At 38.6% G+C, this 43,696-nt stretch carries 44 protein-coding genes and 1 tRNA gene; 22 read left to right on the forward strand and 23 right to left on the reverse strand.

The features are described 5' to 3' along the window. The 5 genes from INT04_RS17205 to INT04_RS17225 all read right to left on the reverse strand — a co-directional run. The coding region (locus tag INT04_RS17205; RefSeq protein WP_319022975.1) for a primase-helicase zinc-binding domain-containing protein at window positions 1-282 on the reverse strand (282 nt) is incomplete at its 3' end. After that, on the reverse strand, window positions 275-595 hold the full coding sequence (locus tag INT04_RS17210) for a hypothetical protein (RefSeq protein ID WP_161738287.1): 321 nt from the start codon (window positions 593-595) through the stop codon (window positions 275-277). The genes INT04_RS17205 and INT04_RS17210, both read right to left, overlap by 8 nt. Next, window positions 588-782 carry a hypothetical protein gene (locus tag INT04_RS17215; RefSeq protein ID WP_004245359.1) on the reverse strand — a complete coding sequence of 65 codons (195 nt, stop codon included), beginning with the start codon at window positions 780-782 and terminating at the stop codon, window positions 588-590. The genes INT04_RS17210 and INT04_RS17215 overlap by 8 nt, the downstream gene beginning before the upstream one ends. Next, a complete protein-coding gene (locus INT04_RS17220; RefSeq protein WP_004245361.1) occupies window positions 779-967 on the reverse strand; it encodes a hypothetical protein in 189 nt (62 codons plus the stop codon). The genes INT04_RS17215 and INT04_RS17220 overlap by 4 nt, the downstream gene beginning before the upstream one ends. Next, window positions 960-1,136, reverse strand: a complete 177-nt coding sequence (locus INT04_RS17225) for a host cell division inhibitor Icd-like protein (RefSeq protein WP_109406124.1) — start codon at window positions 1,134-1,136, stop codon at window positions 960-962. Before INT04_RS17225 ends, INT04_RS17220 begins: the two co-directional genes overlap by 8 nt. A gap of 184 nt (window positions 1,137-1,320) precedes the next feature. Here INT04_RS17225 and INT04_RS17230 point away from each other — a divergent pair, with 184 nt between their 5' ends. Further along, on the forward strand, window positions 1,321-1,500 hold the full coding sequence (locus INT04_RS17230) for a YlcI/YnfO family protein (RefSeq protein WP_161738288.1): 180 nt from the start codon (window positions 1,321-1,323) through the stop codon (window positions 1,498-1,500). A gap of 316 nt (window positions 1,501-1,816) precedes the next feature. On the opposite strand, the gene INT04_RS17235 is transcribed toward INT04_RS17230, so the two are convergent. The 6 genes from INT04_RS17235 to INT04_RS17260 all read right to left on the reverse strand — a co-directional run bounded on the left by INT04_RS17235 (window position 1,817) and on the right by INT04_RS17260 (window position 5,755). Then, window positions 1,817-2,413 (reverse strand): Bro-N domain-containing protein, encoded by a 597-nt coding sequence (locus INT04_RS17235; RefSeq protein WP_161738289.1) that lies wholly within the window; start codon window positions 2,411-2,413, stop codon window positions 1,817-1,819. 122 nt (window positions 2,414-2,535) lie between these two features. Then, on the reverse strand, window positions 2,536-2,814 hold the full coding sequence (locus INT04_RS17240) for a helix-turn-helix transcriptional regulator (protein WP_094960114.1): 279 nt from the start codon (window positions 2,812-2,814) through the stop codon (window positions 2,536-2,538). After that, window positions 2,814-3,032, reverse strand: a complete 219-nt coding sequence (locus INT04_RS17245) for a helix-turn-helix transcriptional regulator (RefSeq protein ID WP_094960115.1) — start codon at window positions 3,030-3,032, stop codon at window positions 2,814-2,816. Before INT04_RS17245 ends, INT04_RS17240 begins: the two co-directional genes overlap by 1 nt. A 116-nt stretch (window positions 3,033-3,148) precedes the next feature. Next, window positions 3,149-4,066 carry a hypothetical protein gene (locus INT04_RS17250; protein WP_193017322.1) on the reverse strand — a complete coding sequence of 306 codons (918 nt, stop codon included), beginning with the start codon at window positions 4,064-4,066 and terminating at the stop codon, window positions 3,149-3,151. Between the two features lie 208 nt (window positions 4,067-4,274). Continuing rightward, the gene (locus INT04_RS17255; RefSeq protein WP_161738282.1) at window positions 4,275-5,486 is read right to left on the reverse strand and encodes a tyrosine-type recombinase/integrase; all 1,212 of its coding nucleotides are present in this window, start codon (window positions 5,484-5,486) and stop codon (window positions 4,275-4,277) included. Window positions 5,487-5,660: 174 nt separating this feature from the next. After that, window positions 5,661-5,755: transfer RNA gene (locus INT04_RS17260), tRNA-Sec, on the reverse strand. A 239-nt stretch (window positions 5,756-5,994) separates the two neighbouring features. On the opposite strand from INT04_RS17260, the gene prlC reads away from it, so the two are divergent. Both prlC and rsmJ read left to right on the forward strand, forming a co-directional pair. Beyond that, window positions 5,995-8,037, forward strand: coding sequence for an oligopeptidase A (prlC, locus tag INT04_RS17265; protein ID WP_193017323.1), 2,043 nt, complete (start codon window positions 5,995-5,997; stop codon window positions 8,035-8,037). Window positions 8,038-8,040: 3 nt separating this feature from the next. Continuing rightward, the gene (rsmJ, locus tag INT04_RS17270) at window positions 8,041-8,787 is read left to right on the forward strand and encodes a 16S rRNA (guanine(1516)-N(2))-methyltransferase RsmJ (protein WP_193017324.1); all 747 of its coding nucleotides are present in this window, start codon (window positions 8,041-8,043) and stop codon (window positions 8,785-8,787) included. Between the two features lie 75 nt (window positions 8,788-8,862). On the opposite strand, the gene gdhA is transcribed toward rsmJ, so the two are convergent. Then, complete coding sequence (gene gdhA / locus INT04_RS17275) at window positions 8,863-10,203, reverse strand: NADP-specific glutamate dehydrogenase (RefSeq protein WP_193017325.1); 1,341 nt, start codon at window positions 10,201-10,203, stop codon at window positions 8,863-8,865. Window positions 10,204-10,455: 252 nt separating this feature from the next. Continuing rightward, the gene (gene uspA / locus INT04_RS17280) at window positions 10,456-10,890 is read right to left on the reverse strand and encodes a universal stress protein UspA (RefSeq protein WP_193017326.1); all 435 of its coding nucleotides are present in this window, start codon (window positions 10,888-10,890) and stop codon (window positions 10,456-10,458) included. Between the two features lie 407 nt (window positions 10,891-11,297). On the opposite strand from uspA, the gene uspB reads away from it, so the two are divergent. Beyond that, entirely contained in the window at window positions 11,298-11,630 is a 333-nt protein-coding gene (uspB, locus tag INT04_RS17285; protein WP_193017327.1) for a universal stress protein UspB, read from the forward strand. Between the two features lie 66 nt (window positions 11,631-11,696). Here uspB and pitA read toward each other — a convergent pair whose 3' ends face one another. After that, window positions 11,697-13,196: an inorganic phosphate transporter PitA gene (gene pitA / locus INT04_RS17290; RefSeq protein ID WP_193017352.1), complete on the reverse strand. Its 1,500-nt coding sequence runs from the start codon at window positions 13,194-13,196 to the stop codon at window positions 11,697-11,699. 309 nt (window positions 13,197-13,505) lie between these two features. On the opposite strand from pitA, the gene INT04_RS17295 reads away from it, so the two are divergent. Both INT04_RS17295 and INT04_RS17300 read left to right on the forward strand, forming a co-directional pair. Beyond that, window positions 13,506-14,723, forward strand: a complete 1,218-nt coding sequence (locus tag INT04_RS17295; protein WP_193017328.1) for an NAD(P)/FAD-dependent oxidoreductase — start codon at window positions 13,506-13,508, stop codon at window positions 14,721-14,723. 600 nt (window positions 14,724-15,323) lie between these two features. Then, a complete protein-coding gene (locus tag INT04_RS17300) occupies window positions 15,324-16,025 on the forward strand; it encodes a pirin family protein (protein ID WP_193017329.1) in 702 nt (233 codons plus the stop codon). Between the two features lie 177 nt (window positions 16,026-16,202). Here INT04_RS17300 and pckA read toward each other — a convergent pair whose 3' ends face one another. The 4 genes from pckA to umoB all read right to left on the reverse strand — a co-directional run bounded on the left by pckA (window position 16,203) and on the right by umoB (window position 21,507). Further along, on the reverse strand, window positions 16,203-17,822 hold the full coding sequence (pckA, locus tag INT04_RS17305) for a phosphoenolpyruvate carboxykinase (ATP) (RefSeq protein WP_193017330.1): 1,620 nt from the start codon (window positions 17,820-17,822) through the stop codon (window positions 16,203-16,205). A 204-nt stretch (window positions 17,823-18,026) separates the two neighbouring features. Further along, window positions 18,027-18,911: an Hsp33 family molecular chaperone HslO gene (gene hslO, locus INT04_RS17310; RefSeq protein WP_193017331.1), complete on the reverse strand. Its 885-nt coding sequence runs from the start codon at window positions 18,909-18,911 to the stop codon at window positions 18,027-18,029. Window positions 18,912-18,937: 26 nt separating this feature from the next. Then, window positions 18,938-19,351 carry a ribosome-associated heat shock protein Hsp15 gene (gene hslR, locus INT04_RS17315; RefSeq protein WP_193017332.1) on the reverse strand — a complete coding sequence of 138 codons (414 nt, stop codon included), beginning with the start codon at window positions 19,349-19,351 and terminating at the stop codon, window positions 18,938-18,940. 71 nt (window positions 19,352-19,422) lie between these two features. Further along, a complete protein-coding gene (umoB, locus tag INT04_RS17320) occupies window positions 19,423-21,507 on the reverse strand; it encodes a flagellar biogenesis regulator UmoB (protein WP_193017333.1) in 2,085 nt (694 codons plus the stop codon). A gap of 354 nt (window positions 21,508-21,861) precedes the next feature. Between umoB and nudE the strand changes: the two genes are divergently transcribed. After that, entirely contained in the window at window positions 21,862-22,410 is a 549-nt protein-coding gene (gene nudE / locus INT04_RS17325) for an ADP compounds hydrolase NudE (protein ID WP_193017334.1), read from the forward strand. Between the two features lie 41 nt (window positions 22,411-22,451). Here the strand turns inward: nudE and mrcA are convergent, their stop codons facing one another. Continuing rightward, the gene (gene mrcA, locus INT04_RS17330; RefSeq protein ID WP_193017335.1) at window positions 22,452-24,986 is read right to left on the reverse strand and encodes a peptidoglycan glycosyltransferase/peptidoglycan DD-transpeptidase MrcA; all 2,535 of its coding nucleotides are present in this window, start codon (window positions 24,984-24,986) and stop codon (window positions 22,452-22,454) included. 115 nt (window positions 24,987-25,101) lie between these two features. On the opposite strand from mrcA, the gene INT04_RS17335 reads away from it, so the two are divergent. From INT04_RS17335 to trpS, 11 genes are all read left to right on the forward strand, one after another. Continuing rightward, window positions 25,102-25,926, forward strand: coding sequence for a hypothetical protein (locus INT04_RS17335; protein ID WP_193017336.1), 825 nt, complete (start codon window positions 25,102-25,104; stop codon window positions 25,924-25,926). Continuing rightward, complete coding sequence (locus tag INT04_RS17340; RefSeq protein WP_193017337.1) at window positions 25,914-26,480, forward strand: fimbrial assembly protein; 567 nt, start codon at window positions 25,914-25,916, stop codon at window positions 26,478-26,480. Before INT04_RS17335 ends, INT04_RS17340 begins: the two co-directional genes overlap by 13 nt. A gap of 2 nt (window positions 26,481-26,482) precedes the next feature. Beyond that, window positions 26,483-27,013, forward strand: a complete 531-nt coding sequence (locus INT04_RS17345; RefSeq protein ID WP_193017338.1) for a hypothetical protein — start codon at window positions 26,483-26,485, stop codon at window positions 27,011-27,013. Beyond that, window positions 27,010-28,110, forward strand: a complete 1,101-nt coding sequence (pilQ, locus tag INT04_RS17350) for a type IV pilus secretin PilQ (RefSeq protein ID WP_193017339.1) — start codon at window positions 27,010-27,012, stop codon at window positions 28,108-28,110. The genes INT04_RS17345 and pilQ overlap by 4 nt, the downstream gene beginning before the upstream one ends. 580 nt (window positions 28,111-28,690) lie before the next feature. Beyond that, window positions 28,691-29,212, forward strand: coding sequence for a shikimate kinase AroK (gene aroK / locus INT04_RS17355; RefSeq protein WP_193017340.1), 522 nt, complete (start codon window positions 28,691-28,693; stop codon window positions 29,210-29,212). A 53-nt stretch (window positions 29,213-29,265) separates the two neighbouring features. Next, complete coding sequence (aroB, locus tag INT04_RS17360; protein WP_193017341.1) at window positions 29,266-30,360, forward strand: 3-dehydroquinate synthase; 1,095 nt, start codon at window positions 29,266-29,268, stop codon at window positions 30,358-30,360. Window positions 30,361-30,530: 170 nt separating this feature from the next. Continuing rightward, entirely contained in the window at window positions 30,531-31,460 is a 930-nt protein-coding gene (locus tag INT04_RS17365; RefSeq protein ID WP_193017342.1) for an SPOR domain-containing protein, read from the forward strand. Window positions 31,461-31,542: 82 nt separating this feature from the next. Then, on the forward strand, window positions 31,543-32,358 hold the full coding sequence (gene dam, locus INT04_RS17370; RefSeq protein WP_193017343.1) for an adenine-specific DNA-methyltransferase: 816 nt from the start codon (window positions 31,543-31,545) through the stop codon (window positions 32,356-32,358). Window positions 32,359-32,402: 44 nt separating this feature from the next. Continuing rightward, window positions 32,403-33,074, forward strand: a complete 672-nt coding sequence (gene rpe, locus INT04_RS17375) for a ribulose-phosphate 3-epimerase (protein ID WP_193017344.1) — start codon at window positions 32,403-32,405, stop codon at window positions 33,072-33,074. Next, entirely contained in the window at window positions 33,074-33,784 is a 711-nt protein-coding gene (locus INT04_RS17380; RefSeq protein WP_193017345.1) for a phosphoglycolate phosphatase, read from the forward strand. Before rpe ends, INT04_RS17380 begins: the two co-directional genes overlap by 1 nt. 1 nt (window position 33,785) lies before the next feature. After that, window positions 33,786-34,814, forward strand: a complete 1,029-nt coding sequence (trpS, locus tag INT04_RS17385; RefSeq protein WP_099076134.1) for a tryptophan--tRNA ligase — start codon at window positions 33,786-33,788, stop codon at window positions 34,812-34,814. A gap of 82 nt (window positions 34,815-34,896) precedes the next feature. Here trpS and INT04_RS17390 read toward each other — a convergent pair whose 3' ends face one another. The 4 genes from INT04_RS17390 to sodA all read right to left on the reverse strand — a co-directional run bounded on the left by INT04_RS17390 (window position 34,897) and on the right by sodA (window position 37,012). Beyond that, entirely contained in the window at window positions 34,897-35,178 is a 282-nt protein-coding gene (locus tag INT04_RS17390) for a helix-turn-helix domain-containing protein (RefSeq protein WP_088494199.1), read from the reverse strand. Then, window positions 35,159-35,488 carry a type II toxin-antitoxin system RelE/ParE family toxin gene (locus INT04_RS17395; RefSeq protein WP_088494198.1) on the reverse strand — a complete coding sequence of 110 codons (330 nt, stop codon included), beginning with the start codon at window positions 35,486-35,488 and terminating at the stop codon, window positions 35,159-35,161. The genes INT04_RS17390 and INT04_RS17395 overlap by 20 nt, the downstream gene beginning before the upstream one ends. A 111-nt stretch (window positions 35,489-35,599) precedes the next feature. After that, entirely contained in the window at window positions 35,600-36,274 is a 675-nt protein-coding gene (yiiM, locus tag INT04_RS17400) for a 6-hydroxyaminopurine reductase (RefSeq protein WP_193017346.1), read from the reverse strand. A gap of 114 nt (window positions 36,275-36,388) precedes the next feature. Beyond that, window positions 36,389-37,012 (reverse strand): superoxide dismutase [Mn], encoded by a 624-nt coding sequence (sodA, locus tag INT04_RS17405; protein WP_193017347.1) that lies wholly within the window; start codon window positions 37,010-37,012, stop codon window positions 36,389-36,391. A gap of 372 nt (window positions 37,013-37,384) precedes the next feature. On the opposite strand from sodA, the gene acs reads away from it, so the two are divergent. From acs to INT04_RS17425, 4 genes are all read left to right on the forward strand, one after another. Continuing rightward, on the forward strand, window positions 37,385-39,343 hold the full coding sequence (gene acs / locus INT04_RS17410) for an acetate--CoA ligase (RefSeq protein ID WP_193017348.1): 1,959 nt from the start codon (window positions 37,385-37,387) through the stop codon (window positions 39,341-39,343). A gap of 159 nt (window positions 39,344-39,502) precedes the next feature. Next, a complete protein-coding gene (locus tag INT04_RS17415; protein WP_193017349.1) occupies window positions 39,503-39,814 on the forward strand; it encodes a DUF485 domain-containing protein in 312 nt (103 codons plus the stop codon). After that, window positions 39,811-41,466: a cation acetate symporter gene (locus INT04_RS17420; protein WP_193017350.1), complete on the forward strand. Its 1,656-nt coding sequence runs from the start codon at window positions 39,811-39,813 to the stop codon at window positions 41,464-41,466. Before INT04_RS17415 ends, INT04_RS17420 begins: the two co-directional genes overlap by 4 nt. Before the next feature lie 408 nt (window positions 41,467-41,874). After that, window positions 41,875-43,458 carry a phosphoethanolamine transferase gene (locus INT04_RS17425; protein WP_193017351.1) on the forward strand — a complete coding sequence of 528 codons (1,584 nt, stop codon included), beginning with the start codon at window positions 41,875-41,877 and terminating at the stop codon, window positions 43,456-43,458. Window positions 43,459-43,696: the final 238 nt, after the last annotated feature.

The following is a 43,696-nucleotide window of genomic DNA, read 5'->3' on the forward strand; positions in this document are numbered from 1 at the left end:
CAAAGCTTGTGAGACTTCTTTAGCTGCCTCATAGATAGAGATGCCTTTTACTTTGGCAATTAAATCTAATCCGTCACCGTGGTTAGGCTCATCACATTGGCGACAAAACCAATTGCCGTTATGGTGATCATCAATAAAGTGAAAGCGGTCAGTTCCCCCACATACAGGGCATGCGCCATGTTTACCTCGTTCAGGTACATTAACCCCACATAGAGGTAATAAACTATCCCAGTGATTTATTGCATTACGCTTTACTTCACGGATCAGCTCAATATTAGTCATTGCCTACCTCCGTATAAGGAAATCCCTCACGTTGATAGATTTTAAATTCCGCTTCATGCTCATTAAAACGCATCGCATCAACCAAACGAGGTAAATACATCAATGACTCACCAATACGCCGTAAATCATTTTTAGCTTGGCTTTCATGGTAATCTTCATTTGCACAAGCCCAAAAAGCACACTCCCCCATGACACGTAATGTCGATAGCAACCCGTCACAAGTGTCAGAGGAAACACTTCTAAATTTTCGTAGTTCTTCTGTGCTCATGGAGTCCAAATCAGCCTTTACAAGATAGTCATAGATATCAGACATTATTTTCACTCCCCACCGCATGACTTAAAGCATCACGAACATTTTTTGTATAGTCGAGTGAGATGCTAATCATGTTAGCAACATCTTGATTATCCTCAGCTTCAAGCCATATCGTTAAGAGAGTCTCTAACTTGTAAATATCCATAATCGGGCTATCGAGTAATAATGCTAATTCATTGTTTTTCATGCTGATACCCCGTTGTTATCACGTAATGATTGGCTAATTTGTTGGTTTAAATCACAAGCAATTGAAATCAAGTCTAATAACTCTTGAGAGCATTCATCCGATGCTTTTTCAAGAATGACGCTATATAGAGAGCTGGCTAAACCTGCTTTATATTTTGCTGTATCAATACAAATGGTATTAAGCATGATCTCCCTCCTGACGAATACGAGCAGAAAAGAGACAAGGTGAGTCGGGAAGTAAAGAACGAGCTTCTTTCTCGTTGCTGGCTTCAACGGAAAAATATTTAGATTGCTGGCATGAGAAGAAACGCCATTTAAATTTAGGGTGAGTTTGGGTAGACTTATACATAGCCATAGTGTTACTCCATTTAACATTGTGGTTAAACGCCTCGATAGTGTTCCTAGCACTTCGGGGCGTTGCTATTTGGTGAATCGCACCAACACTTATAAAGTTACCTCTAAGTGAATCGCACTTCAACCCTTTTATTACATTTATTTTTGCGTATACTGAATCGCACCAACTATATGGAGATTCAGAAATGGCAACAAGTTCAATCAATAACAAATCACAACAACTAAATGCTCGTTTCCCGCATGATGTAGTAGCAGATTTGGAGAGGAATCTAGAAGATGGTGAAAGTAAGGCGCAATTTATAGTCACTGCTGTAAAAGCAGAAATTAAACGTAGACAACGTAAAGCCAAACAATCAACTGAGTGAACATTATTCACTAGGTTACTATGCTGAACTCCGTACGTTAAACGTACGCACATCAAATCCCATCCACCAACGGAGGATAGGAAATATTGAACCAACCCGATACAATCGGGTAGCCCAATACTATTGGGTAGCCTTGAAACTTCCCCTCTTAAAGATGGTAAGTTCGTAACTAAAACTCTTAATGAGTTATTGTTCATAACTAGCTCTACTGAATGAAGTTGAATTAAGACAGCCTGCACGCTGTCTTTTTTCTTTTGTGCGTAACTATTAGTTACTCGCAAACTGGATAGATTTGTTGTTTGAGTAGTGTTCATCATCAGCACTCCTCAACCCAATCAGACTGGTGCTTACTCCACAACGCTCTTTCTTCACGCTGTAAACTTGCTTTTTCTTTCCTACAAGCCTGTAAATCGCGACCTCGTTGTGATGATTTTTCTTTGTATTGCTTTTGCCTCCTGGTTAAGTCATTTAATTCGCCAAAAGGAACGCCATAAGCTCCCGTTCTACGAATAGATGGAATGACATCACGAAATACCCAGTTAGCAAAACGGTGTGCAAAAGTCCCTTCCTTAGTTGCTTTACGGCTACGAGTAATTAGCTTATAAAAACCAGATTCAGCCACAAGGTTAAACAGGGGAAGTCCTGCACTAGATTTAATACCCTTTATCGAACATAGGGTATTCTCATCACTGTCTAATGTTTTAATCGCATTTGTTACGTTTTTAATTTCTAAAGCTTTACAAATATCCGCAGCAATAAACCACGGTTCATTATTAATTTTAACTATCCGCACCTGAATGCCTTCAAAGCGAATAACAGAAATATCATCTGAATTAATATTCAAAATATGCTCTTGACTGATTTTAGGGTGAGCGAATCCATCAGCAATTAAGCTGTTTTTTTCCAATTTCATATATTTCTTCTCTTTTATTTAATTAGAGCTATCGCGACAACATATTTAGCTTGAACTATTTTGTATGCAAACGAACGCAAATTCGTATTTTATTAATTGAGTGTAATTAACAATTAATTGTGCTAGTTCGATTTACGGCTATATGGGTTATTAATATTTTCCACGGCAGGCGGGTTATGAACCCATAGCAATAAATCACTTAATAGCCATGCACAAGAATTACGCCCTAATGCTTTACGCGCAGGGAAACGCCCTTCTTTTTCTAGTATGTAAGCTGTTGTGCGTGAAATAGATGTGATGCGTTGACGTTCTTTCTCGCGAATGAGGCGATCATACTGTTCTCCATACTCGGCAAGAATAGAACGGCGTAATTCTGGTGTTGGCGAGATAAACCGAGCCATTAAACCACCTCCATAGCGCGTGATTTAGTAATCTTGCTTAATACCCATCTATCTATTTCTGATTCAACAAAAGCGATAGAACGAGAACCGATCTTGACTGGTTTTGGAAATTCATTTCTCGAAATAAGTACATAGATCCAAGCTTTACCATAGCCAGTGCGGCGCATAACTTCGGGTAAACGAATGAGGTTTTCTTGTAATGGTATTACTATTGGCATGTTGCCCCCTGCTATCTGATTAATGATACGCCTTAGTAGACGCTCTTAGATTTCAGGAGAGAATATACTTCGTTGAATTAGAGGTTTTCGTAATATGACAAATTTAGTTCGTAATATTACAAATCAATATTTTTAAGCCAACCAGAAACAGCATTGCCACTAGGTAACGGAAGATCTAATGAATCAAAATCTTTTCTAATCACTCCCCTTGGGTTTTCAATATGAGATCGTGGGTTATCTGCAATATCTTTCCCATATTTAACACAGGTTAATCCATATATATATTGAGCCATCGAATTGATGGTCTTAGGTGACTCTTTTTTATCTTTTTTACAAATATTCTTATTTGTTAGTTTTAAAATATTAGATTTTTTAATTACAGGTAATGCACCACTCGGTACGCTTGTACAAGGCAAAAGTTGATGAGCATAGTCACCATTATTAACCAAGTTGAGAAGATGGGTTAATTTGGCTATATGTTTATCAACTAAAGGATTCAAACGATCTGCATGAGCCAATTTCATAGCTTCTATTATTTTTAGAGACTCTCCAATATCAACTGGGGATAATACCTGATATAGGTCATTTCCTTTAATTAACACAATCCCTCTTACACCATATAAACTTCTCAACGGCTCATTAAGCCCAACACTTTGGCTATAAAGGCATTCATTGAAGTGTTTAATTACACCACAAAATAAAACATCCCACAGTCCTTCAATTCTAATAATCTCATTATTTATAGGCATTGCATGTTGAATTAAGGTATCAGGCATTACTGCATCACTATTCAGCATTTCTAAATTAGCTTTTATTAAAGCATCAGGATCTTCTAACGCAACTGATAAAGGTACAGTTTTTAATGTTACCTTTCTCGCTGGAGTGGGTGTTTGAAAAAAAATAGATTGCAGAATTACTTTATCAGCAACAAGTCTAGCTATATCACCAATAGATACTTGTATTTCTTGGTTCGCTTCCAAAAAATTTACTATTTCTTGATAACTCAGCCATTCACGATACGTTGATATATCCACACTCATTTCCGTGAGTTTCCTTGTGGTCTATTAAGATATATTAAAATCCATTTTAAAGCTAAATATGTAATATACAATACTATTAGTCTGTACATTCAAGTGAACAACCTGTGAATAAATATAATTTTAAATTAAATTACAATGAATTATATAAAAAAAAACCAGCTATTTATCGCTGGCTGTTTGTTCTATAAAGTATCAGGTTATATTAGAACTGTTTAAATTTACCATAAACAATATTATTCTCATTTTCTAAAGCATCCATATAATCAGCATACCATTGAAGCATTTCTCTACGTCCATCGATATATTGAGCATGGTTATATGTTCCACGAATGGAGTTTTTATCAATATGAGCTAGTTGTGCTTCAATCCATGCAGTATTAAATCCTTGTTCATGAAGAATTGTACTCATCGTATGTCTAAAACCATGTCCCGTTAACCTACCTTTATATCCCAACAACTCAATAACCTGATTTACACTCTCTTTGCTGATAGGTTTGTTATGATCGTTCCTACCAATAAATACCAGTGGATAAATTCCGCTAATTGGTTGTAAGGACTTAAAAAGCTCAATACATTGAGAAGAAAGAGGTACAACATGTGGACGTTTCATTTTCATCACTTCTGCGGGGATTTCCCATATCCCATTAACTAAATCAAGATTTTCCCATTTAGCAAACCTAAGTTCTTGAGTTCTTACCGCTGTTAGCATCAATATTCTCGTAGCTGTTTTAGTAATAAAGCTACCAGTGTAACCAGATAAATCCCGTAAGAAATAAGGTAATTCTTTAGCACTTAAAAAAGGAAAATGTTTTTTCTTTGGTGGGGTAAGCACACTTGCTAGGTCAGGTGCAGGATTGTATTTTGCTCGTCCAGTAACTATTGCAAACTTAAATACTTCCCCACATCTCTGACGAACTTTACGCATTTTTTCTAAAGCTCCCCGTGCTTCTATCTTCTTAAGTACATCGAGTAATTCTAACGGGGCTATTTCTGCAATTTCTTTATCGCCAATGAATGGAAAAATATCTTTTTCAAACGTATCTATAATTTCATCTCGATACTTTAATGACCATCTATCAGACTTTGTTTTATGCCATTCTCGCGCTACAACCTCAAATGAATGAGTTACTTTTCTTTCTATCTGTTCTTTCTTTTCCTTTCTTTCATCACTAGGATTAATACCATCCAAAAGTAGTTTTCTAGCAACTTCACGTTTTTCTCTTGCCATTAATAAAGTTACTTCTGGGTATACACCAAAAGAGAGCATTTTAGCTTTTCCCTCAAAACGATAACGAAAACGCCAACCTTTAGAACCATTAGGCTCTATCAGAATTGATAGCCCTTTTCCGTCAGCAAGAGAGTATGCCTTATCCTTAGGTTTCGCTTTCTTGATTACCATATCTGTTAGCTTCATAAATGCCTCAATTGTGTATAGGAAAAAATGTATAGAAAATCCTACTCACAAAATTATACACAAATGATCGTATATTTGGGTAGTTCTTAAAATACCTCAGTATACTTGAATTAGTTTAATTTCATTGATTTTAAAGGAGAAAATAGACTTTAACAGACACTAGTAAACTAGGCGTGGCGGAAGATCACAGGAGTCGAACCTGCCAAGGACCGCTGGCGGCCCCATCTGGATTTGAAGTCCAGCCGCCCCACCGGGGACGATGATCTTCCATTTCTGGAGGGTCAAAAGGAAATAACGGGATGATTATACGCTGAATTATTTTTAATCCCAAGTGCATCAAATCAATAAAACCTCTTTCAAATAAAATAATCCCGTTTTTGAGTAAAACCTCGGATAATTACCGCGATACTATTGAACTTATGCGGTTTCATCCTCATCTTACTCTCTATAACGAATAAACTCAGTGGTGTGTTTTACATCACTGCAAACCAAAATACAGGATGTTTTTATGTCAAATCCATTACTTAGCACAACGGGATTACCTGCATTTTCCCTGATCAAACCAGAACATGTTGTTCCTGCATTAAAAGAAGTGTTAACTACGTATCGTGAAAAAGTCGAAAAATTACTGACTGATAATACTCAATTTAGCTGGGATAACCTTTGTCAGCCATTAGCAGAAGCCGGCGATAAATTGTCTCGTGTTTGGTCTCCCGTCAGCCATTTAAACTCAGTCAAAAATAGTGCTGAACTGCGTGAAGCATATGAACAGAGTTTGCCATTGCTGTCTGAATTCAGTACATGGATGGGACAACACGAGGGTTTATACCAAGCTTATAAATCAATTAAAGAAAGTGCTGATTTTAATACATTAACTCAGCCACAGAAAAAAGCCGTTGAGAACGCATTGCGTGACTTTGAATTGTCAGGTATCGGTTTACCCAAAAAGAAGCAACAACGTTTTGGTGAAATCAGTGCGCGTATGTCTGAATTGGGGGCGAAATACGGCAATAATGTATTAGATGCCACAATGGGTTGGTCTAAACTAGTTACTGATGTAAATGATTTATCCGGTATGCCGCAAAGTGCTATTGATGCAGCCAAAGCGCTTGCTGAATCTAAAGAACAACAAGGCTATCTGCTAACACTTGATATGCCAAGTTACCTACCCGTTATGACCTACGCGGATAATAGCGAACTTAGAAAAGAGATGAGCATTGCTTATAGTACGCGTGCCTCTGATCAAGGTCCCAATGCCGGCCAGTGGGATAATAGCGAAATTATCGCGGAGATCCTCGCATTACGCCATGAACTTGCTCAATTGCTTGGTTTTAAAAACTACGCTGAAAAATCACTCGCCACTAAAATGGCAGAGTCTCCAGAACAAGTCCTGAGCTTTTTAACTGATTTAGCACAACGCGCCCACCCGCAAGGTAAAGAAGAATTAGCTGAGCTCACTCAATTTGCAAAAGAGCACTATGGCGTTGATAAATTAGCGTCTTGGGATCTGGCTTACTACAGCGAAAAGCAAAAACAACACTTATTCTCAATCGATGATGAGCAACTGCGTCCTTACTTCCCAGAACAGCGTGCTCTAAGCGGCTTATTTGAAGTTGTTCATCGTATCTATGGTTTAACAGCCAAAGAGCGTAACGATATCGACACTTGGCATGATGATGTGCGTTTCTTTGAGCTTTATGATGAAAGCAACATCTTACGCGGTAGCTTTTATCTTGATTTATATGCACGTGAACACAAACGTGGTGGCGCTTGGATGGATGATTGCATGGGAAGAATGCGTCATGCCGATGGCAAACTACAAAATCCTGTTGCTTACCTTACCTGTAACTTTAATAAACCCGTAGGCGATAAACCAGCACTGTTTACTCATAATGAAGTCACCACGTTGTTCCATGAATTTGGTCATGGCTTACATCATATGTTAACGCAAATTGATACCGCCGATGTCGCTGGTATTAATGGTGTGCCATGGGATGCGGTTGAATTACCAAGCCAATTTATGGAAAACTGGTGCTGGGAGCCAGAAGCATTAGCCTTTATTTCTGGTCATTATGAAACTGGCGAACCATTACCACAGGCAATGCTTGATAATATGCTTAAAGCAAAAAATTATCAGTCAGCGATGTTTGTGTTACGCCAATTAGAATTTGGTCTATTTGATTTCCGTTTACATGCAGAGTATGACCCAGCAAAAGGGGCCCGCGTGATGGAAACCTTAACCAGTGTGAAAGATCAAGTATCTGTTGTTCCTTCAACACCTTGGGCTCGTTTTCCACATGCTTTTAGCCATATATTTGCAGGGGGTTATGCCGCAGGTTATTACAGCTATTTATGGGCAGATGTACTGGCAGCAGATGCCTTCTCACGTTTCGCCGAAGAAGGCATTTTTAACCGTGAAACAGGCCAATCATTCCTTGATAATATTTTAACCCGTGGTGGTTCAGAAGAACCGATGGAACTGTTCAAACGCTTCCGTGGTCGTGAGCCTCAACTTGATGCCATGCTGAAAAGCTATGGTATTAAAGGATAATGAGTGAAAATCTGTTTACTTTGTGAAGAAGGCGCTGATAACAGCGCCTTATCTGATTTAGCGCAACGTTGGGGATTAGTTCACGACGATACGCAAACCATGGCGTTAGTATTAACGCCGACGCACCTTGAATTGCGCAAACAAGATGAACCTAAATTAGGTGGCATCTATGTAGATTTCGTAGAAGGCACCATGGCTCATCGTCGTAAATTTGGCGGTGGTCGAGGTGAGGCGGTGGCAAAAGCGGTTGGGATCAAAAAAGACTATCTGCCTGATGTTGTTGATGCAACAGCAGGGCTTGGTCGAGATGCGTTTGTCTTAGCGTCTATTGGTTGTAAAGTTAGAATGGTAGAGCGTCATCCTGTGGTTGCTGCACTACTTGAGGACGGCTTAAAACGTGCTTATCTTGATGCGGACATTGGTAAATGGATGCAAGAGAGAATGACATTAATTCATGCTTCTTCTGCCCAAGCATTAACTGAGATCACGCCGCCTCCTGATGTTGTCTATCTTGATCCGATGTATCCACATAAAGCAAAAAGCGCATTAGTGAAAAAAGAGATGCGCGTATTTCAATCTTTGGTCGGTGCTGATGAAGATGCAGATGCACTACTAGAACCCGCAATGACGTTGGCAAAAAAACGTGTTGTCGTAAAACGTCCTGATTATGCTGAACCCTTAAATAATCAACCTGCACATGCCAATGTCACCACAAAAAACCATCGATTCGATATTTACCCTTGTGTGTAAACACTTACACATAAGGATAAAGAAATTGGTTTCAAGTCTGACGGGTGTTAAACACCCGTTCAGAATTAATGAGGTTTACAGTACACCTTGTGCCAGCATTGCATCCGCAACTTTGACAAAACCCGCAATATTCGCACCTTGAATATAATTAGTTTGCTTACCTTCACCACCGTAGTTCACACAAGCATGGTGAATATCTAACATGATGTGATGTAAGCGAGCATCCACTTTCTCGGCTTTCCAGCTTAACCGTGCTGCATTCTGCGCCATTTCTAAGCCAGAGGTTGCAACACCACCTGCATTAGCGGCTTTACCTGGCGCAAAAAGAACACCTGCTTCAATAAAGGCATCTGTTGCCGCAATTGTGGTTGGCATATTCGCACCTTCTGCAACCGCTTTAACGCCATTGTTGATCAAGACTTTTGCAGCCTCTAGATCTAATTCATTTTGTGTTGCACAAGGTAGAGCAATATCAACAGGAACAGCCCAAGGTTGTTGCCCTTCAAGATAGGTTAAACCAAATTCTTTGGCGTACTCTTCAACACGGCCATAGTTATTTTTAATTTCAGTGAGTCGGGCGAGTTTTTCAGTAGTAAACCCCGCTTCATCAACAACCGTCCCCCCTGAATCTGATGCCGTGATCACTTTAGCGCCTAGCTCTAAACATTTCTCAATAGTAAATTGAGCAACATTACCTGCGCCAGAAACCGCCACACGCATCCCCTCAAGAGACATACCATGACGTTTAAGCATCGCATTAGTAAAATAAACTAAACCGTATCCAGTGGCTTCTGGGCGGATTAAACTGCCCCCGAATGAAAGCCCTTTACCCGTAAATACGCATTCATTGCTATTAGACAGTTTTTTCATCATACCTGCCATAAAGCCCACTTCACGTGCACCCACGCCGATATCTCCCGCAGGAACATCGGTATTAGCTCCCAGATGGCGATAAAGTTCTGTCATTAATGCCTGACAAAAACGCATCACTTCACCCTGGCTTTTGCCTTTAGGATTAAAATCAGAACCCCCTTTCGCGCCCCCCATTGGTAATGTCGTTAATGCATTTTTAAATGTTTGCTCAAAACCTAAGAATTTTAGGATAGAGAGATTCACGGAAGGGTGAAAGCGCATCCCCCCTTTGTAAGGCCCGATGGCTGAGTTAAATTGAATACGCCATGCACGATTAACCTGTACTTGCCCTTTATCATCTAACCAACAGACGCGAAACTGAATAATACGTTCAGGCTCAACTAAGCGCTCAAGTAATGATTGTTCACGATATTGTGGATTTTTCTCTAAGAAAGGCCACAAAGTGGTAAAAACTTCACGAACCGCCTGATGATACTCAGGTTGATGAGCGTTATATTTTTCTACCCCTTCTAAAAACGAAGATAATGAGCCAGAGATATTCATTCCGCTATTCCTTTTTTGTGTAATGTGATGTTGGCATAACCTCATTTATTCGGAATATTTTTGGGTTTTGTGAGGTTGATGTTGTTTTGCTTCTTGAATATATCATTAAAATGCATTCACACTTCAAGACATTTTTTTCATAATTAGACAAAAAAAAAAGGTTGACTCTGTTTAACAGCAAGAAAAATAGGAAATTTAGGCAAAAAAATACCTGCATAAGCAGGCATTTTTTTTGCTTAAACAAGCAAGCGATTATTCTTCTTCATCTTTCAGCGGAACAATTAACATATCAACGTGTACAGTATTAATTAACTGACGTGCTGATGACATTAATTTACTCCAGAAGTCTTGGTGATGACCACAAACGACTAAATCCATATCGTATTTTTTAATCGCATCAACCAGAACTTGTCCTAAATCGCCACTACCACTCAAGGTTTCTTGGATTTCATAACCTGATTTATCAGAGAGGTCTCTTAACGCGTTACGGGTTTCATCAGTAATACGTTGTTGCATATCACCAAGGTTGACATCAATTAGACCGGTATAAAGATCAGAGTAGTTAACATCAACGTGAATTAAGGAAACTTTGGCATTATAGGGTTTTGCCATAGATACAGCTTTCTGTACTAAGACATTACTCTCAGGGGATAAATCAACTGCCACTAGAATATGCTTATAAGCCATCGTGAACTCCTTCCATAAGCTGATTAATCGGTTGGAAAGGCGGTGAAGCCTATATCCTATGTATTAAATATAACGTTTTAAGATGAAAGTTAGATGTCGCCTTGATCACAACTTAAGTCAAATTAATCAAGAAAGCATCTATCGGTAAAATAACAATATACACCATTTTAGATTAGTACGATGTCATTCACCGACAATATCATCATAATAATGAGAATTGAGTATAAAAAACAACAAAAACACCCTTTTAGAGTTATTTTTTAATCATTTTTTTGAAAAAGAGAACAACTTGAACACGTCACTTTTGTTTATTGCTTAATTTCACCTAAACTTAAATAAGAGAAAAAAATAACCTCTATAGGTAAAGGTTTTCTCATCTCAGAATCTATTATTCTAGGGAGGGGATTATGTTTAATGTCATTGTCATCTTTTGGGCGCTCTGTATTCTTTGCCTGATTAATATGATGCGTTATTTCTCATCTATTCGGGTATTACTTACGATATTGCGCCAATCAGATCCTTTACTCTACCAATCAGTAGATGGTAACGGATTTTTTACTATGCATGGGCAATTTACAAAACAACTACGCCTTATTCGCTATATTAACCAACGCCAATACATCAATCACCATAACCCTGAAGTGATTATGCGTTGTGAGCGAATTTATCGGCAATTTTACCTTGTTAGTCGTTTTTGTATTCTTGCTGTAGCAAGCCTCATAGCGATGCTTTTTTGGTAAAGACAAAACAAAAAACGGTGACTAAAAGTCACCGTTTATAAACAAACTTGGGTCGTTTATTGCTTATCAGCTATTCACAATGAATGTCAGTGATATCCAATAAAGTAAACCTGATAAACCAATACTAACGGGTAATGTTAAGATCCAAGCCAGTGCAATATTTTTCACCGTCTTCGATTGAACCCCACCACCATCAACAATCATTGTACCTGCAACTGCAGATGACAGAACTTGTGTTGTTGATACAGGCATACCCGTATAACTTGCGACACCAATGGACACTGCGGCTGTTACCTGAGCAGAAACCCCTTGAGCATAAGTCATACCTTTTTTACCAATCTTCTCACCAATCGTTACTGCAACGCGTTTCCAACCTACCATTGTCCCAATAGAGAGCGCTAATGCCACTGCAACAATGATCCAAATTGGTGCATATTCCACAGTGTTTAGCAGGTCACGACTCAATGTTTTTAAGAACCGTGCATCTTGGGCGCTAGTTTCAGGTAGTTTAGCCACTTCTGTTGCGGTATCAGCGATACACATCAGTAATCGACGCATTTGAGCACGCTGGTCTGCACTTAGCTCATCATAAGAGCTAATATTGGCAAGCATTTGTTCTGTTTGATTTAGAACAACTGGCGTTCTCGCGCTATTACAATGGAAATCGGTATCACTAGGATCAGTTTGTGCTGATACTGTTGGCGTATTATCGATAGCATGTTGTAGTGCTGGCTGATGCTTTTCATAATACTGCTGTAAATGTACAACGGCATCATGCGTTTTAGTGATATCGTATCCACTTGCACTCATATTGACGACGAAACCCGCAGGCGCCACGCCAATTAACACTAACATGATAAGACCGATACCTTTCTGCCCATCATTTGCACCATGAGAGAAACTGACTCCAACTGCAGATAAAATCAGTGCAGTACGAGTCCAAAATGGTGGCTTACGCTTACCATCTTGTTTCTCACGTTCAGCCGGTGTCAGGTGAATACGACGACGTTTTTTCGTACTACTCCAGTAACGGCGCAGTAAGAAAATCATCGCACCTGCAATAACCAAGCCGATAATTGGAGAAAGAATGAGAGATAGGAAGATACTGATCATTTTTGGTATATTTAATGCATCAACGATAGACGAATCTGTCACGATAGCATTTGTTAAACCAATACCAATGATAGCACCTATTAGTGTATGTGAACTTGATGCTGGAATACCGAAGTACCAAGTACCTAAGTTCCAGATAATGGCGGCTAACAGCAACGAGAAGACCATAGCAAGGCCATGACCCGAGCTCACATTCAGCAGAAGATCTGTCGGTAACAAGTGAACGATAGCATAAGCTACGCTCAGCCCACCGAGCAGAACGCCAAGGAAGTTAAATACACCCGCCATTACGACCGCGAATTGCGCACGCATAGCACGAGTATAGATAACAGTTGCTACCGCATTTGCGGTATCATGGAAGCCGTTAATGGCCTCATAAAATAGCACAAAAAGTAGTGCTAAAACCAACATTAAACCTGTATGAAATTCTAGGTCAGTAAACAAATGTAGCATAGACGTTAAGCCAGTTAGTTGGACATGAACGCGGCGCATTATCAGCGACAAATGCGAACGGTGGAAGCGAAATTTAACCTTTTTTTGATTTGATAACCAAGAAAATTAGAGCCTTTTTAAGATAATTCCTTATATATCATTTAATTAATAAAAATAAAAAAAAAGTAAATTTCTGACAATTTTTATCTTTGCTAATGTAAATTTAGGTGAAAAATGCAAATTTCTCCATATAATTTTACAAAAACACTCTGATCTTACGCGAAAATCATTGATTAAGTAGTCAGACAAAACCAAGAACGAGACATCATTGTGGGATCATACGATACAGTAATTATAGGTGCAGGAGCCGCGGGGCTTTTTTGTGCATCTTTAGCAGGACAAGCAGGATTATCTGTTTTAGTACTCGATAATGGCAAAAAAGCAGGTCGAAAAATTCTTATGTCAGGGGGCGGTCGTTGTAATTTTACTAATATGTATATTGAGCCTTCAGCCTACTTATCAGAAAATCCTCATTTTTGTAAGTCAGCACTTGCTCGCTATACACAATGGGATTTTATTGAATTAGTACAAAAGCATAAAATTACTTACCATGAAAAAACATTGGGACAGCTTTTTTGTGATGACTCAGCACAACACATTGTTGATTTATTGCTTACTGAATGTCAAAAAGGGGAAGTAAGTGTTCGCTTACGCAGTGAAGTAACGAAAATCGAGAAAACAGATGAAGGCTTTACTGTTTTTGTTGATGGAAAAACGATTTTTACCTCATCTGTTGTTATCGCGAGTGGTGGGCTTTCTATGCCAGGTTTAGGCGCAACACCTTTTGGCTATAAAGTTGCAGAGCAATTTGGCCTTTCTGTTTTACCCACTCGTGCGGGTTTAGTCCCTTTTACGTTGCACAAACCACAACTTGAGCAACTTAGTCAACTCTCAGGTGTGGCGGTTCCTGCCATTGTGACAGCAAAAGACGGTACAAATTTTAAAGAGAATATTCTTTTTACTCATAGAGGTCTTTCAGGCCCTGCGATTTTGCAAATTTCTAGTTATTGGCAACCCGGGGAGTATGTGAGTATTAACTTACTTCCAAATAACAATCTTGAAAGCTTTTTACAAGAAAAGCGACAAGAACATCCTAATCAGTCATTAAAAAATACGCTTTCTCGCCTATTACCAAAGCGATTAATTGAAATAATGATAGAAAATAAACAGCTACCAGATATCTCTCTAACTCAACTGAGTAATGAGCGTATTACTCAAATTGCAACGTTGCTACAAGAATGGCAAGTGCAACCTAATGGCACTGAAGGTTACCGCACCGCAGAGGTTACCTTGGGCGGTGTAGATACCCGCGCCCTTTCCTCTAAAACAATGGAAGCCACAAAGGTAAAAGGACTCTATTTTATTGGAGAAGTCGTGGATGTCACAGGTTGGTTAGGCGGATATAACTTCCAATGGGCATGGAGTTCGGCTTATGCGTGTGCACAAAGCCTAATTTCAACACCAAAATCGACATTTACTGCACAATAATGAATAAATTTGCAAATGTTAAAGTTATAAATATTAGTTTTGTAATTCTATAAATTTATAAGTCATACATAACAAAACCCAGTTATCATCAATCCGTGATAGCTGGATTTTGTTTTATCACTGAATAGCGACTTAAAATGACTCATATCCCTTCTTTTACTCTGGTTTTATAACGTATTTCTTGTTCTTTTTTCTACGAATAACCTTATAAAAAATATTGTTAACTATTTGGTTATATTACTATTTTAAAAAATTATTAAAATAAAACAACTCGTTAATCAGTAAGTTAAAAGCTTTTCATTGCTTTTTTCGATATTGCTTAAAAAAAAGGCTTTACAAATGATACTGAGAACCATTATCATCAATAACACTTTCAGACACACCTCCTTCAGGGTGATATGAAAGAACGACATTGCTCACATTGCTTCCAGTGTTTTACTTTAGCCAGCCGGGTGCTGGCTTTTTCTTTTCTGTCATTTATTCGATCTTTGCGCATCCTCTTGTTCAAATTATTTGGATCCTCCGATTAAATTCCTCTGCTTTTTTACTTTATGCAATTGCGTAAACTGTGTTTAACAACTTCAGAGAAGGAAACACATTATGATTTATCTACGCAAAGCAAATGAAAGAGGACACGCTAATCATGGTTGGCTAGATAGTTGGCATACCTTCTCTTTCGCAAATTATTACGATCGTGATTTTATGGGATTTTCTGCATTACGTGTCATTAATGAAGATCGCGTGAAATCAGGTGAGGGTTTTGGTACTCATCCTCATAAAGACATGGAAATTTTAACTTATGTGCTTGAGGGGAATATCGAGCATAAAGACAGTATGGGTAATAAAGAAAATGTTCCTGCTGGTGAATTTCAGATTATGAGTGCAGGTACAGGCATTACCCACTCAGAATATAATCCGAATAGCGATAAAGGACTTCATTTTTACCAAATTTGGATTATGCCAAATACCATTGGTATCACACCACGTTACGATCAACGTCGTTTTGATACGACAGTGAGTAAACAGCTTATTTTGTCGCCAGATGCCCGTGATGGCTCTTTAAAAGTATTCCAAGACATGACGTTGTGGCGTTGGAACCTGAAAAAAGGCGAAGAAGCACAATACCAAATAGAAGCAGGGCGCCATGTTTGGCTACAAGTTGTAAAAGGCAAAATAGCGATTAATGACATTATTGCGACCACCAGTGATGGTGTAGCCATTGCGAATGAAGATATGATCCGTTTTGTTGGTGATGAGGACAGTGAAGTTTTATTGTTTGATTTACCACCAGTAACAGCATAGTTGGGTTATCACCCTCAAAAGTCACTTTTTCTCTAATAAACTCTTTCACTTTGTTTTCTTTCTATTCCCTGAAATATTCTCGTATTTCAGGGATTTTTTTTTCTCAAAGATCTCAAATAAAAAACACCAAAATCACATCCTATGAGTTTGGTGTTTCTTTATTGTCACTAATAATAATTAACGTTTAGGGCCAACTTTAGTCAATGCTTGACCTGCTGGAGTATCCGTATACTTATCGAAGTTTTTCACAAAGCGATCAGCAAGATCATCTGCTTTTACATCCCATTGTGTTTTATCTGTATAAGTATCACGAGGATCTAAAATGTCACTGTTAACACCCGGTAGCGCTGTTGGGATCTCCAAATCAAACACAGGCAGTGTTTTCATTGGTGCTTTATCAATATCACCATTCAATATGGCATCAATAATGGCTCGGGTATCTTTAATTGAGATACGTTTACCTGTTCCATTCCAACCTGTATTCACTAAATAGGCTTTAGCACCTGACGCTTGCATGCGTTTTACCAGCACTTCAGCATATTGAGTTGGATGCAATGATAAGAATGCCGCACCAAAACAGGCGGAGAATGTTGGTGTTGGCTCAGTGACACCTCGCTCCGTTCCCGCAAGTTTAGCCGTAAAACCTGATAAGAAGTGGTATTGCGTTTGCTCTGGCGTTAAACGTGAAACAGGAGGTAACACACCAAAAGCATCAGCAGTTAAGAAAATGACTTTCTTAGCATGACCCGCTTTAGAAACAGGCTTTACGATATTGTCGATATGATAAATCGGATAAGAGACACGTGTATTCTCTGTTTTGGTGCCATCATCAAAATCAACAGAACCATCCGATAACACAACTACGTTTTCTAACAGTGCATCACGTTTAATTGCACCATAGATATCAGGCTCCGCTTCTTTTGATAAGTGGATTGTTTTCGCATAACAACCCCCTTCAAAGTTAAAGACACCGTCATCATCCCAACCGTGTTCATCATCACCAATCAGTTTACGCTTAGGATCGGTTGAAAGCGTTGTTTTACCTGTGCCTGATAAACCAAAGAAAATAGCCACGTCACCACTTTCGCCAACGTTTGCGGAGCAGTGCATAGACGCCATACCTTTAAGAGGAAGGAAGTAGTTCATCATAGAGAACATCCCTTTCTTCATCTCGCCACCGTACCAAGTTCCTCCAATCAACTGAATGCGTTCAGTTAAATTGAACGCCACGAAGTTTTCAGAATTGAGTCCTTGTGCCTTCCAATTTGGATTTGTACATTTCGCGCCATTCATCACAATGAAGTCTGGTGTAAAGTTTTCCAGCTCTTCTTGTTCAGGGCGAACAAACATATTTTTAACAAAATGGGCTTGCCAAGCAACTTCTGTGATAAAACGGACTTTTAAACGAGTGTCCGCATTTGCACCACAAAATGCATCAACAACAAACAAACGTTTGCCTGACAATTGATTCGTTACTAATGATTTTAAATCAGACCACACTTCTTGTGAGAGTGGCTTGTTATCATTTTTACCTTTACCCTGATCTGCCCACCACACGGTGTCACGAGTAACATCATCACGAACAATGTATTTATCTTTTGGAGAACGTCCAGTAAATATACCTGTATCAACGGCAATAGCGCCTAACGAAGTTAATGTGCCTCGCTCATAACCTGTTAATCCCGGTTTGGTTTCTTCATTAAATAACAGCTCATAGCTTGGGTTATAAATGATTTCACTTGTGTCCTTAATACCGTACTGCTGGAGTTCCTTAGGGGTAAGACCTTTAACGCTCATAGTGTCGCTCCTGATAAATAGACCTTTCTACGAGCAATATTAGGGTGTTACGAGTAATTAACAGCGATTGTTATCAATATTTTGAAAATTTATATTTTTTTTATGTTAATAACGAGAGCTAATGCACAAAACTACAGAAAAATTGTTGAATAAAAAAGGACGCAAAATAGCGTCCTTTTGATAAAGTCACCTTGCTAAATCGAATCAGTGCAATTCTGATTCATTCAACTTATTGATATTATTAACATCATCCTCTGTGAAGATATAATGAGTTCCACAATACTCACATTCCATATCGATATTGCCCTGTTCTTGCAACAGGTGGTTCACATCTTCTTTAGACAATGTTACTAATGTATTTTCACAGCGTTCACGCGAACAAGTACAATGAAATTCAACAGCTTGAGGTTCATAAAGAGTAACATCTTCTTCGTGATATAAACGATGTAAGATCTCTTTAGTATCCAGCGTAAATAGCTCTTCAGCTTTGATTGTATGAGTTAACTGTGTGAGTAATTCAAAATGTTCCGCCGTATGTTCTGCCGTAAATTCTTCTGATGCAGGCAATACTTGTAATAACATCCCTGCGGCCGCAGGATTACCGTCTTGCATACCACTACGAATAAATACACGTGTGGGTAGCTGCTCTGATTGCTTAAAGTAGTTATCAATACAAGCTTCTATACTTTCACCATCAAGCGCGACAATCCCTTGGTAACGTTCACCTTTTTCTGGTGTGACAGTGATGACCATAAAACCGTTCCCGATCATCTCTTTTAATGAGCTTCCTGCTTTAACATCATCACCCACACGCGCAACACCGCGCATTTGTTGATTATTATTACCATTGATGACGGCGAGTCGCACTGGGCCATCACCTTGGATTTGAACGGTAATATCGCCTTCAAATTTAAGCGTAGCTGTTAACAAACTCGTTGCCACCAGTAAATCACCCAGAAGGTGTTGAACTGGCTCAGGATAATGGTGATTTTCAAGCATTGATTGATAGGTTTCAGTCACATTGACTAATTCACCACGTACCGCGTTTTTTTCGAATAAAAAACGTGATAAAGCGTCTTTTTTAGACATAACTTTCTCTCATTTCAGGGAATCGGTTAATCCGATTCTTGTAAATTTGTCTGTTTGAAGCGAAGTAAGGTCCGTCTTTCCTTTTTATCCGGCCGACGTTCAGGATGAGGCATCGTTAACGCATTCATTTTTCTTGCTAACGCAATTTTTTCTCTTTTAGCAATACTCTCTGGTGTTTCACAATAAAGAGCCTGTGCTTGCGTAGCACCTTGTCTCTGTGCACTCACCATTAAAATGATTACCGTTCGTTCATCATTACCTTGTCGTAAGCGTATTTCAGCACCGGCTTCAACCATTTTGCTTGGTTTGCCTCTCACACCATTGTAATGGATTTTGCCACCTTCAATCATTGTGCGAGCAATAGCGCGTGTTTTATAAAAACGCGCAGCCCAAAGCCATTTATCTAAGCGGACACCACTTTCTTGTGATTGTTGACTCATCCCTTTCTCCTTAACTTCAACTTCTTTCTGAAGGCGATAGTGTAAACACATAGCCTTCCACAACAAGGGACTTACTGAGGAGGGCGATAAAAACAGTGCTCATAATAGAGACTGATTTTATTCATGCGTTGGTTGTTTTGTCGCCGACGATGAATGATAAGAATTAGGTTCAATATTAAGAACCCAATAGCGATAAACAATAATAGCGTATTACCGATGTAATATAACATTGTCATTGAGTCTGGCAGGCTATGTAAAAATATCTGTAACGTACCATTTGCATCAACAACTATGCCTGTAATTACCCCTCCTGTATCAAAAGGAGTGTGCAATAAAATATCGGATAACCGCTGTAATTCTCGCCACTGTTCTAACGGGGTAGGCTCAAATACAGAATTTGAACTTGAAGCGTAATCAACAAGTTGTTTTCTTTCATCACTAATTAATAGCACACCACCAGGTGGCGGGCTATTTAACAGTATTGCGGCTTTATCTATCTCGCGGTAGATAAAAGAAGATGTGGTGGTGTCGATAAGCTTTTCCAAGGCCTCAGCACTCACTGCACGTAATAAAACATTAGTACCTGTTAGTTTGCCGCTTTCTGCACGTTGAACTAAGGCAGCCCAATCATTAACATTACTTAAATTCACTAGCGCCATTTTAAGCCGAATACACTCATTCTCTCTTGGGCATAAATCCTGTGTTTTCAATATAATGCCATCAAAATTATCTAATAAATTCATACCTGACTTGGTAATTGCTTGTCCCAAGCTTGGATTAACTCGGTTATTAGATACTGGATGAAGTTGCTCTTCAACCATATGCAATAAAGCGGCTGCTTTTTCTATCGTGCTCGATTCAGGCATTGGCATTGGGTTGCTATTATTCCAATAAATTCCTGAACAATCAAAAGGAGCAAAAATTGTTTTATTATTCTTACTGGATAGATTCGGTGGCATGTAACACATACCGACGCCTTTAGCTTGAATAATATCCCCAACATGTAAATTGGTTGTTTCCAATTCAGTAAAATTGGTGACTAAATGAGGTTCGGTGTCTTTAAGCCATGAAAAACTGAGCTTCATTGAAAGGGAAAGTGGTTGATAAAGATACAACATGCCAATAATAAAAAGGCTCCAAAAAACGAAGATAATATTTTTAATATACCGTTTATAAGGATAATTTTTTTCTTCATCATGCAATGAAAGGTAATTTCCTTGCTTTACAACATGATGACTAGGATACATTTCTAAATAGGTCACCTTATCAATATCACTTTGAATATAAGGTTCCCAGTGGGGTGGATAAACAAGATCAATCCCTCCCAATGAAATATTTTTTACTTGCCCATGATCGAAGTTACCAAAAAGCCCCCAACGTTTTAAACGCCCTTTAAAACAGTGAATTTCTTGTTTATGCGGTTTAATAATGGGCTTATGGATAAGAAAAACACCAATAACAAGAAATGTCACGCCTGTGGCTAAAATCCAAGGAAGGAAGACTTGAGGCATCATTAACGCCGTTAGCCATAATGTCAGCCCTAGGCAAACAAATGAGCCATCCCAAAAACCTGATGAGTTATGTAATCGGTGTTCTTCGTTAGTTTCTTCTCGGATTTGCAATAAATGAGCTGCATCACCTTCGTTCTTTTGAATCGTTGATGAACCGTTCGCCAAGATGGGTTCAGAAAGCTGTTTTAAACTTAAAGCGGAAAAATGACCATTAACACCCACAACGATGGGGATAGAAGGTGTACAAATAACATCGAGGACATTTTCTTGCTGAAGATAAGGGACAAGCAGTGGAGGGATATGAATTTCGACAGCATCAATATAATAGCGCCAATGATTTAATCCTTCAGAAGAACCCGCAAAGCGATTCACGATATTTCTTAATGTCGTAACGACTTCGCCTTTAATTGGCATTTCAGGGAAATTTTGTAATGAATATCCTGAAGAAAAATCAGAGGTACCAAAATAAGATAAATAATCACTAATAAGCCCATAATCATCAGTAGTGAGCTTACGATAAGTGGGTTTGGCGAGAGATGGCAGATGATGTGAGTCATCAAGCCGCCTTCTTTTAAAGAATAGAAAGGCGGCCATTATAAATAGGCTTATCATCAAGATAGCCAATATAATGACTGATAATCTCATTTTTTCCCCATACGTATACTGATGCTGCGTAGTAACAATAACAAATTTAAAACCCTGCCTAACATAAGGCAATTCCTATTCTTTTGTTCTATTTTTTATTTAAATACAATAGATTATATTTTTGTTGTCGCGTTATAATTTATTTCTCTTATCAATTTTATATCCGCTAACAATGCTATCTTCAGGTAAAATAGCGAATCAATAAATAATAATATTCTCAAAAAATCAATAAATAACTAGGTTTAGTAGCGGAGTGTACTCAATTTTCCCTTAAAAGCTAAATCTAATTGTTAGATTTATTTTGTCATTAATGTGTTAAATTCAGGTTAATCTCTATTCTTATCAGGGACTGTTATGAAAGAACTTAAAAAACCCAATATACTCAACATTGATAACATCGCCCGTTCTCGATTATTTCAGATCCAATCTGTTAATCTGGAGTTCAGTAACGGAGAAAAGCGTATTTATGAGCGAATGAAACCCGCTAACCGCGAAGCCGTTATGATTGTTCCCATTATTGATGACAGCATTATCCTTATTCGTGAATATGCTGTGGGAATTGAAAACTACGACTTTGGTTTTCCTAAAGGCGCAATCGATCCTGGTGAAAATGCCCTACAAGCCGCTAATCGCGAACTTAAAGAAGAAATCGGCTACGGTGCACACTCTTTAATAGAAATAGCCAAGCTTTCAATGGCACCCTCTTACTTTTCCAGTAAAATGAATATTGTCATTGCACATGATCTGTATCCTGAACACCTTGAAGGTGATGAACCCGAGCCACTGATTCAAATACGTTGGCCTATCGCAAAAATGATGGATTTACTGGATCACCCTGATTTCACTGAAGCGCGTAGTGTCAGTGCGCTATTCTTAGCACAGCGTTATTTACAAAATAAATAGACAATAAAAAACCGGACTTTAACATCCGGTTTTTTGATTAGTTAGAATAACTCGTTAGATTCGCCATTATCCTCAAAAATCTGTGTTCCTACTTCACTTTTTGCACTTTCTGTTGGTTGTGTACCTTCAATAAAATATTCTTTCATTGAAGAACCATCTCCCGCCAGTTTCCCTGTTCTTCTATCAATTTGAACAGCCACAACCCCTTTTGGTACAGGCATCATATTGACAGGCACACCTTCTAGAGCCACTTTCATAAAGTCATTCCAAATAGGCTGTGCTGTTTTAGCGCCGGCTTCCCCACCACTGGCGGCAGTTCTACCTAAGTTACGGCTACTATCATCAAAACCAATCCAAGACGTTGCCACGATATTGGCACCATACCCAGAGAACCAAGCATCTTTAGAACTGTTTGTTGTACCCGTTTTACCGCCAATATCTTGACGCTTAAGGTCACGCAAAGCACGCCAACCCGTACCAGACCATCCTGGTTCACCAACAAGATTTGTTCTTAATGCGTCATGCATTAAATATGCAAGCGGTGTGCTGATAACATGCGGTGCATAAGGACTTTCTTTTACCGTTTCAGCTAACGGTGCTTGTTCTAATTCAATTTCAGGCGCAGCATCAACAGATTGTGATTTATTAGACTGAGCAACGTTTTCCATATAGTCATCAGACAACGCTATAGAACGCATCGTATCACCATAAATAACGGGGATATCGGTACACTCTGGACACGCTATCTTAGGCTCTGCGGTAAACAAGATTTCACCATCTGCATCTTCAATACGCTGGATGTAGTAAGGTTCAATCAAATATCCCCCGTTTGCCATAACAGCAAATCCACGAACCATTTGCATTGGTGTAAATGATGGAGAACCTAATGCTAAGGATTCTGTTCTATCTATATTTTGATTAGGAAAACCAAAACGTAATAGATAATCAGCCGCATAATCCACTCCCATTGCACGCATTGCACGAACCATCACCACGTTTTTAGATTGACCTAAACCTTGGCGTAAACGAATAGGTCCCGCATAGGTTGGTGGTGAGTTTTTAGGACGCCAGTCCGTACCCGCGCCGGCATCCCAACGGCTGATAGGTAAATCGTTAAGCAATGTCGATAAAGTGAGGCCTTTATCTAATGCAGCCGCATATAAGAAAGGTTTAATATTTGAGCCAACTTGGCGTAATGATTGAGAAACTCGGTTAAATTTACTGATTTCAAAATCAAAACCACCCACTAGCGCAATGATCCCCCCATTTAGGGGATTTAATGCTACAAATGCCGCATTAACACCCGGAAGCTGTGCTAATACCCAATGATTATCATTGTTTTGACGAACCCAGATTTGTTCACCCACTTTAACAACAGCATCCACTTTTGTCGGTGTTGCACCTTGAGCCGTATCTGAAATAAACTTACGCGCCCAACGCACTGCTTTTAAATCAAGGGTGATATTATCGCCATTTTTTAAAACAACCTTCGCTTCTTTCGCATCAGCAGATAACACGACCGCCGGAATTAAAGGCCCATAAATTTGAAGTTCTTTTAATTTCTTACTAATAGCTTCATTATCCCACGCCGTTTGCCCTTCATGCCAAAGCACTTCTTGAGCTCCGCGATAGCCGTGGCGCATATCATAATCAATCACGTTGTCGCGTAAGGCTTTTTCTGCGGCTAATTGGTCTTTACGAACCACAGTGGTGTAAATTTTATAGCCGTCAGTATAGGCATTTTCACCATAGCGCTCATACATCTCCATTCTCACCATTTCTGTCAGATAGGGCGCAGAAAAATCAATTTGAGGCGCATGATATTTCGCAACAATAGGCTCAGCTCTTGCACTTTCATATTGTGCACGGGTGATATAATTCTCTTCATACATACGCAGTAAAACAACATTACGACGCTTTAAAGCACGATCATAAGAATAGAGTGGATTAAGTGTTGACGGCGCTTTAGGTAAACCCGCAATTACAGCCATTTCATTTAAGCTAAGATCATGCACACTTTTACCAAAGTAAACATAAGCCGCTGCACCCACACCGTAAGCACGGTTACCCAGATAAATTTTATTCAGATACAGCGCTAAAATTTCATCTTTTGTGAGCTCTTTTTCAATGCGAATAGCCAAAAAGGCCTCTTTTATTTTTCGCATTAATTTCTTTTCTGGTGTTAAAAAGAAATTTCGGGCTAATTGCTGCGTAATGGTACTCGCACCTTGTGAGGCTTGCCCCGACGTTAATGCCACAACAACCGCACGAGAGATCCCAATAGGGTCAATACCATGATGCTCACGGAAACGCGTATCTTCTGTTGCGATAAAAGCATTAATAAGCTGAGGAGGCATTTCCTCTAACGTCAGCGGTAAACGGCGTTTTTCGCCATATTGAGCGATTAATTCTCCGTCTGCACTAAAAACCTGCATAGGGGTTTGTAAACGAACATCTTTTAATGTCGCGACATCGGGTAACTGAGGCTCAACATACTTATACATACCGTATATCGAGGCTGCTCCCAAAATTATGCAAGCAAAAACGAAGATGAAAAAATATTTTAAGAACTTCACCTTAAATTTCCCATGTAGTGTGGATTGGGCGGTTTATAAACAAACAGTGCGTAGTATAAAGGTAACGCCTCTTTGAAAATAGGCAATTACTCATCAATAGATATGGATATCATTTATGGAAACACACAATTACCAGATTGGTATTGAAATTAACACTCATCATATCAATGCTGTTTTGGTATTTCAGCAGAATAAACAATGGAAGATCAGCGCATTTTGGCAATTCCCTTTACCTCTCAATGACGATTTAGATGATACAAAATTAAGAAATATCTTAATGAACTGGCGCAAGGATCTCCCTTTTATTAAACATATTACCCTCTCATTACCTGATATTTATGAAAACTATCACATAGTCCCGCTACCTCACGCTATTTCCCTGACATCAGCCGCGTGTCATCGGCTAGCACAATTACGAGCCACATCTTACACACAAAAGACAAAAATCCCTGTTCATTTTGATTATCGGCAAAATAACGGAAAACTCGCCATCCATTTGTGCCATAAGACAATGCTAGATAAGTATATTGCCTTGTTTTCTAAAATAAACTTAACACTTTCTGCCATTGATATTTCCGCTTGTGCATTACGTTATTTAGCGACTTACCTCAATATTTCTCCTCAAAACAGCCTTATTTACTGTAAAAATAACTCGCTACTTTGGGTGTCACCCGATGATGAAATGCCTCATTACGGCTCGTTGTCTTATGATAATCAACAAGAACAACAAGCGGGTATTAACCAGCTTACTGAAAAACAGCAATGGTCATTAAAGCAATGCTGTTTTGCTGGCGAGGATATGGCGCATTTTAGCTCTCACATGCCTCTTTGGCCTGATTTTTCCCATCCTCTATTTCACAAGGTATCAAAGGGAAAAACATTATCCCTTATCGCACTGGGCCTAGCATTACGTCCTAACGAGGTATTATGTATCAAATAAATTACCTCCCTTGGCGACAAACACGACTAAGAAAAAAAATATTAATATGGCTTTATCAAACCTTATTTTTAGTCACTTTAACGTTCATTATTTTAGGCTATTACACTTATTGCTTAGGACAAAAACAATATGCCATGACAGAACAACAGCACCAAACACAACAGCAAGAAAATAGGTTAGTAAAGCAACTCGAGGTTTATCAACAGCAGAAACAACAAACTCATCTACGCTATCAGCACTATTCACTTTATTATCAAAATTGGTTGCGCTATTTACATTACATTCGTATTTTTCAAACGATTGAAGCTTATCTGCCTTCCTCTGTTTGGGTAAATCATTACTCGACAATTAATAATCATCTCTCTCTGAATTTAATTTTACCCAATAAACAGCCGCTCTCTTTTATAGCCGATTTTAAAAATCATCCTTTTCTCTCTTTTTTGACGTTAGATTATTTACAACAAAGTAAAACGCATCCGTCTTACACAGAAGTTCATTTAAACGGAGATTTAGAAAAACGCGACCTGTGGAATATCGAAGATAAAGAGGAATGACAATGAAGATACAGACACAATGGTTGCAGTTTATCGCGTTTCTAACAACATGGCAGATAACGTTACTGAGCTTAACTCTACCTTTTATTATTTTCTTTCTTTATTACTTCTTCATTGTGACGGATCACCAGCAAGAAATAACCCAACAACAAACAGAGATAACACAAAGGCTAACACGTATGAATCACTACCAGTCTTTATTAGACGCCATGCCTTCTCTTGATTCCCTGATGACGCTACAAACTGAATATGATATTCCATTAGATAATCAATCCCCTCAAGAGCGATTACAGTCGTTACTTATTGCTTATCACTTTATACCTGAAACATGGGAAAATACGGCTGACTCATTATATAAACTCACGTTTATTTTATCTTACTCTCGTTTCTTAACTTTATTAGAACAGCTTAATCAAGCTGGTTTTTTTCTTGTTTCACTGAGTGTGATCCCAACCAATATTGCTCTGCTTTCAATAAAAATAAGCCTGACACGGCTTAATGATCTTGTTTCCGAGCAAGGTGACATATCATGAAAATAGGGATTTTTATTCTTCTGTTATGCATGACAACGCTAGCTTTTGCACACTTAAGAGATCCTTTCTTTCCTGAACTTATGGATAACGAAAAAATACTACCAACTTTTGCTGATGAATTAGGAGCAAAAACAGAACAACATGAGGAAGCACTACACCACCGACTTTATTTATTAAATTATGCTGATGCTGAAACATTAGCAAAACAACTTAGTACTTATGCCATTCCATTATTAAGTAAACAGGGGCGCGTCATTGCAGATAGTGAATCAAATAGCCTTTCAATTGTTGATCATGATAAAACACTTTCTGAAATTGCAGATTGGATAAAAATAAAAGATACACCACAACAGCAAGTCCATATCACCGCACATATTGTGAGTAGCAGTCAAGACGCGTTAAATGAATTAGGGACTCAATGGGGTTTACAAGCATTAAAAACAACAGAAGCAATACCCGCCGTATCGAATGCAATACCATCAGTAACTCCGCTTAATTCAGTCTTATCAACGCCTTCACTTTCTGCATTATCACTTCACCAAAACACCAAAAATCCCCTTCATTATATTGCCTTTAATATTGCCAGAATTAATGGTCGATTATTAGAGCTTGAGTTAAGTGCATTAGAGCAAGAAAAACAGCTATCCATTATTGCCAGTCCAAGGTTAACAGCCGCTCATGAGAAAACAGCCTCAATAAAACAAGGTACTGAAATCCCCTATGTCAGTCGAGATAATGAAACCACTCGAGTCCAATTTAAAGAAGCGGTACTCGGTATGGAAGTGACACCCATGATTCAAAGGAATAAAAAGATCAGGTTAATCTTGAAAATTAGCCAAAACACACCTGGTATAGCCCTTGTTCAAGGAGGGAGTGAACATCTTTCGATTGATAAACAAGAAATCAGCACCGAAGTCACCATTAATGATGGTGAAACCATTATGTTAGGAGGAATATTTCAACAAAAGCAGCAAGAACATACAGCAAAGATCCCTTTCTTATCTTCTATTCCATTATTAGGGATGCTTTTTAGTCACAAAAGAGATCAGCATAGCCGCCATGAATTGGTTATTTTTATTACACCCAAATTAATCTAATTTTTTATGTGATAATTATTTTTATAATAAAATACAACTAATTAGATGTTTTTTACTGGGATTAAACTGAGAATTATTCATCGTTTTTTCTTATAATCAGTATTTATAGATTTGACGGTGAGGACGATTTAGCTTACAAGGGTTAGCTAATTTGAGTGAGCCTGAAACATCACAATGATAATACGGATACATTTTATGCACTTCCTCTATTCTTGGAGGTAGGGCTTTTTATATGTAATATTGTTCGATTGATGACGAAAAAGACAATATTATCAGATGCGGTTTTCCGACTAAATTGTGTTAGAATCTCCGCGTTGCCAACAAAGATGATGACTTTTTTTCGTTATTTTTGTTATGTACTGTAGGCAAAGGGATTTTTATCCTATGTTGTCGCTGGCGACAGCATGTGGCTATTTTATAGCGATCTACTGAAAGAACTCAGTCTTATCATGAGAGTAGATAACAAATGTTATCAGGTGTGAATTAGATAAACACTCATAAATTTCAGTTTAGGTCCCGTCGCTGAATGAATTTGGCGGGGCGGGTTATCATTAACGAATATCTTAGTAATACCAAAAACATGGCAGAGAAACGTAATATCTTTCTGGTTGGGCCTATGGGTGCCGGCAAAAGCACTATTGGTCGTCAGTTAGCTCAACAACTTAGTATGGAGTTTTATGATTCCGATCAGGAAATTGAGCGGCGTACAGGTGCGGATGTAGGTTGGGTATTTGATGTAGAAGGCGAAGAAGGCTTCCGTCAACGAGAAGAGAAAATAATCAACGAACTCACTGAAAAGCAAGGCATTGTACTGGCAACAGGTGGCGGTTCGGTGAAATCGCGAGAAACCCGTAACAGACTATCTGCACGTGGTGTGGTTGTTTATTTAGAAACCAACATTGAAAAGCAACTCGCTCGTACCCAACGTGACAAAAAACGTCCTTTATTGCAAGGTGTTGAACCAGTGCGTGATGTCTTAGAGACATTAGCTGACGAACGTAATCCTCTTTATGAAGAGATTGCTGACATCACAATACATACTGATGATCAGAGTGCAAAAATTGTAGCCAATCAAATAATTGAACTATTAGAACAAAACTAATAGCTCAGCTACTTATATGGTTAAACAAAGACAATAAGAAAAAGGCCACTGTTATGGAAAAAATCACTGTCACATTAGGTGAAAGAAGCTATCCCATTACCATTGCTTCTGGCCTTTTTCATCAACCTGATACTTTTTTACCTCTAAAAGCGGGTCAGCAAGTCATGATAGTCACGAATGTGACACTTGCTCCACTCTATTTAGAAAAAGTAACAAATACCTTAAAAAACCAAGGTGTGCTGGTTGATAGCGTGATTTTACCCGATGGCGAACAGTATAAATCGCTTCAGATCATGAATGATGTCTTTACTGCATTATTAGAAAAAAATCACAATCGAGATACAACACTTATCGCACTTGGTGGTGGTGTTATTGGTGATTTAACTGGCTTTGCGGCAGCAAGCTATCAACGTGGTGTTCGCTTTATTCAAGTTCCAACCACACTGTTGTCACAAGTCGATTCTTCTGTTGGTGGAAAAACTGCGGTTAATCATCCTCTTGGGAAAAATATGATTGGCGCTTTCTACCAACCTGCTTCTGTGGTTGTCGATCTTGACTGCCTTGCTACATTACCTTCTCGTGAACTTTCATCCGGTTTAGCTGAAGTCATTAAATATGGCATCATTTTAGATAAAGATTTCTTTATCTGGCTTGAGAATAATATTGATAAACTTTTAGCTCTCGACCCAAAAGCCATGGCATTTTGTATCCGTCGTTGCTGTGAGCTTAAAGCGGAGGTTGTCGCTGCTGATGAAAAAGAAACTACTGGGTTACGTGCATTACTCAACCTAGGCCATACTTATGGTCATGCCATTGAAGCCCATATGGGATATGGTGTTTGGTTGCATGGTGAAGCCGTTGCTGCGGGTATGGTCATGGCCGCAAAAACAGCTCAAGCACTAGGTCAATTCACCGAAGAAGAAACACATCGCGTTATTCAATTACTTGAGAAAGCAAATCTCCCTGTCTGTGGCCCTGTTGAAATGACACCTGATGACTATTTACCTCATATGATGAGAGATAAAAAAGTCTCTGGTGGTAAATTACACCTTGTTTTACCAAAAGGTATCGGACAATCGGAATTGCGTGCGGATATTTCTCGCGAACAAGTCCACAAAGCGATAACATCTTGCATTAATGCAAATTAAGCTCCCCATTACCTGACTAGAGATAAACCAGAATATTCATTTAAGGATAATTCTGGTTAATATTGTCAAATGCAACGTTTCGGAAAAAGCGTTTCATCCTTATACTATGAGGTAATGGCTAAGGCTGAATAGAATATTTTTCGCTTTTTGACGCTCTGACGGAGGGCATAATGGACGAGTTCAAACCTGATAATGAAACTAAGGGTGATAGTTCACTCAAACCTGATACATCGGATAGACCTGAACGTCGAACTAGCCGACCTCGTGGCAACCCATTAAAAAATGCACGCTTCTCTGTATCCCGTCAGCAGATGATGATTGGCGTGGGTGTTCTGGTACTTATTCTTTTAATTATTGCAATAAGCTCAGCATTAAAATCACCAGAAACCACTCAACCGACCCCCCAAACAGGTACAGAAAGAAATATCGACCTGTCTCAACAACCATCATCCGTTACACCTTCAGAAAATGGCCAGCCATCAACACCTCAAGCTATTTCTGGACAAGAGATACAGCCAGTAACACCACCTTCACAAAATTTACCACCAATGATTGATTCTCAAGGCCAGCGTGTTGAGATCCCTGGTGATATTGTTGATTCGTTAAATCAACAACAAGCAGGAATTAATCAAGCAACTAATCAGCAGCCGTTAACTGCCCAGCAACCAAAACCTGAGCAACCAGTTACACAGCCCCCTGCGACCAAGCCTGTACAAAAACCTGCTGAAGTGAAAACACCAACAATAAAACCGGTAACACCACCAGCAACCACACAACCTAAACCGACTACTAAGCCCGTTGTTTCAGGTTCATTATCTGCGGGTAATTTAAGTTCTATTCCTGCGTCAAACTACACATTGCAGTTAAGTGGAGCGAGTCGCCAAGACACCTTAGAGGCTTTCGCTAAAAAGAACCTCAATGGAAACTACGCTATCTATAAAACTCAGCGTAATGGTAACCCATGGTATGTACTCATCTATGGTAACTATCGTAATATAAGTGAAGCTAAACAGGCTGTTTCTTCATTACCTGCACCGGTACAAGCGAAACAACCTTGGGTTAGACCGATGAAACATGTTCATCAGGATCTAAAAAAATAATTAAGACGAGGTTCACCGCTGATATGCTGTCTGAAACAGAGTACAATCGGCGACTCTGAAACGATTGAGAAATTTGGACGGCATGAAAAAAAAACGCGCATTCCTAAAATGGGCTGGTGGTAAATATCCTTTGGTGGATGATATAAAACGTCATCTACCCGAGGGTAACTGTTTAATTGAACCTTTTATGGGTGCCGGTTCTGTCTTTTTAAATACAGAATACGATTCATATATTCTTGCCGATATAAATAGTGATCTAATTCACCTCTATAATACGGTAAAGCATCATCCTGAAAAATTTATGAAGGATGCCCGCTTATTATTTACCCCTCAAATGAATATCGCAGAAGAGTTTTACCAACTACGGCAAGAATTTAACCGTTCAACTGACGCTTATCAACGTAGTGTGTTATTTCTCTATCTTAACCGTCATTGCTACAATGGGTTATGCCGCTATAATTCAAAAGGTGAATATAACGTCCCTTTTGGTCGTTATAAAAAGCCGTATTTTCCTGAAACAGAGTTACTTTGGTTTTCTGAAAAGGCACAAAAAGCGGTATTTGTTTGCCAAAACTATTCATCAACCATGACAAATGCAGAGAAAGGTTCCGTCATTTATTGCGATCCGCCTTATGCACCATTATCGCCTACTGCAAATTTCACGTCATACCATACAAATAGCTTTAGTTTTCAAGAACAGGAACATCTGGCTCAACTCGCCTCAATGCTGGCTTACGAGAGACAGATACCCGTGTTAATATCAAATCATGAGACTGCGTTGACAAAAGAGTGGTATGTAGACGCAAAAGAGCTACACAGTGTGAAAGTCCGAAGAACAATCAGTAGCAACACACTCGGTCGTAGCAAAGTGAACGAATTACTTGCCTTATATAAATAATCGTTAACACCTCCCGACAATGGGAGTGTTGTCTGGAGAATGCGATGAAAGACTTTCTGATTGCCCCTTCTATTTTATCTGCTGATTTTGCGCGTCTTGGTGAAGATACTGAAAAAGTGCTTGCTGCTGGCGCGGATGTTGTCCATTTCGATGTCATGGATAATCACTATGTTCCCAATCTGACGTTTGGTGCGCCAATTTGTAAAGCGCTACGTAAATATGGGATCACTGCACCGATTGATGTTCACTTAATGGTAAAACCCGTTGACCGCATCATTCCTGATTTTGCAGAAGCTGGTGCAACTTATATTTCATTTCATGCTGAAGCCAGTGACCACGTTGACCGTACTATTCAATTAATCAAAGATTGTGGCTGTAAAGCGGGTTTGGTACTTAATCCTGCAACCCCTTTAAACTATCTTGATTATGTTATGGATAAATTAGATCTTATTTTGCTCATGTCTGTTAACCCAGGCTTTGGTGGTCAATCATTTATTCCTAACACGCTCGATAAATTACGCCAAGTTCGTAAGATGATTGATGATGGCGGTTATGATATTCGTTTAGAAATTGATGGCGGTGTCAAAGTCGATAATATTGCTGAAATAGCCCAAGCTGGTGCGGATATGTTTGTTGCTGGCTCTGCTATTTTCAATCAACCTGACTATAAGCATGTTATCGACAATATGCGCCGTGAATTAGAAAAGGTATCGTAATGATAGATAAAAAACTCAAAGGTATTCGTGCTATCGCCTTTGATCTTGATGGCACACTTACCGACAGCGCAGTTGGGCTGACAGAAGCCACGGATTACGCATTAAAAGCAAAAGGCTTTCCACCTGCAGGTAAGCATAATGTCACCATCTGGGTGGGTAATGGCGTTGATATGTTACTCACGCGTGCTTTACATAACGCGGGTATTGAAGATGTCACAGCCCCCTTATTAAAAGAGATGCGTGACCTTTTTGATGAACATTATGCAACTTCCGTTAAAACAGGCAGTGATTTATTTCCACACGTTAAAGAAACCCTTGAAGTATTAGCTTCACATAATATTCCACTGGGTATTGTCACCAATAAACCTTCGCCATTTATTGCCCCTCTATTACAACAACTGGAAATTGATAACTATTTTTCCTTAGTGTTAGGTGGCGATGATGTCAAAGAAAAAAAACCACATCCATCACCATTATATTTAACAATGGGCATTTTTGGTGTTAAAAAGGAAGAACTCCTTTTTGTTGGGGATTCGCGCAACGATATTATTGCGGCACAAGAGGCACAATGCCCTTGCGTAGGATTAACCTATGGTTATAACTATGGTTTACCTATCGCAGACAGTAAACCTGATTATACGCTTAATAATTTTGCTGATTTGCTCTCAATCCTCGACATCACGCCAATGACAACTGTGGAACAGAACTAACATGACGACTTCAGTAGAAAAAACGGCACAAAAGCCAATTGTATTCAGTGGTGCACAACCTTCTGGTGAATTAACTATCGGAAACTATATGGGTGCACTGCGTCAGTGGGTACAAATGCAAGATGATTATGACTGCATTTACTGTATCGTTGACCAACACGCTATTACCGTCCGTCAAGATCCAAAAGAATTAAGAAAAAGAACCTTAGATACACTGGCGCTTTATCTTGCTTGCGGTATTGATCCCGAAAAAAGCACTATCTTTGTTCAGTCACATGTTCCACAACATGCTCAATTAAGCTGGGCACTCAATTGCTACACCTATTTTGGTGAATTGAGCCGAATGACTCAATTTAAAGATAAATCAGCGCGTCATGCTGAAAATATCAATGCGGGATTATTCGATTATCCTGTATTGATGGCAGCGGATATTCTTATCTATCAAACTAATCAAGTCCCTGTGGGTATTGATCAAAAACAGCATCTTGAATTAAGCCGAGATATTGCGCAGCGTTTTAACGCGATTTATGGCGATATCTTCACTGTACCAGATCCTTTTATTCCAAAAGGCGGTGCTCGTGTAATGGCATTACAAGATCCAACTAAAAAAATGTCTAAGTCTGATGATAACCGTAATAACGTTATCGCATTGCTTGAAGATCCAAAAGCAGCAGCTAAAAAGATCAAACGTGCAATGACAGACTCAGAAGAGCCACCTCGTGTTATTTACGATCTTGAAAATAAAGCGGGTGTGTCTAACTTACTCGATATTTTAGCGGGTGTTACAGGTAAAACTATTCCTGAATTAGAAGCTGAATTTGAAGGCCAAATGTACGGTCATCTAAAAGGTGCTGTCGCTGATGCAGTCTCTGAAATGCTAACTAATATTCAAGAGCGCTTTAATACATTCCGTAATGATGATGCGCTGCTTAATAAAATCATGAAAGAGGGTGCTGATAAAGCGAAAGCTCGTGCTCAAGCAACCTTAGATAAGGTTTATGACGCAATCGGATTTATTGCACATCCGTAATTTTTCGTTAATACATAAAAAAACACCCCAAAGTTGGTGTCCAACTTTTGGGGTGCAGTTCATTTTTAGGGAGGTGTTTTTTTTAGTAAAGAGGGATTATTGGGTTCTTAATACCACAAGCGTACGCATATCTCGCTAAGGTATCTACACTCGCTTTAGTAATATTATTTTCTATTCTGGTAATTACGGGTGGTGTTACACCCATTCGCTCAGCAACTTGTGCTTTTGTCAGATTATCGCGTTTACGCCATTGGGCCAATGTGTCTCTCAATTTTTCCTTGCGTGTTTCATCATCCCAAGCCACACGATATTCTTCATCTTCCATCATCTCATTATGTAATTCTTTATGACTTCTCAATTTCATTGAGCACCTCCATCAATCGTTTTTGGGCGATCTCAATCTCTTTCTTTGATATTTTTTGTGTTTTCTTAATAAAGACACGAAGCATAATAATTGTATTTCTTTTATGGTATATCCATATGCCTCTAGCAATATCAGTACCCATAGTACGGATCTCGAAAAGACCATTCCCTAAATATTTTGTATCAGGCTCTCTTAATAAACGAGCATCGTGTTCTATCTTAGTAATAAGTTTATCGTATTTAACTCGTATTTGAATAGGTAACTCTAATACTTCATTCCAAGCATTTGGGTGGTATAAAATCTCAAACACAAGCTTTTCCTTAACTTAAAATTAGCCTACAAGCTAATTTTATGCAAGGTTAAATTAGTCCACAAGCTAATTTTTATTAATAATAACATTAATTATCAATAAGTTAACTATTTACTCCTTAAATAACCGCCGATTAAAACTCTCAATGGTTTGATTTTGTAGTCTTAACTGCATAGTTTTACTCCAACTAGCTGATAATCCGGCGGCACTTAATAGACGATGATAAAGCTCTTCATCGAATGGCATATGAAAAGCAATCGAAATCGCTTCTTTAACAGAGACATCACTGTTTCTTGAAACCAAGACAAGCGGATGATGACTGCCTGTTTCACCTGTACTCACAACACGATATAACCAACCACAATAACCACTATCTTGCATAATTTGCGAAAAGTTACTGACTTCTGTCACCGTGTTAAGTTTGTAGCAAGGAGAGCGAGGTTGAGTAACTTGAATTAATGCTGTTCCCCACTGATAAATATCACCAATAAAGACATTTTCTTCTGTCATGCCTGTTGTTGAGATATTTTCACCAAAAGCAGGGGCATTAAAAAAATCTATTAAATGAGGGAACTGTTCAGCCCAATATTGATAGTGCTCTTGGGGATAATGGCATAACGCACGGTCTGGCCCACCATGAAAGCTCTTTTCTGCTTGCTCATCGCCCTCTAATCCTAACGAAGTGAGTTTGATATGGCCATCCACCAGCCTTTTGGTGATCGCACTGGTAAACCCATTAGACGTCGTTGTGATGTTGCCAATAAAAACACTAGGAAAATAACGCATAGCTCACGCCCTAAACAGAAAAGAATAACCCATAGTAAAGAGAGTGCGCTAAAGAAACAATGCCGACAATTGTCGGCATTGAAAATAGAAAAAGAAAGATGTTATCTAATTCAATTACGCTTTGCTCTGAAAACGTTTTTGCGCTTCGTCCCAGTTAACCACTGACCAGAATGCTTTAATATAATCAGGGCGGCGATTTTGATATTTCAAGTAGTAAGCATGTTCCCACACATCTAACCCTACAATTGGGTAACCAGATGCGCCCGCCAACTCTTCACCCATTAATGGGCTATCTTGGTTTGCAGTAGAAACGACTGCAAGTTTGCCATCATCTTTTAATACTAGCCAAGCCCAACCTGAACCAAAACGGCTTGCAGCCGCTTTTTCAAATAATTCTTTAAAAGCATCAACATTACCAAAATCACGCTCAATGGCGTCTTTTAGTGAACCTTGTAATTGCGTTCCTAGTTTTAAACCTTTCCAGAATAAAGAGTGGTTAGCATGACCACCGGCATTATTACGTAAAAAAGTACGTTGATCAGCAGGCACTTTATGAAGGTTTTTTACCAACTCATCAATCTCTAAGCCCACAAGCTCTGGTAATTTTTCCAATGCTGTGTTGGTGTTATTCACATAGGTTTGATGATGCTTAGTATGGTGAATTTCCATTGTACGCTCATCAAAATGAGGCTCTAACGCATCATAGGCATAGGGCAGTGTAGGTAATGTATAGCTCATATTAATCTCCAGTGCTGTTTTATCTTGGATCACACCATGTGATTTATCTTTTCATTTCATTATAGTGAAAAAAACGTTAATGAAAATCATTATCATATCCATATTATTTTTGTGGTTTTTTTATTCAGCACAATTTAATTAATTTTCACAGTATATTATTTTAATTTAAAAGCCATTAATTAAATAAATATTCTATTAAACAAGTAAATGATAGATTAATAATGCATAACTTGCTTTAGCACTAATTGAACATTCCATGAAAATCATTTCCATTAATTCGTGATCTTCTGCGCAAAAAAGAAACAATGTTTATTTAGCCTCTTTTGTTAACGACTTTTTGACATAGTATTAACAATAGTGAGGAGAACTATTATGACAAAAATAAACCAACATCATATTCCTGCAAGCATTGCAGAACACGCCCTGATCAATAAAGAGCAATACCAAAAAGAGTATGAATTATCCATCAAAAACCCAGAGGCCTTTTGGGCAGATAAAGGGAAAATCATTGATTGGATAAAACCATATACCGTGGTAAAGAATACTTCTTTTGACCCAGGCCATGTACTCATTCGCTGGTTTGAAGATGGTCAGCTAAATATCAGTCAAAACTGTCTTGATCGCCACCTTAAAACACGAGGAGATCAAGTCGCCATTATTTGGGAAGGTGACTCACCGAATGAGTCGAAAAAAATCACTTACCGACAACTCCATCAAGATGTTTGCCAGTTCGCTAACGTATTAAAAAACTTAGGTATTAAAAAAGGCGATGTTGTGGCGATTTATATGCCGATGGTGCCAGAAGCCGCGGTTGCTATGCTCGCTTGTACTCGTATTGGAGCTATCCATTCTGTCATTTTTGGCGGTTTCTCTCCTGAAGCTGTTGCAGGTCGGATCATCGATTCAAAAGCTAAATTAGTGATCACAGCTGATGAAGGATTACGTGCGGGTCGCGCTATCCCGTTAAAGAAAAATGTTGATGATGCTTTAAATCATGCCGATATCCCTCCTATCAATCATGTAGTGGTATTTCGTCGAACAGGACATACCGAACAATGGATTGAAGGACGTGATGTTTGGTGGGATGAAATCATTCAAGGTGTCAGCACAGAATGTGATGTTGAAGTTATGGATGCAGAAGATCCTCTCTTTATTCTGTATACCTCTGGTTCAACAGGTAAACCTAAAGGTGTACTACACACAACAGGGGGCTATCTCGTTTATGCCTCAATGACCTTTAAATACACCTTTGATTATCACGAAGGCGATATTTATTGGTGTACCGCTGACGTGGGTTGGGTAACAGGACACAGCTACTTACTGTATGGTCCTCTTTCAAATGGTGCCACTACCGTTATGTTTGAAGGTGTTCCTAATTATCCATCAGTTAATCGTATGGCTCAGGTTGTTGATAAACATCAAGTCAATATTCTGTACACTGCTCCCACAGCAATTCGTGCATTAATGGCTGAGGGTGATAAAGCGATTGAAGGTACTCAACGCACCTCTCTGCGTATTCTAGGCTCCGTAGGTGAGCCCATTAACCCAGAAGCATGGGAATGGTTCTATCAGAAGATGGGACGTAGCCAATGTCCTATTGTTGATACCTGGTGGCAAACAGAAACCGGCGGTTTCATGATAACCCCATTACCGGGTGCTATGGATCTAAAACCCGGCTCAGCGACACGTCCTTTCTTCGGCGTTCAGCCTGCAATTGTCGATAATATGGGAGAAGTACAACAAGGCGCTTGTGAAGGTAATTTAGTAATTACTGATTCTTGGCCGGGTCAAGCAAGAACACTTTTTGGTGATCACGACCGTTTTGAGCAGACTTATTTCTCTACCTTTAAAGGTATGTATTTCTCTGGTGATGGTGCTCGCCGCGATGAAGATGGTGATTATTGGATAACAGGGCGAGTTGATGATGTCTTGAATATTTCAGGTCACCGTTTAGGAACAGCAGAGATTGAATCCGCTCTTGTTGCACATCCTAAGATTGCTGAAGCCGCAGTAGTCGGTGTTCCTCATAATATTAAAGGACAAGCCATTTATGCATATGTCACTTTAAACCATGGCGAAGAGCCAACCCCTGAGCTCTATACTGAGGTTCGTAATTGGGTGCGTAAAGAAATAGGCCCCATTGCAACACCAGATATTTTACACTGGACAGATTCCTTACCCAAAACACGGTCAGGAAAAATTATGCGCCGTATCTTGCGTAAAATAGCCTCTGGCGACACAACTAACCTCGGAGATACCTCAACACTCGCCGATCCAGGTGTTGTAGAGAAACTGTTAGAAGAAAAACAGTCTCTATCACTTACCGCTTAGTGCACAACAACATAGCAGTCATTTAAAAACGTGATACGACAATGCAAAGGCATGAAAAATGCCTTTGCTGGGCTCTCTTACCTGAAAATCATGGAATGCGGGGGATTTAAACCTCTAAATCGAGTGATAAACCAAACAATTATATAGAGGAGAACTCTGATGAATGACAATATTTATCAAGAGATAGCAAATAACCCTCGCTTTAAAGAACTGGTTAAAAAACGTAGTCGTTTTTCATGGACACTTTCAATTATTACGCTTGTTATGTATGTCTCATTTATCTTACTTATTGCGTTCTATCCACAATGGTTAGGCACACCTCTCTATGAAGGAAGTTACATTACACGAGGTATTCCCATTGGTATTGGCTTAATCATTGCTTCATTTTTACTCACCGGTATTTACGTTATCAAAGCCAATACAGTGTTTGACAAACTTACCGCCGATATTATTGAAGAGGTAGAAAAATGAGAACGTTAATCAATGCTATAAGCTTAATTTTCCTCTCTTCAACGATAGCGTACGCAGCTGCAATAACAGAAGGAGGTGAAAAACAACCAATGAATATTCAGGCCATTATTATGTTCCTGATCTTTGTGGGATTGACACTTTATATCACTTATTGGGCTTCTAAACGTACTCGCTCTCGCGCTGATTACTACACCGCGGGAGGAAAAATTACAGGATTTCAAAATGGAGTCGCGATTGCAGGTGATTTTATGTCTGCGGCTTCCTTTTTAGGGATATCTGCACTGGTTTATACCTCTGGCTATGATGGCCTTATTTATTCAATTGGGTTTCTTATTGGTTGGCCCATTATTCTCTTTATCATTGCTGAACGCTTGCGTAATTTGGGGCGCTATACCTTTGCTGATGTTGTCTCTTATCGATTAAGTCCTAAGCCGATTAGAACACTCTCTGCGGTTGGTTCACTGGTGGTGGTTGCACTTTACCTAATTGCACAAATGGTTGGCGCAGGAAAATTAATTGAGCTGCTATTTGGCTTAAATTACCATATTGCTGTCGTACTGGTCGGTATTCTCATGGTGCTGTATGTTTTATTTGGTGGCATGTTAGCAACCACTTGGGTGCAAATCATTAAAGCCATTTTATTACTTGCTGGTGCCAGCTTTATGGCTGTTATGGTGATGAAAACCGTAGATTTTAATTTCAATACCTTATTTAAAGAAGCCGTGAGTGTTCATTCAAAAGGGTTTTCTATTATGAGCCCAGGTGGCTTAGTTTCAGACCCTATTTCTGCCCTTTCATTAGGCCTTGCTTTAATGTTTGGTACTGCGGGTCTTCCTCATATTATCATGCGCTTCTTTACCGTTAGTGATGCCAAAGAAGCCCGTAAGAGCGTCTTCTATGCAACAGGTTTTATCGGTTATTTCTATATTCTTACTTTTATCATTGGTTTCGGCGCTATCTTACTCGTTAGCCCTAATCCTGTGTTCAAAGATGCCGCCGGTGCTTTAATTGGCGGTACAAATATGGCAGCCGTTCATTTAGCGGATGCCGTTGGGGGCAATTTCTTTCTTGGTTTTATCTCAGCAGTTGCTTTTGCTACCATATTAGCCGTTGTTGCTGGGTTAACTTTAGCCGGTGCTTCAGCGGTTTCTCATGATCTCTATGCTAATGTCATTAAAAATGGTCATGCCGATGAGCGCAAAGAACTTAACGTTTCCAAAATCACTGTCGTAATATTGGGAATTGTCGCTATTGGTTTAGGTATTTTATTTGAAAAGCAAAATATCGCCTTTATGGTGGGGCTTGCTTTCTCAATAGCAGCAAGTTGTAACTTCCCAATCATCTTATTATCAATGTATTGGAAAGGGCTGACAACACGAGGTGCCGTAGTTGGGGGGTGGTCTGGTTTATTGATTGCAGTAACATTGATGATCTTAGGGCCTACAATTTGGGTAAGTATTTTGGGCCATGAAAAACCTATCTATCCTTATGAATATCCAGCTTTATTTTCAATGATTATCGCTTTCGTTGTTTCATGGTTCTTCTCAATCACAGATAAATCATCTTTGGGTGAGCAAGAAAAAATGAAATTCCAAGCACAATTTATTCGTTCTCAAATTGGTTTAGGGGCTGAACAAGGTAAAGAGCACTAAAAACCACCTCTCTCTTGCAATAAAAATGCCCATCCTTTTACAACAAAAGTGGGCATTTTTTATTTTTATAACGAGACTATTTCATTCTATTTCTACTATTTACTTATTTAGTAATAATTATAATTTTTAAATACATATCTATACGATTATTTAATAAATCAACCATTAATTAATTTAACACTAAAATAGATATATAAAATAAAACAAAATCAATAGATTATAAAAATCAGAAACCTTTGTTTTTTTAATTTATGGCGAGATATATATTAAAAAGAGTCATTTATCCCGATAAAAATCGCAATAATGTTAATTTCAGACACATTTCAGTTAAACAAGGCTTGTATTGTCAAAAAGTAAATGGTTAACTTTTTGTTCTACATAAGAAGAGGTGACAGTTTTAAATAGATTATGTCTCGATTAACTCATTGCTTACTTTTATTACTTTTATCAATAGCACCTGCAATATTAGGTGGCTCAACTCTTTATATAGAGCAAAAACTCTATATTGTTCTTATTGGTTGGCTAATTATGTTGATATGCAGTGGGATCTATCGTTCTTTTCTTGGAAAAATAGTGACCTTTATTATTAGCGCACTATGGTCTTTAAACCTTTCTATTTCTTTATTTTTCTATCGTGAACACGATATTTCTTTTTCATCTTCTATTGCTGAAACTTTTATTAATACTAACGGTAGTGAAACTGTTGGTATGCTTTATTATAATAAGTACTATGTCTTATTTTATCTCTGTATCTTTATAATCTACTACTTTCTTATCCATAAAAGTGCTCAATTTTTTAATATAAAAACCACACAAAAGAGTTTGATTGCACTTGTTATATTAACAGCCATTATTCCTATATATAAAAGTTTAGCACTAAGAACAGATAATAATAGTAAGTTACTCGCTGAATATGCACTCCTTAGTACCCCTTTTTATAATGCAGCAGCTTTAGTAAGAACTTTTCATGAAAACCGTCAAATAAGAAAGATCGCCTCTCAAGAGGTAGTGCATCAATATAGTAAAAATAATGATAATACAGAAATTTACATCCTTATTATTGGTGAATCTGTTCGTCGCGATCATTTAGGTATCTACGGTTATCCTTATGATACAACACCAAATTTAAGGAAAGAAAAGAGTAACTTGATCCTTTTTAATCAAGTTTACTCTCCGGCACCAGTCACAATACTTTCAGTTCCAATATCACTCTCAAATATTGGTTTAGAACAATTACAAGATAAAAGTCATTATGCGGATAATATTGTTTCTCTCGCCAATCATGCTGGATTCAAAACGTATTGGTTAAGTAATCAAGGGAAAGGGAGTCAAAAAACAAGCGTAATTTCTGTTATTGCTAATATGGCTCAGAATAAAAAATGGAATGAGTTTATTGGTTATGATGAAGAGCTACTTCCTTATCTAGATAAAACACTTAATGAGCCATCCACACAGAAAAAGCTTATTATTTTACATACTTATGGTAGTCATGAACCAGCTTGTAACCGATTTCCAAGCCAAGATTTAAAGAAATTCACACAACAAGAAGACGATAACTGTTATGACAGCTCTATCGCTTATACAGATAAGTTAATTAATAACATTATTGAAAGAGTAAAAGGTAAACCTGCCACCATACTCTACTTTGCCGATCACGCTTTACAGCGTCTCGATAAAAATAGAGAGGTTCGTTACCATCATGGTGTAAATACACCTCGTAAAGAAGCCTATGATATTCCTTTATTTATCTGGTATAGCCCATCAACAACTCAACCTGTTATTAGCAACGAGATTTTGAGTCAGCCATATTCTACAGCGAACAACTATTGGCTCTTAAGCAGTTGGTTAGGTATAGAGCATCATTCACCAAATAAATGCTATTCACCATTAAGTGATTGCTATCAGCCCACATTACCTACAATGGTTATTGATGGTAATAAAAACCTCTTAAACTATGATTTATTGAGTTCAGAAGAACAAGAACCTCAATAATAAATAGTGTATTTTTTTTGTTTTGTATTTTAAATTTAAAAAATAAAATCTAACTTAGATATAAAGAGGGGATTAAGCTTACTTTAAATTTTTTTAGTATAACGATACAGCGTTAATACCTTTCGTAAAATAGAGATATCTTGTTCACTATGCGCTTTACCAGCACTTACCGGAGTTAAAGCAATTAAATAGAATGGGAATTGAGCAGTTTTCTCGTTGGAGTGAAGGCATTATGACA

Source organism: Proteus sp. FME41 (genome assembly GCF_014897315.1).
Lineage (GTDB): Bacteria > Pseudomonadota > Gammaproteobacteria > Enterobacterales > Enterobacteriaceae > Proteus.

Coding starts and splice junctions, on each gene's coding strand:
- INT04_RS17210 (WP_161738287.1), bottom strand. CDS start 595: ATGTCTGATATCTATGACTATCTTGTAAAGGCTGATTTGGACTCCATG.
- INT04_RS17215 (WP_004245359.1), bottom strand. CDS start 782: ATGAAAAACAATGAATTAGCATTATTACTCGATAGCCCGATTATGGAT.
- INT04_RS17220 (WP_004245361.1), bottom strand. CDS start 967: ATGCTTAATACCATTTGTATTGATACAGCAAAATATAAAGCAGGTTTA.
- INT04_RS17225 (WP_109406124.1), bottom strand. CDS start 1,136: ATGGCTATGTATAAGTCTACCCAAACTCACCCTAAATTTAAATGGCGT.
- INT04_RS17230 (WP_161738288.1), top strand. CDS start 1,321: ATGGCAACAAGTTCAATCAATAACAAATCACAACAACTAAATGCTCGT.
- INT04_RS17235 (WP_161738289.1), bottom strand. CDS start 2,413: ATGAAATTGGAAAAAAACAGCTTAATTGCTGATGGATTCGCTCACCCT.
- INT04_RS17240 (WP_094960114.1), bottom strand. CDS start 2,814: ATGGCTCGGTTTATCTCGCCAACACCAGAATTACGCCGTTCTATTCTT.
- INT04_RS17245 (WP_094960115.1), bottom strand. CDS start 3,032: ATGCCAATAGTAATACCATTACAAGAAAACCTCATTCGTTTACCCGAA.
- INT04_RS17255 (WP_161738282.1), bottom strand. CDS start 5,486: ATGAAGCTAACAGATATGGTAATCAAGAAAGCGAAACCTAAGGATAAG.
- prlC (WP_193017323.1), top strand. CDS start 5,995: ATGTCAAATCCATTACTTAGCACAACGGGATTACCTGCATTTTCCCTG.
- gdhA (WP_193017325.1), bottom strand. CDS start 10,203: ATGAATATCTCTGGCTCATTATCTTCGTTTTTAGAAGGGGTAGAAAAA.
- uspA (WP_193017326.1), bottom strand. CDS start 10,890: ATGGCTTATAAGCATATTCTAGTGGCAGTTGATTTATCCCCTGAGAGT.
- uspB (WP_193017327.1), top strand. CDS start 11,298: ATGTTTAATGTCATTGTCATCTTTTGGGCGCTCTGTATTCTTTGCCTG.
- pitA (WP_193017352.1), bottom strand. CDS start 13,196: ATGCTACATTTGTTTACTGACCTAGAATTTCATACAGGTTTAATGTTG.
- INT04_RS17300 (WP_193017329.1), top strand. CDS start 15,324: ATGATTTATCTACGCAAAGCAAATGAAAGAGGACACGCTAATCATGGT.
- pckA (WP_193017330.1), bottom strand. CDS start 17,822: ATGAGCGTTAAAGGTCTTACCCCTAAGGAACTCCAGCAGTACGGTATT.
- hslO (WP_193017331.1), bottom strand. CDS start 18,911: ATGTCTAAAAAAGACGCTTTATCACGTTTTTTATTCGAAAAAAACGCG.
- hslR (WP_193017332.1), bottom strand. CDS start 19,351: ATGAGTCAACAATCACAAGAAAGTGGTGTCCGCTTAGATAAATGGCTT.
- umoB (WP_193017333.1), bottom strand. CDS start 21,507: ATGAGATTATCAGTCATTATATTGGCTATCTTGATGATAAGCCTATTT.
- nudE (WP_193017334.1), top strand. CDS start 21,862: ATGAAAGAACTTAAAAAACCCAATATACTCAACATTGATAACATCGCC.
- INT04_RS17335 (WP_193017336.1), top strand. CDS start 25,102: ATGGAAACACACAATTACCAGATTGGTATTGAAATTAACACTCATCAT.
- INT04_RS17340 (WP_193017337.1), top strand. CDS start 25,914: ATGTATCAAATAAATTACCTCCCTTGGCGACAAACACGACTAAGAAAA.
- INT04_RS17345 (WP_193017338.1), top strand. CDS start 26,483: ATGAAGATACAGACACAATGGTTGCAGTTTATCGCGTTTCTAACAACA.
- pilQ (WP_193017339.1), top strand. CDS start 27,010: ATGAAAATAGGGATTTTTATTCTTCTGTTATGCATGACAACGCTAGCT.
- aroK (WP_193017340.1), top strand. CDS start 28,691: ATGGCAGAGAAACGTAATATCTTTCTGGTTGGGCCTATGGGTGCCGGC.
- aroB (WP_193017341.1), top strand. CDS start 29,266: ATGGAAAAAATCACTGTCACATTAGGTGAAAGAAGCTATCCCATTACC.
- INT04_RS17365 (WP_193017342.1), top strand. CDS start 30,531: ATGGACGAGTTCAAACCTGATAATGAAACTAAGGGTGATAGTTCACTC.
- dam (WP_193017343.1), top strand. CDS start 31,543: ATGAAAAAAAAACGCGCATTCCTAAAATGGGCTGGTGGTAAATATCCT.
- rpe (WP_193017344.1), top strand. CDS start 32,403: ATGAAAGACTTTCTGATTGCCCCTTCTATTTTATCTGCTGATTTTGCG.
- INT04_RS17380 (WP_193017345.1), top strand. CDS start 33,074: ATGATAGATAAAAAACTCAAAGGTATTCGTGCTATCGCCTTTGATCTT.
- trpS (WP_099076134.1), top strand. CDS start 33,786: ATGACGACTTCAGTAGAAAAAACGGCACAAAAGCCAATTGTATTCAGT.
- INT04_RS17390 (WP_088494199.1), bottom strand. CDS start 35,178: ATGAAATTGAGAAGTCATAAAGAATTACATAATGAGATGATGGAAGAT.
- yiiM (WP_193017346.1), bottom strand. CDS start 36,274: ATGCGTTATTTTCCTAGTGTTTTTATTGGCAACATCACAACGACGTCT.
- sodA (WP_193017347.1), bottom strand. CDS start 37,012: ATGAGCTATACATTACCTACACTGCCCTATGCCTATGATGCGTTAGAG.
- acs (WP_193017348.1), top strand. CDS start 37,385: ATGACAAAAATAAACCAACATCATATTCCTGCAAGCATTGCAGAACAC.
- INT04_RS17415 (WP_193017349.1), top strand. CDS start 39,503: ATGAATGACAATATTTATCAAGAGATAGCAAATAACCCTCGCTTTAAA.
- INT04_RS17420 (WP_193017350.1), top strand. CDS start 39,811: ATGAGAACGTTAATCAATGCTATAAGCTTAATTTTCCTCTCTTCAACG.
- INT04_RS17425 (WP_193017351.1), top strand. CDS start 41,875: ATGTCTCGATTAACTCATTGCTTACTTTTATTACTTTTATCAATAGCA.